This is a genomic window from Plantactinospora sp. B24E8 (assembly GCF_039871735.1).
GTDB lineage: Bacteria > Actinomycetota > Actinomycetes > Mycobacteriales > Micromonosporaceae > Plantactinospora.
The window spans coordinates 1-42,266 of sequence record NZ_JBDPMH010000048.1 but is presented as its reverse complement, the minus strand read 5'-3'; the positions used below and the strand labels follow the sequence as shown (position 1 = coordinate 42,266).

The following is a 42,266-nucleotide window of genomic DNA, read 5'->3' as shown; positions in this document are numbered from 1 at the left end:
ACGCGAAACCGTTCGTCTGGACCGCGACCCCCAGCGAGATCCTGGCCAAGGTCCGCTGGGTCCACACCGAGGTCCGCAAACTCCTCACCAACAACGACAAGTAAACGATCTCAATTACGCGACACTACGTCCTTCGCGGACTCATGCTCTGCGGACTGTGCGGACGCAAGATGCAGAGCCACCAGGCACATGAGGCCGCTTACTATCGGTGCCGGTACCCCAACGAGTACGCCCTCGCCAACCACGTCCAGCACCCCCGCAACGTCTATGTCGCGGAACGAGACATCGTCCCCGCCCTCGACAACTGGCTCCTCAAGGCGTTCGCCCCGCACCGGCTGACCGATACGATCCGCCGGCTCCACGCCGCCCAACCCGAGGCCGGACCCGGCGCCGGCGTCGCGCCGGAGATCGCCGCCGTGAACAAGATCATCGCTGCGTGCGACGCCAAACTCGTCCAGTACCGGGCCATCGCGGACGCCGGAGGCGATCCCGCCACCGTCGCCGCCTGGATGGCCGAGGTCAACGCCCAACGCGCAGCCGCCCTCGCCCGACGCGACAAAGCAGCACGAGAACCGGCTCCCCGTCGCCTCGCCGAGGACGACATCCGACGCCTCGTCGGCAGCTTCGAGGACATCCGCAACACCCTGCGAGACGCCGACAGTAAAGACAAAAGCAATGTCTACCGCGAGCTACGGCTCGCCCTCACCTACGACCCCGGTAAAAACAAAATCAGCGTCGAGGCGAAGCCCGACGCTGATTACTGTGGGGTAACTGTACGTGTCCGAGGGGGGACTTGAACCCCCACGCCCTATACGGGCACTAGCACCTCAAGCTAGCGCGTCTGCCATTCCGCCACCCGGACTTGCTCCGCAACCCTACCTGATCGACCGGTTGATGATCTCACCCGGTCGGCGCCTGCAGGGCCGCACGGGGGACTACTGTACACGGCTCCCTGGGATCGCGCACGGCGGCCACCGCCGGGCGCGTGGCATGCCGTCGGGGCGGCGCGGCAGGCGCCGCCGGACTCACGCGGACGTGGCGACCGGGGCCGTCCGGCGGATACCGACTCCCGGGCGGGAAGCCCGTCGCCGGATGTCCGTCGGACGGGTCGTCGCCGCCGGAGAACCGTGCAGGGGGCGGATGTTAATAGGTGGTTGACTGACCGTTCTGTTATTCCTACGGGCGTGCCGCGACATATCCGTGACCGCCGCTACGGAGGACGGTTCTTCCGGGTCGCCGGCGCGCTCAACGTGCCCCGGTCGCCGCAGGGGCATCCGCTGCTGGTCCAGGCCGGCTCGTCGGAGGACGGCAAGGAACTCGCCGCCCGCTACGCCGAAGCGGTCTTCACCGCCCAGCAGACCCTGGTCGAGGCGCAGGCGTTCTACACCGACCTGAAGGCCCGGACCGCGGCGGTCGGCCGGGACCCGGACGGGATCAAGATCCTGCCCGGGGTCGTGCCGGTGCTCGGCGCGACCGAGGCGCAGGCCCGGGCGCTCGAGGACGAGCTGGAACGGCTGATCAGACCGGAGTACGCCCTCCGTCAGCCACCACCCTCGGCGTGCCGCCGGACGTCCTGCAGCTCGATCGGGAACTGCCGGCGGAGCTGCCCGACGAGGACCAGATCGAGGTGGCGAAGAGCCGGCGCACCCTGATCGTCGACCTGGCCCGCCGGGAGCGGCTGACCGTCCGTCAGCTGATGGGCCGGCTCGGTGGCGGGCGCGGACACCGTACCTTCGCCGGCACCCCGGAACCGGTGGCCGACGCCATCGAGGAGTGGTGGAACCTGGGTGCCGCCGACGGGTTCAACATCATGCCGCCGGTGCTGCCCTCCGGGTTGGTCGCGTTCGTCGACCACGTGGTGCCGATTCTGCAGCCCCGCGGCCTGTTCTGCACCGAATACACCGGTACGACCCTGCGCGACTACTACGGCCTGCCCCGGCCGGCCAACCAGTCCAGGTCCACCGCCGCCGTGCCGGCCGTCCACTAGGGAGACGACATGACCGACCTCCGACCGTTCGGTCGTACCGGGGTCCTGCTCAGTCCGCTGACCCTGGGTGCGATGAACTTCGGCCGGCGGGGCAACCCGGACCACGAGGACTGTCTCCGGATCATCCACCGCGCCCTCGACGAGGGCGTCACCGCGATCGACACCGCCGACGTCTACTCCCAGGGTGAGTCGGAGGAGATCGTCGGCAAGGCCCTCGACGGCGGCCGGCGCGACGAGGTGTTCCTGGCCACCAAGTTCCATGGCCAGATCGGGGACAGCCCGCATCACCGGGGCAACTCGCGCCGCTGGATCGTCCGGGAGGTGGAGCAGAGCCTGCGCCGGCTGCGCACTGACTGGATCGACCTCTACCAGGTGCACCGGCCGGAGCCGGAAACCGACTTCGACGAGACCCTCGGCGCCCTCAGCGACCTGGTGCACCAGGGCAAGATCCGCTATATCGGCACCTCCACCTTCGAGCCGTCGGCGATCGTGGAGGGGCAGTGGATCGCCGAGCGTCGGGGCAGGGAGCGGGTGGTCAGCGAGCAGCCGCCGTACTCGATCCTGGCCCGGGGGATCGAGCGGGAGGTGCTGCCGTGGCCCAGCGTCACGGCCTGGCGGTCATCCCGTGGAGTCCGCTGGCCGGCGGCTGGCTGGCCGGCGGCTACCACCGGGACCTGGCCGGACCGATCTCCCGGCGGGCGGAACGCTTCCCGGCCCGGTTCGACCCCCGGCTGCCGGAGAACCGGCGCAAGCTCGAGGCGGTGCAGGAACTGGCCACGCTCGTCGCCGACGCCGGGCTGTCGCTGATCCACCTGGCCATCGCCTTTGTCCTGGAACATCCGGCGGTCACCTCGGCGATCATCGGTCCCCGCACGGTGGAACAGTTGGAGTCCCAGCTCGGTGCGGTCAAGGTCAGGCTGTCCCGGGACGTGCTGGACCGGATCGACCAGATCGTGCCGCCCGGCACCACCCTCAACCCGGCGGACGCGGGATACCAGCCACCCTCGCTGACTGACCCGGCGCGGCGGCGGAGGACGGCCCGGTGACCACCCGTCGGAGTACCGGCGAGGCGCCCGAGCCGTCGGAGTACCGGCGGCGTGGGAGCCCGGACACCGTCACCCGGGCGGAGGCAACGTGGGCGGAGAAGGCGGGGAGCTGACAATGAGCGGGGTCGTGGTTCTCTCCGGCAACCCGCGGGCCGGGTCGCGGACCCGTACCCTGGCCGTCCGGGTGGGCGCGGACATCGCCCACCGGGACGGCGCCGCGCCGCCGACCGTGGTCGACCTCGCGGAGTACGGGGCGCAACTGCTCGTCCACGACGACGTTCGGGTGGCCGGCGGGTTGGCGACTGTCCGGTCCGCCCGGGTGCTGGTGGTCGGCACGCCGACCTACAAGGGCAGCTACACCGGTCTGTTGAAGGTGTTCGTGGACCGGTTGCCGCACCAGGGTCTCGCCGGGGTGGTCGGCGTCCCGGTCACCGTGGGGGCCACCGCGCAGCAGGCCGCGCAGTCGGAACGGCACCTGCGGGGGCTGCTCGCCGAACTCGGCGCCGAGGTGCGTCCGGGGCTGGCGGTGACCGAGCCGTCGGCCGGTGACCCGGAGGTCTCCGTCGGCTACGTGGCCGCCCTGGCCGGCCGCGTCTGAACGAGGTCCTTCGGGCTGGGGACGGCGCTGGAGCCGCCCCGGCCCGGGGACGTACGCCGCACTGGCCGGCAGCCACACCGAGGTTGCCGACCCCGGGCACCACCGGCGGGATCCCGTTCGAGGTCGATCCCGGTCCGGCACCCACCGGACAGGTCCTCAGTTCGGCGGCATCGCGAGTTCGACGGTGACGACGGCCAGCAGTACGACCACCACCACACCGGTCACCGCCAGCGCCGGCAGCGAGACCAGCGCGGGGCCGGCGGCGACCAGCAGGCCGGCGCCGATCAGTCGCGGCTGGGTGACCCGGGCGAAGGCCCGTCGGCCCAGGATGGCGTGCCCGACCAGGAAGAGCGCCGGTCCGCCGACGATGACCGTGACCCAGGCTGCCGGCGCCGGACGGGTCGGATCTTTGATCATCAGTTCGTTCGCCACGGTGATCATGACGACTCCGGCCACCATCACCAGGTGGGCGAAGCCGGCCGGCCTGGTTTCGCCGGACGGCCGGCCGGAGAAGGGGGGACCGAGGCGTTCCCGGGTGCGGTGGAAGTAGATCCAGTACAGCAGCACGCTCGTCACGAACGCCACCGTGAAGGCGACACCCCGGACCGGACTCAGGTCGCTCTCGTGGAACGTCCGGCCGGTCGCGGCGATCGTCTCACCGAGGGCGATGATGGTGAACTGCCGGTACCGTTCCGCGATGTGCCGGCCGGCCAGGTTCCACTCCACGGACCTGGCGCGACCGAGCCCGGGTACCGGCCAACCGGCGAAGGCGGCGACGTAGTCGACCAGGATCGCCACCCCCCAGAGCACCAGTCGCGCCTCCTCCTCGACCAGCATCCCCGCCAGCCAGAACACCGCCGAGAAGGCGAACCAGAGGAAGCCACGCAGCGGACGACGGCCCAACGGCTGCCTCCGTAGCGCGATGGCGCCGGAACCGCTGCGGAGCAGGTTGATCGCGACGTAGGTGACCGCGAACATGTGCGCCCGGTCCTCGAACGCCTCGGGTATCGCCGTCGACAGCAGCAACGCGGCGAACGTCGAGGCCATGACCAGGAACTGCAGCGGCAGTCGCTGCGAGTCCATGGTGTCGGTGAGCAGGTTGGTGTACGCCCACACCCACCAGACGGCCAGCAGCAGGATCAGCGCCTGGTACGCCCCGAGCCAGGTGAGGTCGTCGGCGAGGCTACGGGCCAGCCGGAAGAAGATGAAGATGTAGACCAGGTCGAAGAAGAGTTCGACGTATGTGGTCCGCCTCAGCCGCTTCGAACCGGCGACCGGGACGTCATCGTCGACCACCATCCGCCCGTCCCGTTCGCCGGCCCACACTCCCCGGCTCAGTCGTACCACCGGGGTGACGGCGGGAGCGGCTGTTTCGACGATCCCGGGACCGGGACCGTCGGCTCAGCGCAGCGATACCACCAGGTGCTGGCCGCGGTGGTCGGAGGCGCCCCGGGTGCTCTCACCGAACCGGTAGGAGTGCACCCGTACCCCGGACGAGACCAGCGCCCAGTCGAGCCGCCACCAGCGCGGCCAGCCCGGCGTGTCGGACCAGGTCGCCGGGGTGAGCGAGCGTGACGCGTAGCCGGCGTCGCGCAGCCCGTCGGGCAGCTTCGCCAGGTCACCCATGGCCGGGCTGGTGTTCAGGTCACCGGCGACCAGCACCGGGTGCGGGTTCGTCGGCACGTCCCGGGCCAGCGCCCGCCACTGCGGCTCCCGTTGGGCGTGCTGCTCCCGGATGACCCGGTAGAACTCCGCACCGAACGGGCTGTGGTCGGGGGAGAGCTGCACCGGCAGGTGCAGGTTGTACGTCGACAGCACCCGACCCGCCCCCACGTCCAGGTCGGTCCGGAGCACCTTGTACCGCCACTGCTCACCCGCCCCGGCCACGACCGGCGGCAGGTCCGACGCCTCCAGCGGCAGCCGGCGCAGTATCGGGAAGCGGGAGAGGGTGACCAGTTCACCGACGACCACGAGGTGGAAGTCGGGAAACTCGGCACGCAACCGGTCCAGGGCGGCCGCGGTCGGTCCCGGCGTCTGGGCGTACCAGTACTCCTGCAGCAGGTAGACGTCCGCGTCCGCGTCGCGCAGCACCCGGTACATCGACTCGGTCTGCCCGCCCTCGTCCCAGTAGCCGGTGTTCCAGGTGAAAACCCGGACCGCGTCCGGCGGCGCCGGACCGTCCCCGCCGGCGAACGCCCGGACGTTGACCCCGGAGCGGTCCGCGCCGAGCAGCAGCGCGGCCACCGCGAGCAGCGCGACCGGCCACCGCGACCGCCGGCAGGGCGCGGCGCCGACCGCCAGCGTCACCGGCACCGCCAGGAAGGCGAGGGGTGGGATCGCGTCGACCGCCAGCCAGAGCCACCACTGCCCGCTGAGCGCCAGGTGCGCGACGGTGAAGCCGAGCCAGAGTGCGGCGGCGCCGACCAGGGCGGTGTAGAGCCACCACCGCCAGCCGCGCCGCCTCGCCCCGCCCCGCCCGCCGGCCCGCCGGGGCCCGCCGTCCGGCCCGCCGGCACCCCGGCGCCAACGCCGCCGTCCGGCTCCGCGCGCCTTGAGGGCCCCGGTGTCCGGGGGTGCCGGGGCGCCGGTGACGGACGGGGGGAAGACGGTCACGCCGTCCCCCGCAGCGGCGGGTGGTCGACCGGGAAGGAGGCGTCGTAGAGCCGGCGGAAGGTGCCCGAGGCGAGCCACTGCAGGGCGCCGGTGGCCACCCCGGCGGTGATCGTCACGTTGACCAGGAAGTGCAGGCCGGCGAAGAAGACCAGGAACGGTACGCCGTGCCGGCGGCGGACGAACGCGTACATGCCGGCGTCACACGCCAGGGAGACGCCGAGCAGGGAGGCCGGCAGCAGCACCCCCCACGGGCCGAGCAGCAGCGGCGCGGCCAGCGCCGGCAGTACCCCGAACGCGGCGAGGCTGCCCCAGGCCCGGGACGCGGTCTCGAAGCCCTGCCCGAACCGGCGGGCTCGGGCGTAGAGCGGGATTCGCAGCCGCCCCCGGTGGAACAGTTTGCGCAGCAGGCCGCGCAGCTCGTGGTCGTGGTCGTGCCGGCCGCGTACCCGGGAGGTGAGCACCAGCCGGTAGCGCCGGGTCAACCGGTAGCCGTAGTCGACCTCCTCGGTGTGCCGCAGCGCCGGGTTGAACGGGCCGACCTCCTCGAAGACGGTCCGCCGGATCAGGCACACGGCGGGGAAGAGGAACGACACGTCGCCCTCCGCGCTGATCGACCAGTAGTGGTACTGCAGGCCACGGTACCGGGCCACCGCCGTGTCGTGCAGCAGCGGCTCGGGGTCCTCGATCCCGCAGACCGCGCCGATGGCCGGGTCGCCGACCAGCAGCTGCACCGCGTTGGCGACCGCGTCGGGGGCGAGCACCAGATCGGAGTCGACGTAGCAGAGCAGCTCCCCGGCGCTGCGCGCGGCACCGATGTTGCGGGCCCGTCCGCAGCCGCCGTTGACACCGGTGCTCACCACCCGTACGCCGAGGGCCTCGGCGACCGCGACCGACCCGTCGGTGCTGCAGTCGTCCACCAGCAGGATCTCGAGGTTCGGGTACGTCTGGTCGAGGATCGAGCGCAGGCACAGGTCCAGCGACTCGGCGTAGTTGTAGTTCGGCACGATCACGGAGACGAGCGGCCGACCGGGGTCCGGGGTCATCGGGTCGCCACCTCGGTCCGGTCGTAGAGGCCACGAAACCGCCGGGAGGTCAGCCAGGCGAACACCCCGCAGAGCGCCGCGACGGCGATCACCAGGTTCAGGAAGAGGTGCATGGCGGCGAAGTAGCCGAGGAAGAACGGCCCCCGTTCCCGGGCCACGAACCGGTACATCGGCAGGTCGCCGAGGAGGAACGCGACCAGGGCGGCGAGCGGCACCAGCAGCAGGGCCGCCCCGAACAGCACCGGCAGGGCCAGGGTCAGGACGGCCAGCAGGGCGGCGACACTGACCCAGGCCCGGGGACCGCTGCGCAGTCCGCCGGGGAACTCCGGCTTGTTGGCGTACATCGGGATGTGCAGCGCGGTCCGGGTGAAGACCTTGCGGACCAGCACGGTGAGCTCGTGGTCGTGGTCGTGCACGCCGCGGACCCGGGGCGAGAGCCAGATCTGGTACCGCTGGGCGAGTCGCAGCCCGTAGTCGGCGTTCTCGGTCTCCCGCAGCTTCGGGTTGAACGGCCCGATCTCGGTGAAGACCCGGGCCGGGACGGCGAGCAGCGCGGTGTAGAGGGTCATGATCCGCCCCTCGTCGGCGATCAGCCAGTACGACTGCTGCAGGCAGCGGTACTCCTCCAGCAGGCTGTCCCGGACCAGTGGCACCGGGTCGTAGTTGCCGCAGACCGCGCCGATCGCCGGGTCGGCGCCGAGCAGTTCGACCGCGTTCGCGACCGCGTCCGGCTTCGCGGCCACGTCCGAGTCGATGAAGAACAGGATCTCGCCGGCGGCGTGCGCCGCGCCGAGGTTGCGGGCCGCCGCCGGTCCGGAGTTGACCGGGGTACGTAGCACCCGCGCGCCGTACGACTCGGCGACCGTGACCGAGTTGTCGGTGCTGCAGTCGTCCACCACCAGCAGTTCCAGGTTCGGGTACGTCTGCCGGCGGATCGACTCCAGGCAGAGGCCGAGGGCCCGGCCGTAGTTGTAGTTCGGCACGATGACCGACACGAGTGGTGAGTTCATCTGTCCATCCAGGTCATCAGGTTCGGATAACGGGCCCCGACCTGGGCCACGGTCAGGGCGGCCCCGCAGAGGACCGCGCTGGTCACGATCATGCGGTCTCGCAGGACGGCCCGGATCGGGTCGCCGCCGGCCCCGCCGACCAGCACGGTCTGCAGGTAGCGGAAGGCGGCGAGCAGCCCGAGCGGGACCACGACCGCGAGTGCGGTCGGCCGGTGTTCCCCGAGCGGGGCGTCGGTGTGCAGGTAGAGCAGGAAACTGATGCTGGCCAGCGCGGCGGTCATGCTGAGCAGGTGGTCGGCCAACTGCACGGTGTACCCGGCCAGCGCGGGCCGGTGCGGGACGCCGGCCAGGGTCAGCTCGTGTCGCCGCTTGCCCAGGATCAGCACCAGGCAGCCGCTGAAGACGGCGGTCAGCAGCAGGCCGGAGGCGGTCGCCCCGGTGGCCGCGTAGCCCTGCAGCACCCGGAGCACAAAACCGGCGGCGATCACACAGATGTCCAGCAGCGGAAGGTGTTTGAGCCACCGGCTGTACGCGACACAGAGTCCGAGGTAGCCGGCGAGTGGCCACCAGTCGAGGTCGGGCGCGGCGAGCAGCACGGTCAGCAGCGCACCGGCCAATCCGGCGGCGAACAGTGCGGCGACCGGGACGCTGATTAGCCCGGCGGCGATCGGGCGACGACGTTTTTCCGGGTGTGCCCGGTCGAGCCGCCGGTCCACGATGTCGTTGAGCACGTAGATCATCGAGGCGCCGAGGGTGAAGGCCAGCACCGCCCAACCGGTCCGCGTCACCGCGGCGGCCGTCCACTGCGGGGTGTCGGCCAGCGCCAGCGGCACCGCCAGCAGGTTCTTGACCGCGTGTCCGGGGCGCGCCAGCGCGGCCAGGTGACGGGCCAGTCGGACCGCGCGTCGGACCGGGCCGGCGCGCCGACGCCCCGGCCCGTCGATCCGGCCGGTCATGGCCGGTACGGTCCGGTCGACCGTGCTCTCCACGGCGGTCACCATCGGCCTCCGCTCAGAAGAAGATTTTGGCGAGCGAGAGCACGCCCTGCCGCCACGGGTCCCGACTGGTCCGCCCGCCGGTGGGCCCGCCGCGGGTGCCGGTGGTCGACGCCGCGGTCCGTTCGGCCCGCCACCATTCGTACGTGCGCAGGATCGCGTCCTGGTTGGAGAACTTCGGGGTGAACCCGAGCCGTTCCCGGGCCTTGTCCACGCTGACGTACGAGTCGTGCCGCAGCTTGTGCAGCAGCCGGCCGTAGACCGGTGAGAGCCGGGCCTTCTCGGCCAGGCTGAGTACCGCCAGTGCCGGGCCGGCGGGCAGCCCGACCACCCGTCTGCCGTGCCCGGCGGCGTCCAGCACCGTCTGGAAGTCCTCGCGCAGCGTGCCGAACCGTTCCGCGCCGAGGTTGTAGGTGTCGAGCGCCACCTCGTCCGGGGCGGCCAGCACGGTCAGCACCGCGTCCACCAGGTCGTCGACGGCGAACATCTGGATCCGGACGTCGCCGGCGCCGAGCACCGGGAAGTGCCGGCCCTCCTCGGCCCACTCGAAGAGCATGGCGAACAGCCCCATCCGACCGGGGCCGAGGAAGGTCTTGGGGCGCAGCACCGCCACCGGCAGTCCGTCGGCCCGGTGCCGTTCGACGAGTTCCTCGGCGGCGGCCTTGGCCGCGCTGTAGGTGTCGACCGGTTCCCGGGGGTGTTCCTCCGGGGTCGGTACCTGCCGGGGCAGCCCGTAGACCGCGGTCGAGGAGATGTGCACCACCCGGCCCACCCGGGCCCGCCGGGCGGCGGCGAGCACGGTGCGGGTGCCGTCCACGATGATCGACCGGATCTCGGCGGCGGGATAGCTGGGCAGCGCCGCCGCGCAGTGCAGCAGCACGTCCGCCCCGTCGGTGGCCCGGGCCATCACCTCCGGGTCGCGGATGTCGCCGACCTCGGTGACTCCCGGCTCGGCCCGCAGGTCGACCCCGCGTACCTCGTGCCCGTCGGCGCGGAGCCGGTCGGCCAGCCGGGAGCCGAGCATGCCGGCGGCGCCGGTCACGGTGATCACCACAGCGAGCCCACCTTCTGCGCGACGAACCGGGTGACCAGCCGGGTGAGGCCGTGGCCGAGCACCTCGCCGAGCGCGTCGGTGGCCCGCTGCACGTCCGCCGGGTCGGTGACCAGGGACGGGCCGATGATCAGCGGGTTGCGGCCGTTGAGGGTGTAGTACGTGTAGATGTCGTGGTCCTGGTAGAGCGCGTTGATCACCGCGCAGGTCACCAGCTTCGCCTTGAACCTCGGGTCCCGGGCCATCCCGGCTGGGGCGAGCCGGGCCACCAGGTCGAGGATCCGGGGCCCGCCGTCGATCTGCACGCCCCAGAGCGCGCCGGCCCCGGCGACCCGGCCCACCGCGTCCGGGAACTCCTTGGCCAGCCGTTCCAGCGCCGGTTGCAGCACCCGTTCCAGTTCCCGGGCCCGGCCCGGGTAGTCGTCCTCCACCACGATGTTGATCGCCTCGAGCGCGGTGACACACTCCTCGCCCATCCCGTAGTACGTGGTGCTGGTGCTCTGCAGCAGCGCGTCGGTCAGGTTGTCGTACGCCTTGCGGAACACCCGTTCCCGGGCGACGAATGCAGAAATCGATGACTTTCCGCCCCCGAAGGACTTGGATGTGGTAAGGACGTCCGGCACCAGGCCCGGATAGCGCATGAAGTAGAACAGGCTGCCGGTCTTACCCCAGCCCGTGTAGATCTCGTCGAAGATGAGCACGATGTCGTGCCGGTCGCACAACTCGCGTACGCCCCGGAGAAAACCTTCGTCGCACCACTGAATGGTGGAGGCGCTGAACGGTTCGACGATGAGCGCGTACACGTCGTCCGGGTGTGCCGCGATCGCCGCCTCGACGGAATCCAGATCGCCGTAGGTGAACGGGACGATGCCGGGAATGGTAGGAAATTCGAACTGGGGTTGTCCGGTCAGGCCACCCGAGCCCAGGAGTTTCCCGTGGAATCCGCGGTCCGCCCGGAGGATGGTCCGCCGGCGTCCACCGTGGTACTTGAAGGCCAGCTTCACCGCCCCCTCGACCGCCTCGGCACCCGAGTTGGGCAGGAAGGACATCGACAGGTCGGCGGGGAGCAGTTGGGCCAGGTTGTGACCGAGCGCCGCCAGATAGGGCGAGAAGTACGTCTTGTGCACCTCCATCCGGCGCTGTCGCGCGAACCGCTCCCGGACGGCGAGGATGCGGGGATGGTTGTGGCCGTGGTTGAGGACGCCGACCCCGCCGGTGAGGTCGAGGATTCGACGGCCGTCGCGCAACACCAGGTAAGCGCCTTCCGCGTGGTCGACCAATTCCCGGCCGAAGCCGAACGAGGTCATGAGGGCGACCTGGCTCGCGTTGACGTAACGGCGATAGAGGTCGTGCACCTCCCGGGCGGTGAGGCGCTCGCAATCCTCCAGACTGACCAGATTGGGCATGCCGTGGACGCTATCGATTGGTACGGGATGTTCTCTGGATCGACGCTGTACGCAACCTTGACTACGTAAGGCAACGCTTGCCAGTGGACAACGGGGTGGATAACTTGGGTCGCATCAGAGCTGGATCTCCATGCGTCAATGCCTGAGTTGGCGCCGAATTTTCTTCTTGGGGTGCTCAACATGTCACCGACGGTGTCGGTCATCATCCCGGTGCACAACGGTGCCAGAACACTGCGGGCCTGCCTGGAGGCCGTCTACGCGCAGCGACACCCGGTCACCGAGGTGATCGTCGTCGACGACGCCAGCACCGACGGGACCCGGGAGATCGCCGCCGAGTTCCCCTGCCGACTGCTGGTCACCGACCACAACACCGGGCCGGCCGCCACCCGCAACCGGGGAATCCGGGCCAGCGGCGGCGACCTGCTGTTCTTCCTCGACTCCGACTGCGCGCCCGAGCCGGACGCGCTCGGCAACGCCGTCGCCGTCCTGCGTCAGCACGCCGACGTCGCCTGCGTGCACGGGATCTACTCGCTGCGGCCGCTCTTCGACGACGGCCCGGTCGAGGCGTACCGGCTGCTGCACGGCCACCACTGGCGGCTGCGTAACGTCGGCCGGGTCCGGACCACCCTCTTCGCGATCTGTCTCATCCGCCGCGAGGTCTTCGACCGGGTCGGTCTCTTCGACGAGAACCTGCGCGCCTCCGAGGACGTCGAGCTCGGCGACCGGATGGGGGACCGGTACGCGACCGTACTGACCGACACGGTGGTCTGCCGGCACGACGACGACGATCGGCTCGGGCCACTGCTGCGCAAACAGTTCAGCCGCTCCCAGTTGCTGATTCCGGTGGCCCTGGCGGAACGCGGCCCGGCCGGGTTGCGGGCCAACAGTCCCCTGGGACTGCTCGCCGCCGCACTGCTGCCGGCGACCCTGCCGCTGGTCCTGCTCACCCCCGGGCTGCTGCTGGTGCCACTCGGCCTGCTCGGGCTCTTCGTGCTCGCCGACCCGGGCCTGCTGCGGTTCGTGGCCCGGCACCGGGGAGCGGGCTTCGTACCCTTCTTCTACGGGTTGCACCTGCTGGTGCAGTGGGCGGTGGTGGCTGGCGCGGTCGTCGGCGGGGTACGCCACCTGACCGACCGGAACTTCGGCCCGACCCGCCCGGTCGACACCCCGGCGAAGTCATGAACGGCGCACCCGACCCGGACCACACCCCCTGGTCGTACCTCTCCGCCCAACTCCTGCACCACCTCCTCTTCGCGGTACGCGGCCAGCAGTTCCTCCGCAGCCAGGCCGGGCTCGGCGGTCGACGGTGGCCGGTCTTCGGCGTACCGGGGCACAGTGTGGCGCTGACCGTGGACGACGGACCGGATCCGCAGTGGACTCCCCGGGTCCTGGACCTGCTCGGCGACCCGGATCACGGCCACCTTCTTTCTGATCGGCGCCCGGGTCCGGGAACATCCCGACCTGGCCCGGCGGATCCGGGCCGAGGGGCACCGGCTGGGCAACCACTCGATGTGGCATCCGCAGCCGTTCGCCGCGCTCTCCCCGGCCCGGGTACGCGCCGAGATCGTCGAGACCCAGCGGACCGTCGAGGAGGTGACCGGGGTGGTACCCCGGCTGTTCCGCGCCCCGGGCGGCAACTGGTCGCCGAAGGTGCTCCGGGCGACCGGCGACCTCGGCCTGCTGCCGGTCGACTGGACGGTCAACCCCAGCGACTGGCGCAGCCCCGGAACCGACCGGATCACCCGACGGCTGTCCCGCAGCCGAGCGGGTCACGTACTGCTCTGCCACGACGGCGGCGGTGACCGCTCGCAGACCGTCGCCGCCCTGGCGACGGTGCTTCCCCGGCTGCTGGACCGGGGCCTGCGGTTCGTCGTCCCCGGCGGCGACGGCGACTGAGCGGATGACGGGGTCAGCTGTGGAAGGTACGCGAAGCCGGGCAACGCCGCCCGAATGTTCTGGGGGGAAGCGCTATGGCGAACGATGACCTGAAGATCCTGCTGCTCGGCCCGATCCGGGCCACCCGTGGTGACACCGCCCTCTATCTGGGCACGCCGCGGCAACGTGAGGTGCTCGCGGTGCTGGCCCTGCGCAGCGGGCTGGTGTTGTCGGTGCCGCAGATCGTGGACGCGATCTGGAGCGGCCGTCGCCCGGACTCGGTGGAGAACATGGTGCACACCTACATCGGCCGACTGCGCCGGGCCCTCGAACGGCCGCCCGCAGCGCCCGCGCACCCACGCCGGTCCCGACCGCCGGCCCTGCCCCGGGTGCTGCGGTCGACCCGCCCCGGCTACACCCTGGACATTCCGGCCGAGGCGGTCGACAGCATGCTGTTCGAGCGGGACGTGCGGGTGGCCCGGGCCGCCCGCGCCCAGGGTGACCTGCCGCGCGCACTGCACTTCTTCCAGCAGGGGCTGGCCCGCTGGTCCGGTCTGGCCCTGCAGGAGGCGGCCGGCCCGCTGGCCGAGGCGGAACGGATCCGTCTGGCCGAGCTGCGGCAGGACGTGGTCGAGGAGACCACCGGGGTACGACTGCTGCTCGGCGACGTGGAGAACCTGGTCGCCGAACTGCGCTGGATGCTCGCCGCCCAGCCGATGCGGGAACGGCTCTGGGAGCTGCTGCTGATCGTCCTCGGCCAGACCTCCCGCCGGGCCGAGGCGCTCACCGCCTTCGAGGACGCTCGGATGACCCTGACCGAGCGGCTCGGGGTCGAGCCGGGGCACCGGTTGCAGGACCTGCACCGCCGGCTGCTGCGCAGCGAACCGGTCACCGTCTGCCCGTGGTGGGAACGTCGGGTTCCGGTCTGACCGCGCTCGGGACCGGCCCGGTCAGGACGAAGAACGCGCCGGCCGGGCCGTCGTCGAGCCGGACCGGCAGCTCCGCGACGAGCGGCAGCCCACAGCCGCGGATGACCTCGACGAAGGCGGCGGCCCGGGCCACGTCGTAGATCTGCACCACGATCCGGCCCCGGTCGGTGAGCATCGTCGGCAGTCGACGCAGCAGCGCCGCCGACTCGGCCGGGGACAGGTAGTAGATGACCTCGCGGAGCAGGATCGCGTCGTACCGCCGCGCGCTCCGGTAGCTGCGGATGTCGGCGACCTCGAACGAGGTGTTCGGCCGGCCGAGGGCCCGGGCGGTCTCGATCGCCCGCTGGCTGAGGTCGACGCCGTGGTAGTGCCGGTAGCGGCCGGCGTCCAGCGGCAGGTTGGCGCTGGTACCGCAGCCCAGGTCGAGGATCGCCGGCTGCCGGGCCCAGGTCTCGATCAGGGACAGCGGCATCGCGCCGTCGGACATCTCGTCCAGGTACCGCCAGAGCCCGAGGGCGTACTGCACGTTCCACAGGGCCGCGTGCAGCCGGCGGTGGGGACGGATCAGCACCCGGACCGGAAAGCTGGTCAGCCGGGCCACCGTACGGAAGAGCGTGTTCGCCATGACGTCACCGACCTCCTCTGGTCGATCGTGGTTTCACCCGGCCGGGGCCGGGTCGGTTCCGGGACGGCGGGACCGGCGCCGGTGCAGGTACTGCGCCACGGCCAGCCCACCCGCACCGACCAGGACCTCACTGAGCGCGCAGACCAGCCGGCTGGCCAGCACCACCGGGGTGGCGACCGAGGCCGGTAGCACGGTGGCCAGCCCGACCAGCAGCACCGCCTCCCGTACCCCGAGGCCGTCCGGGGCGACCACGACCAGCAGCCCGGCGACGGTGGCGGCGGCGAAGCCGGCGACACAGACCAGGTAGGAGCGGGCCGGCGGCGCCCCGGCGGTGACCGCGAGCAGCCACAGGTGGTGCCCGCTGACCAGCCAGGAGAGCGACTGGGTGGTGATCGCCCGGCGGATCCCGACCCGCGACGCGGTGACCGACGGCGGTGACCGCCGCAGCAGCCGGGCAAGTCCGGCGAGCAGCCGGTTGAGCAACTCGGGTCGGGTGAAGAGGACGACCAGCGGCACCACGGCCAGCCCCAGCCAGCCGGTGGCGCCGCCGAGCAGCGCCGGACCGGCCGCCAGCGCGACAGTCATCCCGGTGAGCGCGACGACCGCCCAGCTGAGCAGGAAGACACCGGCCAGCCGGACCGGCCCGACCTCGATCTCCCGACCCATCCGAAGCAGCACCGGCAGGGCGACGAACCGGCCCGGGACGAACTTGGCCAGGAACCCGACGAAGAAGAGCCGGGCGGCGGTCCACCGGCCGACCGGCGCACCGAGATCGACGAACAGGGCGTACCAGGAGACGACGCCGAGCAGCAGCCCGGTCGCGTTGATCAGCAGGGCGCCGACCAGCACCACGGCGACGTGCGGCGGATCCAGCCGGGCGGTCAGGTCGCGGACCGGCGTCCAGTCCTGGCCCCGGACGAACAGCACCAGCCCGACCGCCAACGCGACCACGAAGACGACCGCGATGACCTGGTTGACCAGCCGCCACCAGTCCCGCCGCGCCGGCCCGGCGGCCGGGACAGGTTCGGCCGACGCTGCCGGCCCGGCGGCCGGGACCGGTTCGGCGGCCGCCCGGGTCGGGCCGGTCACCGGTGGTCTCCCGGGGACGCCGGCTGGGCCTCGGCCGACCGGAGCCGGACGGTCGCCGCCCGAGCCACCCCGACCAGCAGCCCGACGAACTCGGTCAGGTGGGTGAGCCAGCGCAGCACCGTCGCGTACAGCAGGAAGAGCGGCCCCCGGCGACGCAGCGCGAACCACAGCAGCGTCCGGTCGGCGACCAGGAAGACGGCGAACAGGCCGAGCGGCACCGACCACAGCCAACGACCCGCCACGACCAGCGGCAGGGCGCCCACCGCCAGCACGCTGCCGGCCATCCCGACCAGGGACTCCACGTCGATCCGGTGCGGCGGGCGTCGCTCCGCCGCCGGCCGCGGGTTGGCCGGCGGCGCCCACCGGGCCAGCACCACCGCGCCGGCGTAGGTCCGGGCCCGCCGGAACAGTTCCGACAGGTACGGCCACAGCCGGTCCACGTCGTCGTGCCGCCCGACCATCTCGGCGCTCGTCCGGATCGTGTACGACGCCGGCAGGCGGGTGCCGAACTCGACGTCCTCGGCGTCCCGCAGGCCCTCGTCGAAACCGCCGACGGTGTCGAAGACGGCCCGGGGGACCGCGGTCAGCGCGAACATCGTCGTCGAGGTCTCCCCGGCGGCGCGCCGCCGCCAGAAGTGCTCGAAGAGCGTCTTGTACGCCTCGACCGGGCCGTCCGGAAACAACGGGTGCAGGTCGTAGATGCCCTGCACCACCCCGCAGTCGGGATGCTCCCGCAACACCCGCAGCGCGTTGGCGAGGGCGTCCGGGGCCAGCGCGATGTCCGAGTCGACGAAGAACAGCACCTCGCCGGTGGCCCGCGCCGCACCGGCGTTGCGGGCCGCGGAGACTCCCCGGTTGGTGTCGAACGGCACCAGGAGGCAGGGAAATCCGGCCACGATCTCCCGGGACCGGTCGGTGCTGGCGTCGTCGACCACGATCACCTCGACCGGCGTCACGGTCTGCGCGTGGACGGCGGCCAGACACGCGGCCAGCGTCTTCTCCTTGTTGTAGTTCGGCACGATCACCGACACGGGTACGACGGGTACCTCCGGAACCGGCGCGGCGGCGGAACGGGAATCGGTTCTCGGTGGCATCGGTGTCTCCCCGACGGGTCGGTTCGGCGGCCCGGGACGGGCCGTCCCGGGTGGCGGCGGTGCGCCGCGCGCCGCTCGTCGGCGCAGCCGCAGCGGAAGGCCGCCGAGCAGGGCCAGGCCAAGCAGGACGTAGAGGTTGGTGTACCCGAGGTCCCAGACCGGACCCGGCGGGTCGTGCCCGACGGCCCAGCCGGTGCTCAGCACCAGACCGGACCAGAGCAGGCCGGCCAGCACGTACCCCCGCCGGTCGCCGGAGCGCCACGCGCCGACGACGACCAGCACCAGCACCGGCACCCACCAGACCCAGTGGTGGTGCCAGGAGACCGGGGAGACCAGCAGGCCGGTCGTCGCGCAGGCCAGGACACCGAGCAGCTCCTCGCCGGCCCGGGCGCACCGGACGGCCACCGCGATACCCGCCACCGCGACCAGCAGGACCGGCAGCCAGCCGTACCACGGGTCGGTGGAGCCGGAGAGCCGGACCAGGGCGCCGGTGAGCGACTGGTTGAGTACCGTCCGGGGATCCTCGGTGACCCGGGAGGCGTCGAGCAGGGTGCCGCCCCAGAACCGTACCGAGTCCGCCGGCCGCCAGAGAAAACCGAGCGCGACGGTGCCGAGGAAGCCGCCCACCGCCGTCCCGGCCATCCGGAGCCGGCCGGTGGCGACCAGGTACACCACGAAGATGAGCGGGGTCAGCTTGATTCCGGCGGCGACCCCGACCGCCAGCCCCGCCGTGCGTCGACGCGGGCCACCGGTCAGGTCGAACAGCACCGCCACCATCAGGAACAGGCCCACCTGCCCGACCTGCAGATGCCCGGCGACCGGGAACGTCGGCAGCGCGGCGATCCCGGCCAGCAGCGTCGGCACGGTACGTCGCCGTGCCGGCACCCCGGCCGCCCGTAGTGTCACCGCGATCGTGGCGAGCAGGGCGAGCACCGAGCCGAGGGTCCACACCGCCACCGCGACCGGCAGGTCGACGTACCGCAGGGGTTGGAACAGCAGTGCGGCGAACGGTGGATAGGTGAACCCGAGCGCGACCCCGTCGACGCCCCGGAAGGTCACGTCGTACAGCCCGCCGTGCCCGGCCGCCGCGGCGGCCGCCCCGGTCCGGTAGACCGCGAGATCACCCCAGAACCGGCCGGTGACCAGGTGTACGACCAGCGCGGCGGCGGCGACCGACAGGGCGAGGGCGAGGACACCGGTACTCCCGGCCAACCGACCGAACCGGGGTGTTGTCGGAACCGTCACCGTAACCGGCGGCGCCATCACCGGCCTCCCTCCCGTCGCCAGGCGGGCAGACCGTAGCAATCGACCTACCGCTATTTTCTGGACGACGGCTGGATCACCCAGCGTCGCCGACCAGCACCCCCCGGACCTGTTCGGCGATCTCCCGTTCCTCGTCGGTCGGCACCACGGAGACCGTGACCGGGGCGTCGGGCGGGGAGATGACCGGCGCGGAGCCGCGGTTGCGTTCCGGGTCGACGGTGATGCCCAACCCGGTCAGCCCGGCCAGCGCGCCGGCCCGGACGTCGGGGGAGTGCTCACCGACCCCGCCGGTGAAGGTGATCGCGTCGAGCCGGCCGAGCACCGCCAGGTAGGCGCCGACGTACTCGGTGATCCGCCGGCAGTAGACGTCGAAGGCGAGGCCCGCCGCCGGGTCGCCGGCCGCACGGCGGCGCAGTACGGCCCGCATGTCGTTGTCGCCGGCCAACCCGCGCAGCCCACTCCGCTGGTTGAGCAGCTCGTCGATCTCGTCCACCGACAGCCCACCGACCCGGTGCAGGTGGAACAGCACCGCCGGGTCCAGGTCGCCGCTGCGGGTCCCCATCACCAGTCCGGCGAGTGGGGAGAGGCCCATCGAGGTTGCCACGCTGCGCCCACCGGAAACGGCGCAGGCGCTCGCCCCGTTTCCCAGGTGCAGGGTGATCAGGTTCAGCCGTTCCGGCGGCCGGTCCAGCAACTCCGCCGTCCGCCGCGAGACGTACGCGTGCGAGGTGCCGTGGAAGCCGTACCGACGGATCCCCAGCCGGGCCGCCAGCTCGGCGTCGAGCGCGTACGCGCGGGCGGCCGGCGGCATCGTGGCGTGGAACGCGGTGTCGAAGACCGCGACCTGCGGCACGTCCGGCAGCAGTTGCCGGGCCACCGCGATCCCGGTCAGGTTGGCGGGATTGTGCAGCGGCGCCAGCGGTACCAGCCGGTGGATGGCGGCGACCACGGTGTCGTCGAGCAGCGTCGGCGCGGTGAACTCGGTGCCGCCGTGCACCACCCGGTGGCCGACCGCGGCCAGCCCGGTCAGGTCGACCCGGCCGAGGACGTGCCGCAGCGCCGCCGCGTGGTCCGGGGCGTCGCCGCCGGGCTCGCCGATCCGTTCCACCAGCCCCTGGTCCAGCGTTTCGGGGGCGTCGCCGACCAGGCGGTACCCGGCGGTTTCGCCGACCCGGGCGAAGAGCCGGTACTTCAGCGACGAGGAACCGCTGTTCAACACGAGAATCCTCACCGGATGACGTCCTCTCCGACGGCCGGCGCCGGCACCCCGCTGGCCTCCGGCAGTACCCCGGCGGGCCCGTCCGGGTCCGGGGCGGCGGCCGCCTGGACCGCGGTGATGGCGATGGTGTTCACGATGTCCTTCACGGTGGCCCCCCGGGACAGGTCGTTGACCGGCCGGCGCAGCCCCTGCATGATCGGGCCGACCGCCACCGCCCCGGCCGACCGCTGCACCGCCTTGTACGTGTTGTTGCCGGTGTTCAGGTCCGGGAAGACCAGCACCGTGGCGTGCCCGGCGACCGGACTGTCCGGCAGTTTGGTGGCCGCGACCGTCGGGTCGACCGCGGCGTCGTACTGGATCGGACCCTCGACCGGCAGCTCTGGCCGGCGGGCCCGGACCAACGCGGTCGCCTCGGCGACCTTGTCCACGTCCGCGCCGGTGCCGGAGGTGCCGGTGGCGTACGACAGCATCGCCACCCGGGGTTCGATGCCGAACCGGGCGGCGGTGTCGGCGCTGGAGAGCGCGATGTCGGCGAGCTGGGCCGCGTCCGGGTCGGGATTGACCGCGCAGTCGCCGTACGCCAGCACCCGGTCGGCGAGCAGCATGAAGAAGACGCTGGACGCCACCGACACCCCGGGCACGGTCTTGATGATCTCGAACGCCGGCCGGATCGTGGCGGCGGTGGTGTGGGTGGAGCCGGAGACCATGCCGTCGGCGAGCCCGGCGTCCACCATCAGGGTCCCGAAGTAGTTCACGTCCCGGACCAGGTCGTACGCCAGCTCCGGGGTCATCCCCCGGTGCCGGCGGAGCTGGGTGTAGCGGGCCGCGAACCCGTCACGCCAGTCGCTGTGCTCCGGATCGACCAGCCGGGCCCGGCCGAGGTCCACCCCCAGCTCGTGGGCCCGGCGGGTGATCTCCGCGGGGTCGCCGAGCAGGGTCAGGTCGGCGACCCCGCGGCGCAGCACGGTCTCCGCCGCCCGCAGGATCCGGCGTTCCGCCCCCTCCGGCAGTACCAGGTGCCGGCGCCGGGTCCGGGCCCGGTCGATCAGGTCGTTCTCGAACATCAGCGGAGTGACCCGGTGCGACCGGGTCACCTCCAGCCGACGGGAGAGTTCGGCGCCGTCGACGTGCGCCTCGAACGCGCCGAGCGCGGCGTCGACCTTGCGTGGGGTGGTGACCGAGAGTCGGCCCTCGATCCGGCCGACCGCGTTGACCGTGTGGTAACTGTCGGTCTTGGTCACCAGCACGGCCAGCCCGGTACCGAGCCGTTCGATGACCCGTACCGCCCGGGGGTCGGGATGCTCGCCGAGGGTGAGGACCAGCCCGGCGACGTTCACCACCCCGGCGGCGTGCGCCGCGCTCGCCGCGACCAGCAGGTCGGCCCGGTCGCCCGGTGTGATCATCAGACAGCCTTCGGTGAGGTGGTCGAGCAGCACCGGCACGTGGGCGGCGCCCACCACCACGTCCAGCACGTCCCGGTCCAGCGCGGCCGGCCCGCCGGAGAGCACCGTCGCGTCCAGTGCGGCGGCCACCTCCGCCACCGTCGGCGCGGAGACCACCGGCACCTCCGGGATCGCGTACGCCGGCACCGGCAGCCCGGTCGGGGCCGGGGTGCCGGCCGGCACCCGGTTCGCGATCACGGTCAGCACCGTGCCGCCCGCCTCCACGACGTCGTGGTACGCGGTCCGGGCGTCGGCGGCGACCACCTCCGGGCTCCGGTCCAGCCCGTCCACCACCGGCACCACCACACTGCCGAACTCGGTGGCGAGCCGGGCGTGGAAGGCGAGCAGCCGGTCCGGCCCGGTCGACGATCCGTCGGCACCGGCGCTGACGTCCCCGCCGACCACCACCACGGCGGCGCACCGGCGTTCCAGTTCGCGGTAGCGGGCGACGATCCGGCCGATCAGCTCCTCCTGTCGTCCCTCGGCGGCCAGCCCGGCCGCCTCGACGCTGGTCACCCCGTACGAGTCGGGATAGCCGGCGGCGACCGGATACCGGGCGGTGAGCAGGGCCAGCACCGGGTCCTCCCGAGCCTCCGGCACGATCGGCCGGAACATCCCGAGCGGGGCGACCCGCCGGGAGAGCAGCTCGGCCAGGCCGAGTGCGACCGTCGCCTTACCGGCGCCGGGTCCAAGTCCGGCGACGTACACGCTGGGAGCCACGGCTCACCTGACCTTTCGGCTGCACCGGCCGCCACCGGCCGGTCCTCCTATTGTCGGCCCATTCGATCTCCGCCCGCCGAGGTGCCGGCAGGGTCGCCCGCCCGGGTCGGACCGTAAGGGAACGGTAAGGCGCGCCGGGCAGGCTGGACCCACGCAGCCAGCGCACTGTCGAAGGGACCTACCGATGACCGACACCAGCATCGACGACTACCTCCGCACCCTCTCGCCGGAGCACCAGGAGATTGTGGCGGTGCTCCGGGATCTGATGGCGGAGTCCGCTCCCGAGGCACGGGAGGTGATCAGCAGTGGCTCGCTCGCCTGGCGGGGAAACCGGATCGTGGCGATCATCAGCCGGAGCAAGACCCACCTCACCTTCGCCTTTTCCCGAGGGGCCGAGTTCATCGACGGACACGGCCTGCTGGAGGGTGTCGGCAAGACCACCCGGCATGTCAAGATCCGGCGGCGGGAGGCGGTGCGGCCGGAGGCGCTGCGCGAGTACGTCGAGCAGGCGCTGACCCTGGACCGTTCCTGAGCACGACACGCCGGGTCGGGTGGCCGACCCGGCGACGAGGACCGAGGCGGAGATGGCATGTCAGGTGAGGCGGAGATGACATACCGGGTGGAACCGGTCGGCCGGGTCGTCGGCGGCCGGGCCGAGCCGTACGAGGACAACTGGCACGACGAGCAGGCGGTGATCCGGATCGCCGACCACCTGCCCGACGACGCCACCCTCGGCCTGACGGACTTCTCCCACCTCGAGGTGGTGTTCCTCTTCGACCGGATCGATCCGGCCCGGGTCAACCCGGCCGCCCGGCACGTCCGGGGCGAATCCCGCTACCCGGTGGTCGGCATCTTCGCCTCCCGGGGCCCGAACCGGCCCAACCGGCTCGGCGTCTCCCGCTGCCGCCTGCTCAGGGTGGACGGCCGGGACCTGCACGTGGCCGACCTCGACGCCCTGGACGGCACCCCGGTGCTGGACATCAAGCCGTACCTGCGGGAGATCGCCCCGCGTGTCCCGGTCGCCCAGCCCGCCTGGGCCGACGAGTTGATGCGGCAGTACTACTGAACGACGGCGGGCGGTCAGGTCGCCACCAGTCCGTGCTCCCGGAACCGGTCCCGGACCCGCTCCACCTGCTCCGGCGTCGGCGGCTCCGTGTCGGCGAGCGGGAACGGGATGCCGAGTTCGCGGTACTTGCCGGCGCCGAGCCGGTGGAACGGCAGCACGTCGACCCGATCCACCGTGGACAGGCCCGCGACGAGGTCGGCCACTCCGGCCACGTTGGCCGGGTCGTCGGTCAGGCCGGGCACGAGGCACGTACCGGATCCACATCCGGGTGCCGCGGGCCGCCAGCCGGCGGGCGAACCGCACCGTCGGCCCCACGTCGCCGGTCCGGGTCACCCGGCGGTACGTCGCCGGATCCCACGACTTGACGTCCAGCAGCACCAGGTCGGTCGCGTCGAGCAGGTCGTCGCCGGTCGTCGAGGCCGGCCTTGATCGCCTTCCGCTCCTCGATCAGCCGGTCCACGCCGTAGAGCGCCACCCGCCGGTAGTCGCCGATGATCCGGCCCCGGCCGTACGCGTCGGGCAGCCCCGTGATCACGTGCGAGCGCCGCGCGGCGAGCACGTCCGTCGGATAGGCGTCGAAGACGGCGGCGTTGTGGGTCTTGCGGTAGCTGGTGAAGATCCGCTGCACCTCGGGGCCCAGCGGATAGCCGTACGCGGCGAGCCCGTTCTCCACCATCCGCAGCCCGCCGGCCGGCATGATCGCCCGGCGCAGCGGCGCGTCGGTCTGCAGGCCCACGATGAGTTCCCGGTCCCGGTCGATCCAGCCCGGGGGGTGTGAGGTGATCGTCGACGGGGTGTGCGGGTCGACGTCGTAGATGCCGAGCCGTCGCTCCTCGACCATCATCTCCCGCAGCCGTTCCCAGATCGCCAGGGTCCGGGGCGTCGGGCCGGTCAGGAAGGCGGCGTCCCCGTGGTACGGCGTGACGTTGTCCCGCACGAACGTCGCCACGTCGATCCTGTTCCGCCAGGCGGTGCCGTGGAACCCACGCCATTCGGGCCGGGTTGTCGTCGTGCCGGTGGTTGGCGCCATGGCTCCTCCTTCGGTCGCGTTTCCAGCCTCCCGCCGGCGGGAGGCTCGGGGCAGGGCCGAAGGACCCGGCCGCGGGTGCCGTTCGGCGAGGCGGTCGCGGCGTCGCCGACGTGGGCGGCCGTCACCGACACCACGGCCGGGCCGCGCCGGGTCGAGCCGGCGAGCCGGCGGGCGACGGTGACGGCGACCGATTCCGGCGCGGGGCCGACGCCCGGATCGCCGCCGACCACCACCAGGTCGGCGAGGGCACCCGCGTGGCACAACGCGGCGACCGGGTCGCCGAGGACGATCTCCCTGGCGACGACGCGTATCCGGACCGGTCCGGCGGTGGCGGCCTCGATCGCGGTGCGCTGCATCCGGTCCAGTCGTTCCCGGGCCCGGGCCAGGTGGCCGGTGGCCCGGTCCCGGTCCCGGTCGGCGTCCGGCCAGGCGGTCACCACCAGCAGCCCGGCGCCGTGCCGGGCCGCGACCCGGGCCGCCCAGGCGAGGGCGGCCCGCGCCGACGCCGAACCGTCCAGTCCGACCGCGATCCGCTGCCGGGCCATCGTTCCTCCACAAGGTCGGGCGGGTACGTCCGGTACGGCGTCGCCGTGCCGGACGTACCCGGTGGTTCAGTGGCGATCCAGCCGGGCCAGTTGGCCGCGGAGCCGGTGGTCCTGCATCAGGTCCACCGCCTCCACCAGCGTCGGCGCCTCGGCCCGGGCGTGTACGTCTGTGCCGTTGACGTCGACGTGCACCCGGGCGCTCGCGGTGTGTGGTGCGCTGCGCGGTGCCGACCGGACCGGGTCAGCCGACCTGCGCCGGATCGGTGTCCGACGGCATCTCCCGGACGACCGCGACGGGGCAGCGGCTGTGGTGCAGCACCTGCTGGCTGACCGAGCCGAGCAGCAGGCCCCGGAAACCGCCACGTCCCCGGGATCCGACGACCACCAGGTCCGCGGCGCGGCTGGCGTTGACCAGGGCCCGGCTCGGCGCGTCGGCGACCACCTCGGCGACCACCTCCACCTGGGGGTACTTCTGTCGCCAGTCGACCAGCAGGTCGTCGAGGGCGGCCCGTTCGGCGGCGGTGATCTCGGCCGGGTTGTAGTTGAACGGGATGTACTGCGGCGGTGGCGGGGTCCAGGCGCGGATCACCCGGAGTCGGACGTCCCGCTCGACGGCCCGGTCGAAGGCGTAGCCGAGAGCCAGCAGCGAACAGGGCGAGCCGTCGATTCCGACCACCACGTCGGTCCGGGGATCCGCCGGATCCGTCATCGCCTCGCGGACCACCACCACCGGGCAGTGGGCGTGCGCCGAGACGGCGACGCTGGTCGAGCCGAGCAGCAGGTCGGTGAAACCGCCGTGGCCACGGTTGCCGAGCACCAGCAGGGCGGCCTGGCGGGAGCGTTCGGTGAGCGCGACGGACGCCGGCCCGTCGAGCAGCACCCCGGTGACGATCATTCCGGGGTGGGCCTCCGCCGCCTCCACCGCCGCGGTCTGGACCAGCACCTCGGCGTCCCGCCGGGCGGTCCGGTCAGGCCAGGTGGCGACCTCGGGGGACACCGCCGCGGCGACCGCGAACCATTCGAAGGCGTACGCCAGCAGCAGCGGACGCCGGGTACGGGCGGCCTCGTCGAGTGCCCAGTCGAGTGCGGTCCGGGCGGACGGCGAGCCGTCGTAGCCGACGACGATCGGTCGGGTGGTCATCAGAGTCTCCTTCGCGCGTCGGGCTTCGGACGCCTCCAGGTAACGTCTGACCCGGCCTGTCCGGACAGGGCCTTCCGGCCCGGAGGCTCGCGCCACAGGTCCTCCGACCCGGGTGCCGACCGGCCCTGCCGCCGGGACCGGCGTCGGCCATACCGTCGGACCAGGGGCGCGACGAGGATCTGCTGCACAAGGTGGAGTTGCTCGGCCAGCCCGGCGAGCAGCACCCGTTCCGGCGACTGGCCCGGCGTACCGGCCGGCGTAAGGGTGCGGCGGGCGCGGCGGCGGAGCTGATGACAGCGCCGGCGGTGGCCACCACCTCGGGCACCACCCTGGCCGCCGCCGCCGAACTGATGGAGCGTGAGCAGGTCAGGCGATTGCCGGTGATCGACGGACTCGGCCGGGTCGTCGGCATCGTGACCCGTGGCGACCTGCTGAAGGTCTTTCTGCGCCCGGACGCCGACATCCGGCACGACGTGGTGCACGGGGTGCTGCGCCGCGTGCTCGCGGTGGAGCCGGCCCAGGTCGGGGTCGAGGTACGCGACGGTGTGGTCACCCTGACCGGCCGGTTGGATCGGCGCAGTTCGGTAGAGATCGCCGGGCGGCTGGCCGCCCGGGTCGGCGGCGTCGTCGAGGTGCACAACGACCTGGGCTACGACTTCGACGACCAGGACCTGCCCGACGCCCGGCCGTGGCCGAGCCAGCCGATCGGCGTGGCCTGAAACGGCGTGTCGGATGCGCGGGGCGCGCCGGCCGCAGGCCCGGGCGGGAGGGCCCCGGCCGGCGCGGCTTCCGGCGGCGACAGCCCGGCCGGCACGTGACCTCCGGTGCCGTTTCACCGTTTGACCCATGACTCCCGCGCACGTCACCCACCGACCGGAGGGCCGATCATGACCAGCACGTCACCCCCCGGCGTTGTCGTCGGGGTCGACGGCTCGGCGGAGAGTCTGCGTGCCCTGGACTGGGCCGCCGAGGAGGCCCGGCTGCGCGGCCGGCCGCTACGGGTCGTGCACGCGTTCATCTGGCCGATGCTGCACGTCCCGTTGGGTCCGGCGCCGATGGCCCCGCCCGACGCCGGCCTGCGTCAGCAGGCCGAGCGGATTCTCGACGGTGCCGCCGACCGGGCCCGTCGGGTCGCGCCCGGCCTGGCGGTCTCCACCGAACTGCCGGAAGGCGCGCCGGCGCCGGCGCTGATCGAGGCGTCTCACGGCGCCGAACTCGTGGTCGTCGGCAGTCGTGGCCTCGGCGGCTTCGCCGGCCTGCTGCTCGGGTCGGTCGGTGTCCAGGTCACCGCCCACGCCGCCGGCCCGGTTGTGGTCGTCCGGGGTGAGGCCCACGAGTCGTCCGCCGCCGTCGTCGTCCCCGGCGAGGTGCTGGTCGGCGTGGACGGCTCCGAGCTGTCGGCGCTCGCGGTCGGGTTCGCCTTCGAGTACGCCCACCGGCACGCGCTCGGAGTCGCGGCGGTGCATGTCGCCCGCCCGGGACGGCCGGGTGGCGGGAACGGCCGGGCCGCGTCCGGCCCGGCCGGCGGCGATCCGGCCGCGTCCGAGGCCCGGCTGTTGACCGACGCGCTCGCCGGATGGAGCGAGAAGTATCCGAACGTGTTGACCCGCAGTGCGACCGTCTCGGGACGGCCGGCCGAGGTACTGGTCCAGCAGGCGGCCGGCGCCGAACTCGTGGTGGTCGGCGCCCGAGGCCGGGGTGGCTTCGCCGGCCTGCTGCTGGGCTCGGTCAGCCAGGCCGTCCTGCAGCACGCGCCGACTCCGGTCGCCGTCGTCCGGGCGTCGTGAGCCCTCGCGCCAGCGGACACACACCCGGCCGAGGTCGGCTACCGTAAATGCGGGCCAGTGCTCTGCCCTTCAGGGCGGGAGTGGAGGCCCGCGCGGGAGGGCCGCCCAAGAGGATGTCAAGGCAGGGGTGGCCAGGCGTTCGCCAGCAGCTGCCGGAAGTGCGCCGGGAACCACTGTCCGGACGGCGGGGCGTTGCCGAGCGCGCCGGTGCGGACGTACGGCGCGGCGGACGGCCGGTACCACGGGTCGCACATCGGCTCGTACGGCCGGTTGGCGCCGAGCACGTCGCTGGCACCGTCGGACTCACCGGGCGGCTTCGCCCAGACGTACGCGTCGATGCCGGCGGCCGGGGCGGCGACCGGGCGGGCCCCGATTCCGGCGCCGGTCTGGTTGCACCAGTTGCCGTCCCAGCCGCGCCGGTCGGTCCGGCTGGTCTCGACGTACTCCTCGACGGTGGTCCGGGGGCCGGGGCCGGTGGGTCGGCCGGCGCCGCCCCAGCCGTTGCGGGAGGTGTCGACCAGGAAGCCGATGCCGTTCGGGAACCCGGCGCCGACCAGGTACGGGCGCAGTTGCTGCGCGTACGGCAGTTCGTCGACGAAGGCCTTGCCGTCGACCCACCGCGTCCCGGTCACCGGTTCCCCGTTGACCACGTCGCCGACCTGGAAGAACGGCTCGGTCAGCGGCGCGTAGCCGGCGGTGTTGACGACGAAGCCGTGCACGTTCGCGAGGGTGCCGCCGCCGGCGCGGGCGGCGGCGGAGTAGAGCGGGGCGATCGGGGCCAGGTCGGCCGGTCGACCGAGCTTCCCGTGCTCCCCGAGGTCGAGGTACGGGTAGACGTTGGCGATCGGGCCGAGCCGGGCCAGGGCGTACCCGATCCCGTTCAGGTAGCTGCCGGCGGCCCGGACTTCGTCGCAACCGGCGGTCGCGGCGGGCCGGGGCGAGGTGTGGGTGATCAGGTTGGGCAGCGAGTTCGGTTCGACGACAACCACGATCCGCAGGCCTGCGTAGGCCGGGTCGGCGAGGATCTCGGCGATCGGGTCGACGAATTCGGTCCGGTACCGGTCGAGTTCGGCCACGGTCAGCTCGCCCTGGCTGACCCGGCGGTCGCAGTCCCGGCCGGGCAGGTTGTAGAGGACGAGTTGGACGAGGTCGGCATCCTGCCCGAGGGCCGCACCGAGGTGGGCCCGTAGTCCCATGGTCGCGCCGGTGCCGTCGATCGCGGTGATCCGGTCCAGCCAGACCGCGGTGGGCTGGTGTGCGACCGCGGCGCCGAGCGGCTCGGTGGCGGCGCGTGCCGACCACTCCGGGTTCACGTACACCCTGGCTCCGAGGTAGGGGTTGTCCAGCCGGACCGACGTCGGGGCGGCGGCCCGGGCGGGCCCGGCGACCGTGGTGGTGACGAGTGCCAGGACCGCCAGGGCGGTCAGCGGGCGGCGCGGCCGGAACCGCCGGAACAGTCGCGGCGGCCGGGGGCGGGGCAGTGGCGGGGCCATCGGGACACCTCCGTGCAGCACATCAACGATTGTCGATGTCCCATGCTACCTTCGCCGCGCCCCCGGACGCCGGCCCGATGTCACTGGTCCCGGCTGTCCTCCCGGTCCCGGCGTACCGTCGCCCGGCGGCCCTTGATGGTGCTCTGCCGCAGCTTCGCGATCACCTCGGCCGCGGCCGCGTTCGGAACCTCGACCAGGGAGAACCGGTCCGCGATCTCGATCGCCCCGATCTCCCGGCCACTGACCTGGGTCTCGCCGGTGATCGCGCCGACCAGGTCCTGCGGTCGGATCCCGGCCCGTCGGCCCACCCCGATGAAGAGACAGGTCATGCCGCCGGGCCGGGGACGGCCGCCACGCCGGTCGTCCCGCCCGCCGTCGCGTCCGCCGTCCCGGCGGCCCCGGCCGTCCCGCTCGACACGGAATCCGACCTGCGGGATGTCCTCCTCGTCGACGCTGCCGCCGGTGGTCTCGTGGGCCAGTTTCACCGCCGCGAGCGCCACCTCCATCACGTCGAACTCGTCGGTGAGGGTCTCCACGATCACCCGGTACGGGTCGAGGTCGTCCTCCAGCAGGCTCTCGTGCAGCGCGGCCCGGGTCATCTCCAGCCGGCGGGTCCGCAGGTCCGCCACGGTCGGGACCTTGTCGATCGAGATGCGTTGCCCGGTGGTCCGCTCGATGGTCTTCAGCATCCGGTGTTCCCGGGGTTCGGCCAGGGTGATCGCCACCCCCTGCCGGCCGGCCCGGCCGACCCGGCCGATTCGGTGCACGTACGACTCCGGTGCCGACGGCACGTCGTAGTTGACCACGTGGGTGAGCTGCTCGATGTCCAGCCCCCGGGCGGCCACGTCGGTCGCCACCAGCAGGTCCGCCGTACCGGCCCGCAGCCGCCCCATCACCCGGTCCCGCTGCTCCTGCGTCATGCCACCGTGCAGCGCCTCGGCCCGGTAGCCGCGACCGTTCATCGTCTCGGTGAGCCGGTCGACCTCCTCCCGGCTGCGACAGAAGACGATCGCCGCGGTCGGTGACTCGACGTCGAGGACCCGGCCGAGTGCGGCCGCCTTGTGGGCGCGGGCGACGACGTACGCGATCTGCCGGACCAGCGGGCCGGCGCCGGACGGGGCCGGCTGCCGGGCGATCTCGATCCGCACCGGCTCGCGCAGGTGCTGTCGGGCCAGCCCGTCGATCCGGCTGGGCATGGTGGCCGAGAAGAGCACCGTCTGCCGCTGCTCCGGTACGTGCTGCAGGATCGCCTCGATGTCCTCGGCGAAGCCCATGTCGAGCATCTCGTCCGCCTCGTCCAGCACCACGGTGGCGAGCCGGCCGAGTCGCAACGTGCCCCGGGCGATGTGGTCCAGCGCCCGGCCCGGGGTCGCCACCACCACGTCGACCCCGCCGTCGAGGACCCGCAGTTGCCGGGCGATCGGCTGCCCACCGTAGATCGGCAGCACCCGGATCCCCAGGTCCCGGCCGTAGCGGTGGATCGCCTCGGAAACCTGTACGGCCAGTTCGCGGGTCGGCACCAGGATCAGCGCCACCGGATCTCCGGAGCGGTCCGCCGGCATCCGCTGCAGTAGCGGCAGCGCGAACGCGGCCGTCTTGCCGGTTCCGGTGGCCGCCTGCCCGAGCAGGTCGCGCCCGGCGAGCAGCGGTGGGATCGCCTCCCGCTGGATCGCCGTCGGCTCCTCGTAGCCCAGCGCGCTCAGCGCCTCCAGCAGTTCGGTCCGCAGGCCGAGGTCGGCGAAGGTGACGGGGCCGTCGTCGGCGTCGTTCGGGCTCGGGTCGACCGGTGGGGCGGCTGGTGCGTTGTCGGAACTCATGCCCTCAAGCTTTTCACCACACCGGACCGGCGCATGCGGCGACCGGCGACCGGAGGCGGATGACCGTTCTGGGGCGGCAGGATGTTGACTTACCACAGAAACGGGCGTAAACAGAAGGCAAGCAAAAACGATCGGGCAGGAGAACGCAGATGTACGCCGAGGAACGTCAGCAGGAGATCCTGCGCCGGGCCCGGGAGGCGGGCCGGGTCGACGTCATGGCGCTGGCCGACAGCCTCCACGTCACCGCGGAGACGATCCGCCGCGACCTGACCGTGCTGGAACGGGCCGGCGTGCTGCGCCGGGTGCACGGCGGCGCGATCCCGGTGGAACGGATCGGGTTCGAGCCGGCGCTCGCCGCCCGGGACGCCGTACTCGTCGACGAGAAGGAACGGATCGCCAAGGCGGCCCTGGCCGAACTGCCGGCGGAGGGAGCGGTCATCCTCGACGCCGGCACCACCACCGCCCGGCTCGCCCAGCTGCTGCCCGCCGACCGGGAACTGACCGTGGTGGTCAACTCCCCGGTCCTCGCCGCCGGGCTGGGGCTCAAGCCCAACCTCACCGTGCTGCTCCTCGGCGGCCGGGTACGCGGCAAGACCCTGGCCACCGTGGACGACTGGGCACTGCGCCCCCTCGCCGGGCTCTACGTCGACGTCGCCTTCATGGGCACCAACGGGTGCTCGATCGAGCGCGGGATGACCACCCCGGACCCGGCCGAGGCGGCGGTCAAACGGGCGATGATCGGGGCGGCCCGCCGGGTGGTGCTGCTCGCCGACCACACGAAGATCGGCAACGACTACCTGGCCCGGTTCGGTTCCCTCGACGACCTCGACCTGCTGATCACCGACAGCGGCCTGGACCAGGAACTCGCCGAGGACGTCGAGGCGACCGGCGTACGGGTGGTCCGCGCATGATCCTCACCGTCACCCTCAACCCCAGCCTCGACCGGGCGATGGAGATCGGGGCGCTGACCCGGGGTGCGGTCATCCGGGCCACCTCCACCCACCTCGACCCGGGCGGCAAGGGCGTCAACGTCTCCCGGGCACTGCTGGCCAACGGCGTACCGTCCCGCGCCGTGCTGCCCGTCGGCGGTGCCGAGGGCGCCCAGCTCGTCCACCTGCTGCGGGCCGAGGACGTTGACCTGATCGGGGTGCCGATCGCCGGTCGTACCCGGTCGAACATCACCCTCGCCGAGCCGGACGGCACGGTGACCAAGGTCAACGAGTCGGGTCCGGTGCTCACCGGGGCCGAGTTCGCCGCGGTCACCAAGGCGGTACTGGCCGTGGCCGACTCGGCCGACTGGGTGGTGGCCTGCGGCAGCGTGCCACCGGGCCTGCCGGTGTCGGCGTTCGGCGCACTCTGCGCCCGCCTCGTCGCCGCCGGGGTACGGCTCGCCGTCGACACCAGCGGGCCGGCCCTGCGGGCCGCCGCCGAGGCGGGCGTGGCACTGGTCAAACCCAACCGGGAGGAACTCGCGGAGGCGGTCGGCACCCCGCTGGACTCGCTCGGCGACGTGGTCGACGCCGCCGCCCGACTGCGGGACTGGGGCGCCGGCGCGGTGCTGGCCAGCCTCGGCGCCGACGGCGCGGTGCTGGTCGACGCCGACGGCGTGGTGGTCGGCGAGTCGCCGGTCGCCCAGCCGAAGAGCACCGTGGGAGCCGGCGACGCCCTGCTGGCCGGCTTCCTGGCCGCCGGCGCCCGGGGAGCTGCCGCCCTCGCCGAGGGTCTCGCCTGGGGCGCGGCGGCGGTCAGCCTCCCCGGCAGTCGGATGCCCGGGCCGGCCGACCTGGACCGAGACACCGTCCGACTGCACCCCCGACCGGACCTGGTCCGACCGCTGCTGCCGCAGGGCTGACCGGCCATGTCCGCCACCGATTCCCGTCCCACTCCCACGTTCGAGAGCGCCGCCGCGACGCACGGACAGACCGACGACCCCCACCGCGTTCGGTAACGCGGGTCATCCCTCGCGAAGGAGTCCCCCCATGGCCGTGTCATACACACCGGAGGTCCAGGGCACCGGCTTCAAGGCCCAGGTCCAGCGGATCGGCGGGCACCTGGCCGGAATGGTCATGCCCAACATCGGCGCGTTCATCGCCTGGGGCCTGATCACCGCGCTGTTCATCCCCACCGGCTGGCTGCCGAACAAGCACCTGGCCGCACTCGTCGACCCGATGATCTTCAGCCTGCTGCCGATCCTGATCGGCTACACCGGCGGCCGGATCGTGCACGGCCAACGCGGCGCCGTCGTCGGCGCGGTGGCCACGGTCGGCATCATCGTCGGCGCCGACATCCCGATGTTCCTCGGCGCCATGGCCATCGGCCCACTGACGGCGTACCTGCTCAAACTCTTCGACAACCTGGTCCAGGACCGGATCCGACCCGGCTTCGAGATGCTTGTCGACAACTTCTCCGCCGGGATCATCGGCGGTGGCATGGCCCTGGTCGGCGTCTGGGTGGTCGGCCCGGTGGTCGGCCGGCTCAGCGACTGGGCGGGCAGCGGGGTGGACTGGCTGATCGGGCACAACCTGCTGCCGGTCGCCTCGGTGCTGGTCGAGCCGGCCAAGGTGCTGTTCCTGAACAACGCGATCAACCACGGCGTCCTGTCGCCGCTGGCGGTCGCCCAGGCGCAGGAGACCGGCCGGTCCGTCCTGTTCATGATCGAGTCGAATCCGGGACCTGGCCTCGGCCTGCTGCTCGCGTTCCTCCTCTTCGGACCACGGTCGCTGCGGCCGAGTGTGCCGGCCGCCGGCGTCATCCACTTCCTCGGCGGCATCCACGAGATCTACTTCCCGTACGTGCTGATGAAGCCGCGGCTGATCCTGGCGATGATCGCCGGCGGCGCCGCGGGCGTCGGCACCTTCATGGTCACCGGGGCCGGACTGGTCGCCACCCCGTCGCCCGGCAGCATCTTCGCCTACGTGGCGGTCACCCCGAGAGGTGGCTGGTTCGGCATGGCGCTCGGGATCCTGATCGCCACCGGGGTGTCGTTCGTGGTCGCCGCCGCGCTGCTCGGCTTCGGCCGGCGCAACGGCGACCGGGCCGAAGCCGTCGTCGCGGCCGGGTCGACGGACAGCCCGGACGGCACGGCCGTTGTCGCCCACGCCCCGTCGGCGGACGGCGTCCCGGCGGCCCCGGCCGCAGCGGAGCCGGACGCGTCAGCCGGTGCCGGACCACGCTCCGGCACGTCGGCCGGGGTCGATCGCTGACCGGCCGACCAGTCCACCCGACCAACCAGAAAGGGACCACCATGGGCAGCATCAACGGTAGGGACATCCACAAGGTCGTGGTCGCCTGCGACGCCGGAATGGGCAGCAGTGTCATGCTCGCCAGCCAACTCCGCCGGCAGCTCAAGAAGTTCTCGGTCACCGTGGAACACACCCCGGTCAACTCCATCCCGGCCGACGCCGACGTAGTGATCACCCACAGCGGACTCGCCGAACGGGCCAGGGCCTCTGCGCCGGACAAGGTCGTCGTACCGTTCCAGGTCTTCCTCGGCGACCCGGCGGTGACCGCGGTGGTCCGGGCGATCGAGAAGGGCGACGAGGTCCGTGGTTGACGCCGACCTGCTCGACCGGCGGGCGATCCGACTGACCGAGACCGCCGCCGACCGGGACACCGCCATCCGACGCTGCGGAGAGGTGCTGGCCGAGACCGGCGCGGTCGACCCGGCGTACGTCGCCGCGATGCTCGCCCGGGAGCGTTCCGTCTCGACGTACGTCGGCGAGGGGGTGGCCATCCCACACGGCACCCTCGCCGGCAAGGAGCTGGTGCACCGGGACGCGCTCGCGGTGCTCCGGTTTCCCGTCCCGGTGGACTGGGGCGGCCAGCCCGTCACCGTCTGCGTGGCGATCGCGGCCCGGGGCGACGGACACGTCGAACTGCTGGCCGCCCTCGCCGAGATCCTGCTCGACCCCGACCGGGCCCGCGCGCTGCGCGAGGCCACCGACCCCGACGAGGTGCTGACGCTGCTCGCGTCGGCGCGGGAGGACAGCACAGCATGAAGGCCGTTCGATTCCACGCCCCCGCCGACGTCCGCATCGAGGACGTCCCGGAGCCGACCCCGGGCCCGGGTGACGTCAAGATCCGGGTACGCAACTGCTCGACCTGCGGCACCGACGTCAAGATCTCCAAGTTCGGGCACCACCACATCCGGCCGCCCCGGGTGATGGGCCACGAGATCGCCGGCGAGGTGGTGCAGACCGGCGCCGAGGTGACCGGCTGGGCACCGGGAGACCGGGTGCAGGTGATCGCCGCGATCCCGTGCGGCACCTGCGCCGAGTGCACGCGTGGCCGGCTGACCGTCTGCCCCAACCAGGAGTCGATGGGTTACCACTACGAGGGCGGGTTCGCGCAGTACCTGGTCGTACCGGCGAAGGTGCTGGCGGTCGACGGACTGAACCGGATCCCGGACGGCGTCGGGTACGCCGAGGCGTCGGTGGCCGAGCCGCTCGCCTGTGTCCTCAACGGGCAGGAACTGGCCCGGGTCGGCACCGGCGACGACGTCGTGGTGGTCGGCTCCGGACCGATCGGCTGCCTGCACGTCCGGCTGGCCCGGGCCCGCGGCGCCGCGCGGGTCTTCCTGGTCGAACTGAACCGGGAACGGCTGGAGATGGCCGCCGCGCTGGTGCACCCGGACGCGGCGATCTGCGCCGCCGAGGTCGACCCGGTCGACGAGATCCTCAAGCTCACCGACGGACGCGGCGCCGACGTGATCATCACGGCGGCGGCCTCGGGAGCGGCCCAGGAGCAGGCCGTGCAGATGGCCGCCCGGCAGGGCCGGATCAGCTTCTTCGGCGGGCTGCCGAAGGACAACCCGGTCGTCTCCGTCGACTCGAACCTGGTGCACTACCGCGAACTGACCATCGTCGGCGCCAACGGCTCCAGCCCCGCGCACAACGCCGAGGCGCTCCGGCTGGTCGCCACCGGCGCGGTGCCGGTCGCCGACCTGATCACCCACCGGCTTCCGCTGGACCAGGCGATCGACGCCTTCGGCGTGGTCGCCCGGGGCGAGGCCATCAAGGTCACCATCGAGCCCTGAAAGGGGGCACCATGGCTACCCGTACGGTCACCATCGGTTCCGCCAGCGGTCTGCACGCCCGGCCGGCGGCGCTGTTCGTCGCGGCCGCCGCCGCGGCCCCGGTCCCGGTGACCATCCGGACCGGCGACAAGCGACCGGTGCCGGCGCACAGCATGCTCTCGGTCCTCTCCCTCGGCGCCCGGCGGGGCACCGAGGTGGTCATCGAGGCCGAGGGCCAGGGCGCCGAGGTCGCCCTGGACACCCTCGCCGACCTGCTGGCCCGAGACCTGGACGCCGAGGAGCCCGCCGATGCCTGACCCGGCCGCGCCGCCCCTGAGCCCGGCCGAGCCGGCCATCGATCCGGCCGCGCCGCCCCTGGCCGAGCCGGCCATCGATCCGACCATCGATCCGGCCATCGGTCCGGCCGGTCCGGTATCCGATCCGGCGGTCCCGGGATCGTTGCGGGGGATCGGGGTCAGTCCGGGGTTGGCCGGCGGCCCGGTGCTCCGGGTCGCCGAGGTGCCGGCGCTGCCCGAACCGACGCCGGTGACCGAGCCGGCCGTCGAGGCCGACCGGGCGGTGGCGGCCCTGGCCGAGGTGGTCGCCGAGCTGACCCGCCGGGCCGACCGGGCCACCGAGCGAACCCTGGTCGACGTGCTCCGGGCCCAGGCCATGATGGCCGACGACCCGGTGCTCCGGGACACCGTCCGGGACCAGGTCGGTGCCGGGCTGGACGCCCCGCACGCCGTCGACGCGGCCTTCGCCGGCCACCGTACGGCGTTCGAGGCGGCCGGCGGCTATCTGGCCGAGCGGGTCGCCGACCTCGACGACCTGCGCAACCGGACGGTCGCGGTCTGCCTCGGCCGACCGATGCCCGGGGTACCGTCCCCCGGACACCGGTACGTACTCACTGCCCGGGACCTGGCTCCGGCCGACACCGTCGACCTCGACCCGGAGCAGGTCGCCGCACTGGTGACCGAGGAGGGCGGGCCGACCAGCCACACCGCGATCCTGGCCCGGGCGCTCGGGCTGCCGGCGGTGGTCGCCTGTCCGGCCGTACGGGAGCTGTCGGAGGGGACGGTCGTGCTGGTCGACGGCGGCACCGGCGTGGTCCGGGTCGGCGTCGACCCGGCGGAGGTGACCGCCGCCGAAACGGCCGACCGGGCGCGTCTCGCCGAGGCGGTCGAGGTCACCGGCCCGGGGCGTACCGCGGACGGGCGTCCGGTCGCCCTGCTCGGCAACATCGGCTCGGCCCGGGACCTGGCCGCCGTCGCCGGGGCGGAGGGGATCGGGCTGTTCCGCACCGAACTGCTCTTCCTCGACCGGAGCCGGGAACCGGGGCTGGCTGAGCAGGCCGAGGCGTACCGGCGGGTCTTCGCCGAGCTGCCCGGGCGGCGGGTGGTGATCCGTACCCTCGACGCGGGCGCGGACAAGCCGCTGTCGTTCCTGAACCAGCCGGACGAGCCCAATCCGGCGCTCGGCGTACGCGGGTTGCGGCTGGCCCGGCAACGGCCCGAACTGCTGCGTACCCAGCTGGCCGCGATCGCCGAGGCGGCGCGGCGGACCGGGGCGGAGGTCTCGGTGATGGCGCCGATGGTCGCCACCCGGGCCGAGGCGGCCGAGTTCGCCGCCGCGGTGTACGCCGCCGGGCTGCCCCGGGCCGGGGTGATGATCGAGGTGCCGGCCGCCGCGCTACGCGCCGGGCAGCTGTTGGAGGAGGTCGACTTCCTCAGCATCGGCACCAACGACCTGAGCCAGTACACCTTCGCGGCGGACCGGCAGAGCGGGGTCCTGGCCGACCTGCTCGATCCGTGGCAGCCGGCGCTGCTCCGGCTGATCGCCGAGGTCGGCGCGGCCGGCCGGGCGGCGGGCAAGCCGGTCGGGGTCTGCGGTGAGGCAGCGGCCGACCCGCTGCTGGCTCCGGTGCTGGTCGGGCTCGGGGTCACCAGCCTGTCGATGTCGGGTCGGGCACTGCCCCGGGTCCGTGCCGCGCTCGCGCAGCGGTCGTACCCGGACTGCGAACGGCTGGCCCGGCTGGCGTTGTACGCCGACGATCCGGTACGGGCCCGCGAGGCGGTCGCCTGAGCTGTCCGGGCGGTCGCCTGCCAGGTTCGGGCGGGTTGTACGCCGGGTCCCGGCGGGTTGTGCACCGGCCGGGCGGATCGCCGGCCAGGTGTGCCGGCGATCCGCCCGGGGTACCGCCGAACCGTGCGACAACGGAGTGACGATGCGGCTGCGGCGGGCTGACCCGGCGGCCCCGGGCCACCGGCGGCGGCGACACGGCCGGGGATTCACCTTCCTGGACCGGCGCGGACGACGGCTCACCGATCCGGCCGAACTGGACCGGCTCCGGGAACTGCCGATTCCCCCGGCCTGGCGGGATGTCTGGATCTGCCCGGACCCGCGCGGCCACATCCAGGCGACCGGGGTCGACGAGGCGGGTCGGCGGCAGTACCTCTACCACCCGGTCTGGCGGGCCCGACGGGACCGGGAGAAGTTCGCCCACGTGCTGGAGGTCGCGACGCACCTCGACGACCTCCGCAAGCACGTGGAGAGCGATCTGCGCGGCCGGGGTCTGACCCGGACCCGGGTGCTGGCCACCATCGTCCAACTGCTGGACCTCGGCATGTTCCGGATCGGCGGCGACCGGTACGCGAGCGGCGAGGCGCCGACGTTCGGGGTGGCCACCCTGCGACCCGAGCATGCCCGTGGTGGCGGCGGCTGTGTCGTGCTGGAGTTCCCGGCGAAGGGCGGTGTCGCCCAGCATCGCCGGATCACCGACCCGGAGGTCTGCCGGGTGCTGCGTGAGCTGCGACGGCGGCACCGGGGACGGGACCGGCTGTTCGCCTACTGGCAGGGCCGCCGGTGGCACGACGTACGGGCCGAGGAGGTGAACGACTACCTGCGGGAGGCGAGCGGCGGTGAGATGACGGCGAAGGACTTCCGTACCTGGCACGCCACCGTGTTGGCCGCGACCCGGCTCGCCGCCGCCGGCCCGGCGTCCTCGGGTACCCGTCGGCGACGGGTGGTGGCGGCGGTGATGCGGGAGGTGGCGGAGCTGCTCGGCAACACGCCGGCGGTGGCCCGGGCCTCGTACGTCGATCCGCGTCTGCTCGACCTCTACCACGACGGGCGGCTGACTCCGCTCGCCGACGTGCCGCCCGGGCCGGCGGCCGAGCGCGCCGTCCGGGACCTGCTGGCCGACTGATCCGCGACCGGGTCGTCCGTGCTCCGCCCAGCCGGCTGACGGTCACCTGTCCTGCTCGCCGGCTTCCGCTCGCCGGCCGCCGGGTGCGTCCGGCCGGCGTTCCCGGGCGTTCCCCGGCCGGCGTTCCCGGGGCCACCGGCGTTCCCGGGCGTTCTTCGGCCGGCGTGCCCGGGGCGTTTGTCCGGGGCAGACCTCGGGTACCGGCGGGAAATGAACTCTTTCGACGATATGCCCCAACCGTCACCTCAGGAACAGCCTTATCCGGGCGAGTCGGACGAGATGGCGCCGAGCCCCCGGGACCGGATGGCCGACTACACCGGCCGGGACCTGCTGCGTGGTCGTCGCGCGCTGGTGACCGGCGGCGACTCCGGGATCGGCCGGGCGGTGGCGGTCGCCTTCGCCAAGGAGGGCGCCGACGTGGCGATCGCCTATCTGACCGAACACGAGGACGCCCGGGAGACCGCGAAGCTGGTGGAGGCGGCCGGTCGTCGCTGCGTACTGCTTCCCGGCGACCTGGCCCGGGCGGAGCACTGCCGGGAGGTCGTCACGCAGACCGTGGCGGAGCTGGGTGGCCTGGACCTGCTGGTGAACAACGTCGCCTACCAGCAGACCGCGGACTCGCTGACCGAGATCTCCGAGGAGCAGTGGCAGCACACCTTCGCGGTGAACATCCACAGCTACTACCGGGTGACCAAGGCCGCCCTCGACCACCTGCCGGAGAACTCGGCGATCATCAACACCGCCTCGATAAACGGGCTCAAGGGCAACGACCACCTGATCGACTACTCGGCGACCAAGGGCGCGATCATCGCGTTCACCTACTCGATGGCACAGTCGCTGATCAAGAAGCGGATCCGGGTGAACTGCGTGGCGCCGGGCCCGGTCTGGACTCCACTGATCCCGGCCACCTTCCCCGCCGACAAGGTGCAGGAGTTCGGCCAGCAGGTGCCGATGGGGCGGGCGGCACAGCCGGACGAGATCGCGCCGTCGTACGTCTTCTTCGCCAGTGACCAGCTCTCGTCGTACTACACCGGCGAGGTGCTGGCGCCGATCGGCGGTCTGACCCTGCCCGGCTGACCCCGAGGGCCCGGCGTTGACATGCAACCAGTTGGCTGCCTATTCTGCCCGACAGGCAGCCAACTGGTTGCATGTTTGCGTCAGGGCGGACCGAGGGGGCACGGGTGCACACCGGGGACGAGGGCATGGACGCGGTCTTCCGGGCCCTCGGCGACGCCACCCGACGGCAACTGCTCGACGACCTCAACGCCCGTAACGGGCAGAGCCTGCGTGAACTCTGCGCCGGCATGGCGTCGACCCGGCAGTCCGTGAGCAAGCACCTGGCCGTGTTGGAGGCGGCGAACCTGATCACCACGCGGTGGCGTGGCCGGGAGAAGTTGCACTACCTCAACGCGGAGCCGATCAACGCCATCGCCGACCGCTGGATCCAGCGGTACGAGCGCGGGCGGGTCACCGCCCTCGCCGACCTCAAACGAGCATTGGAGCAGACGCCCATGGACACCCGCGAATTCGTCCACACCAGCTTCATCCGGACCACCCCGGAACGCCTCTGGCAGGCGTTGACCGATCCCGCGTTCACCACGCGGTACTGGGGGGTGACCTTCGAATCCGACTGGCAGGTCGGTTCACCGGTGGTCTGGGTGCTGCCGAACGGCGCGCGGATCGCCGACCCGGCCCAGGTGGTCCTCGAGTCCGAACCGCACCGGCTGCTCTCCTACACCTGGCACAGCTTCACGCCCGAGTTCGCCGCGGCGTACGAGATGGATCCGGCCGAGGTCGCCAAACTGGCCGAGGAGCCGCGGACCCGGATCCGGTTCGAGATCGAGCCGCGTGGCGAGGTGGTCCGGCTGACCGTCGTACACGAGGGCTTCGCGCCCGACAGCGCGTTGCTCGACAGCGTCGGCGGCGGTTGGTCCGAACTGCTCTCCAGCCTGAAGACGCTGCTCGAGACCGGCGAGCCGCTGCCGGCCGCCGAGCCCGAGCCGCAGCCGGCCGGACAGGGCGGCTGAGACAGCGCAGCGGCGGTGACGCGGAAGCAGGCGCCACCGCCGCTGCGGTCGGCGGGTCAGCGGCGGTCCAGGATCCGCTTGTCCGCGTCGAGGCCACGGTCCAACCTCAGCACGATGAACTCGTTGTTGTCCGCCACGCCCGGCGTACGACCGGCCGAGGATGGGAAGTTGTTGTCGTTGAGCACCGCGATGGTGCGGTCGTCGAGGACGACCACGTCCTCGATGGTCTGGAACGGGAACGTGAACCGCCGCTCGAAGCCGCCGATCCGCTTCGGGTTGCTGATGTCCATCAGGTCGGCCACCAGGGTCTTGTCCAGTTGGCCGTCCCGGTTCCGGTCCCGCCGGTCGGCGAGGTAGATCTTCTTCGTCACCGCCGTGGCGCCCTCGCCGTTGTCCCGCTCGATGACCAGGAAACGGTCCCGGTCGACGGCGATGGCGTCACCGATCGCGTTGCCCGGCGCGTCCAACTGGTACGTCCAGCGCCGACCCGTGTACGCCCCCCTGGTCAGGTCGAACTCGGTGAACCGCAACGCACCGGCCGGGTCACCGGCGACCGTCCCTTCCAGCAGCGGGTAGAGGAAGCGGCCGTCGGGGGACTGCGCCGTGCCCTCGAAGCCCTTGCCGCTGTTCAGGTTGGCAAGTGCTGCTGTCGAGATGGGTGGTCCGCTGACGGCTGAGTTCGAGGCCAGCTACGTCGGGGCTGATGGGCCAGGCTCGCTCTTCCTTGATCAGCTTGACGAGGTGCGACCCTCAGCCACGTTCGAAATGCTGGATCTCGCCTACTTCGTCCTTGTGCATGGAAGAGTGAGCATCGTGACGATGAACGATCCGGCATCTGCGGCGACAGACCCGGGGTACGCCGCCGCGCTGGACACGGCTGAGCGTCTGCTGGGCTTCCGCTTGGAGCGCTTTCTTGGCGCCACCCCTGGTGAGCCAGCTAACGGCGCAGACTTCAAACGGATCGCGACGATGCACGCCTTCGGCGACGTCTGGCCTCGCACCGAGCACCTAGTGTTCTGTCTCGTAAATAGCTAGTCATTGGAGTAGACTCGAGACGTGACACGTGCTGCCGCACCACTGGTGCTCGAACCCGGCCAGCGGGAACTGCTGGAGTCTCTTGCGAAGTCGCGTAC

The 42,266-nt window shown here is 72.6% G+C and carries 41 protein-coding genes, 1 tRNA gene and 3 pseudogenes; 24 read left to right on the top strand and 21 right to left on the bottom strand.

All coding sequences use genetic code 11. The features are described from left to right. The first annotated feature begins 170 nt into the window (after positions 1–170). Positions 171–797, top strand: a complete 627-nt coding sequence (locus ABGB21_RS34850) for a hypothetical protein (RefSeq protein ID WP_347681432.1) — start codon at positions 171–173, stop codon at positions 795–797. Here the strand turns inward: ABGB21_RS34850 and ABGB21_RS34845 are convergent. Further along, a tRNA-Leu gene (locus ABGB21_RS34845) sits at positions 779–862 on the bottom strand. The genes ABGB21_RS34850 and ABGB21_RS34845 overlap by 19 nt on opposite strands. 322 nt (positions 863–1,184) lie before the next feature. Between ABGB21_RS34845 and ABGB21_RS34840 the strand changes: the two genes are divergently transcribed. The 4 genes and pseudogenes from ABGB21_RS34840 (at position 1,185) to ABGB21_RS34825 (ending at position 3,631) form a co-directional block, all read left to right on the top strand. Continuing rightward, positions 1,185–1,652 carry an LLM class flavin-dependent oxidoreductase gene (locus tag ABGB21_RS34840; RefSeq protein ID WP_347681430.1) on the top strand — a complete coding sequence of 156 codons (468 nt, stop codon included), beginning with the start codon at positions 1,185–1,187 and terminating at the stop codon, positions 1,650–1,652. Then, positions 1,628–1,987 (top strand): hypothetical protein, encoded by a 360-nt coding sequence (locus ABGB21_RS34835; RefSeq protein WP_347681428.1) that lies wholly within the window; start codon positions 1,628–1,630, stop codon positions 1,985–1,987. The genes ABGB21_RS34840 and ABGB21_RS34835 overlap by 25 nt, the downstream gene beginning before the upstream one ends. A 9-nt stretch (positions 1,988–1,996) precedes the next feature. Next, a pseudogene (locus ABGB21_RS34830) lies at positions 1,997–3,033 on the top strand (aldo/keto reductase). Between the two features lie 115 nt (positions 3,034–3,148). Next, positions 3,149–3,631 carry an NAD(P)H-dependent oxidoreductase gene (locus ABGB21_RS34825; protein WP_347681426.1) on the top strand — a complete coding sequence of 161 codons (483 nt, stop codon included), beginning with the start codon at positions 3,149–3,151 and terminating at the stop codon, positions 3,629–3,631. Positions 3,632–3,787: 156 nt separating this feature from the next. Here the strand turns inward: ABGB21_RS34825 and ABGB21_RS34820 are convergent, their stop codons facing one another. From ABGB21_RS34820 to ABGB21_RS34790, 7 genes are read right to left on the bottom strand one after another with little or no spacing between them, the layout of a single operon-like run. Beyond that, positions 3,788–4,978 (bottom strand): low temperature requirement protein A, encoded by a 1,191-nt coding sequence (locus tag ABGB21_RS34820; protein ID WP_347681424.1) that lies wholly within the window; start codon positions 4,976–4,978, stop codon positions 3,788–3,790. Between the two features lie 54 nt (positions 4,979–5,032). Continuing rightward, positions 5,033–6,244 carry an endonuclease/exonuclease/phosphatase family protein gene (locus ABGB21_RS34815; protein ID WP_347657950.1) on the bottom strand — a complete coding sequence of 404 codons (1,212 nt, stop codon included), beginning with the start codon at positions 6,242–6,244 and terminating at the stop codon, positions 5,033–5,035. Then, positions 6,241–7,287 carry a glycosyltransferase family A protein gene (locus ABGB21_RS34810; RefSeq protein WP_347681422.1) on the bottom strand — a complete coding sequence of 349 codons (1,047 nt, stop codon included), beginning with the start codon at positions 7,285–7,287 and terminating at the stop codon, positions 6,241–6,243. Before ABGB21_RS34810 ends, ABGB21_RS34815 begins: the two co-directional genes overlap by 4 nt. Beyond that, entirely contained in the window at positions 7,284–8,297 is a 1,014-nt protein-coding gene (locus tag ABGB21_RS34805) for a glycosyltransferase family 2 protein (RefSeq protein WP_347681420.1), read from the bottom strand. Before ABGB21_RS34805 ends, ABGB21_RS34810 begins: the two co-directional genes overlap by 4 nt. After that, complete coding sequence (locus ABGB21_RS34800; RefSeq protein ID WP_347681418.1) at positions 8,294–9,298, bottom strand: UbiA prenyltransferase family protein; 1,005 nt, start codon at positions 9,296–9,298, stop codon at positions 8,294–8,296. Before ABGB21_RS34800 ends, ABGB21_RS34805 begins: the two co-directional genes overlap by 4 nt. Positions 9,299–9,308: 10 nt before the next feature. Further along, positions 9,309–10,346, bottom strand: a complete 1,038-nt coding sequence (locus ABGB21_RS34795; protein WP_347681416.1) for an NAD-dependent epimerase/dehydratase family protein — start codon at positions 10,344–10,346, stop codon at positions 9,309–9,311. Continuing rightward, positions 10,340–11,650 carry an aspartate aminotransferase family protein gene (locus ABGB21_RS34790; protein WP_347657986.1) on the bottom strand — a complete coding sequence of 437 codons (1,311 nt, stop codon included), beginning with the start codon at positions 11,648–11,650 and terminating at the stop codon, positions 10,340–10,342. The genes ABGB21_RS34795 and ABGB21_RS34790 overlap by 7 nt, the downstream gene beginning before the upstream one ends. 279 nt (positions 11,651–11,929) lie before the next feature. Here ABGB21_RS34790 and ABGB21_RS34785 point away from each other — a divergent pair, with 279 nt between their 5' ends. The 3 genes from ABGB21_RS34785 to ABGB21_RS34775 all read left to right on the top strand — a co-directional run bounded on the left by ABGB21_RS34785 (position 11,930) and on the right by ABGB21_RS34775 (position 14,553). After that, positions 11,930–12,931 carry a glycosyltransferase gene (locus tag ABGB21_RS34785; RefSeq protein ID WP_347657955.1) on the top strand — a complete coding sequence of 334 codons (1,002 nt, stop codon included), beginning with the start codon at positions 11,930–11,932 and terminating at the stop codon, positions 12,929–12,931. A gap of 183 nt (positions 12,932–13,114) precedes the next feature. Next, positions 13,115–13,645, top strand: a complete 531-nt coding sequence (locus tag ABGB21_RS34780) for a polysaccharide deacetylase family protein (protein WP_347681436.1) — start codon at positions 13,115–13,117, stop codon at positions 13,643–13,645. Between the two features lie 74 nt (positions 13,646–13,719). Continuing rightward, on the top strand, positions 13,720–14,553 hold the full coding sequence (locus tag ABGB21_RS34775; RefSeq protein ID WP_347657957.1) for an AfsR/SARP family transcriptional regulator: 834 nt from the start codon (positions 13,720–13,722) through the stop codon (positions 14,551–14,553). Here ABGB21_RS34775 and ABGB21_RS34770 read toward each other — a convergent pair. The 5 genes and pseudogenes from ABGB21_RS34770 to pta form a co-directional block, all read right to left on the bottom strand. Further along, on the bottom strand, positions 14,513–15,178 hold the full coding sequence (locus ABGB21_RS34770) for a class I SAM-dependent methyltransferase (protein WP_347681414.1): 666 nt from the start codon (positions 15,176–15,178) through the stop codon (positions 14,513–14,515). The two genes, ABGB21_RS34775 and ABGB21_RS34770, sit on opposite strands and share 41 nt — an antisense overlap. 33 nt (positions 15,179–15,211) lie before the next feature. Further along, a complete protein-coding gene (locus tag ABGB21_RS34765) occupies positions 15,212–16,267 on the bottom strand; it encodes a lysylphosphatidylglycerol synthase domain-containing protein (protein WP_347657959.1) in 1,056 nt (351 codons plus the stop codon). After that, positions 16,264–18,624 (bottom strand): glycosyltransferase 87 family protein, encoded by a 2,361-nt coding sequence (locus tag ABGB21_RS34760; RefSeq protein WP_347657960.1) that lies wholly within the window; start codon positions 18,622–18,624, stop codon positions 16,264–16,266. Before ABGB21_RS34760 ends, ABGB21_RS34765 begins: the two co-directional genes overlap by 4 nt. A gap of 76 nt (positions 18,625–18,700) precedes the next feature. After that, the gene (locus ABGB21_RS34755) at positions 18,701–19,855 is read right to left on the bottom strand and encodes an acetate kinase (protein WP_347681412.1); all 1,155 of its coding nucleotides are present in this window, start codon (positions 19,853–19,855) and stop codon (positions 18,701–18,703) included. 89 nt (positions 19,856–19,944) lie between these two features. Next, positions 19,945–22,005, bottom strand: a pseudogene (gene pta / locus ABGB21_RS34750) (phosphate acetyltransferase); the annotation flags it as partial. Between the two features lie 184 nt (positions 22,006–22,189). Here pta and ABGB21_RS34745 point away from each other — a divergent pair. Beyond that, complete coding sequence (locus tag ABGB21_RS34745; RefSeq protein ID WP_347657962.1) at positions 22,190–22,537, top strand: DUF1801 domain-containing protein; 348 nt, start codon at positions 22,190–22,192, stop codon at positions 22,535–22,537. A gap of 75 nt (positions 22,538–22,612) precedes the next feature. Continuing rightward, complete coding sequence (locus ABGB21_RS34740; protein WP_347681410.1) at positions 22,613–23,071, top strand: SAM-dependent methyltransferase; 459 nt, start codon at positions 22,613–22,615, stop codon at positions 23,069–23,071. Positions 23,072–23,085: 14 nt separating this feature from the next. Here the strand turns inward: ABGB21_RS34740 and ABGB21_RS34735 are convergent, their stop codons facing one another. The 5 genes and pseudogenes from ABGB21_RS34735 to ABGB21_RS34715 form a co-directional block, all read right to left on the bottom strand. Then, the gene (locus ABGB21_RS34735) at positions 23,086–23,313 is read right to left on the bottom strand and encodes a hypothetical protein (protein WP_347657964.1); all 228 of its coding nucleotides are present in this window, start codon (positions 23,311–23,313) and stop codon (positions 23,086–23,088) included. Positions 23,314–23,504: 191 nt separating this feature from the next. Beyond that, a pseudogene (locus ABGB21_RS34730) lies at positions 23,505–24,020 on the bottom strand (pyruvate formate lyase family protein); the annotation flags it as partial. Continuing rightward, on the bottom strand, positions 23,963–24,646 hold the full coding sequence (locus tag ABGB21_RS34725; protein ID WP_347681408.1) for a universal stress protein: 684 nt from the start codon (positions 24,644–24,646) through the stop codon (positions 23,963–23,965). The pseudogene ABGB21_RS34730 and the gene ABGB21_RS34725, both read right to left, overlap by 58 nt. Positions 24,647–24,712: 66 nt before the next feature. Continuing rightward, a complete protein-coding gene (locus ABGB21_RS34720) occupies positions 24,713–24,838 on the bottom strand; it encodes a hypothetical protein (RefSeq protein WP_347681406.1) in 126 nt (41 codons plus the stop codon). Between the two features lie 49 nt (positions 24,839–24,887). Beyond that, a complete protein-coding gene (locus ABGB21_RS34715; RefSeq protein ID WP_347681404.1) occupies positions 24,888–25,787 on the bottom strand; it encodes a universal stress protein in 900 nt (299 codons plus the stop codon). Positions 25,788–25,978: 191 nt separating this feature from the next. Here ABGB21_RS34715 and ABGB21_RS34710 point away from each other — a divergent pair, with 191 nt between their 5' ends. Then, on the top strand, positions 25,979–26,506 hold the full coding sequence (locus ABGB21_RS34710; protein WP_347681402.1) for a CBS domain-containing protein: 528 nt from the start codon (positions 25,979–25,981) through the stop codon (positions 26,504–26,506). 168 nt (positions 26,507–26,674) lie between these two features. Beyond that, entirely contained in the window at positions 26,675–27,574 is a 900-nt protein-coding gene (locus ABGB21_RS34705) for a universal stress protein (protein ID WP_347681400.1), read from the top strand. Positions 27,575–27,690: 116 nt separating this feature from the next. Here ABGB21_RS34705 and ABGB21_RS34700 read toward each other — a convergent pair whose 3' ends face one another. Beyond that, the gene (locus ABGB21_RS34700) at positions 27,691–29,067 is read right to left on the bottom strand and encodes a glycoside hydrolase family 6 protein (protein ID WP_347681398.1); all 1,377 of its coding nucleotides are present in this window, start codon (positions 29,065–29,067) and stop codon (positions 27,691–27,693) included. An 80-nt stretch (positions 29,068–29,147) separates the two neighbouring features. Further along, complete coding sequence (locus ABGB21_RS34695) at positions 29,148–30,884, bottom strand: DEAD/DEAH box helicase (protein WP_347657971.1); 1,737 nt, start codon at positions 30,882–30,884, stop codon at positions 29,148–29,150. Positions 30,885–31,033: 149 nt separating this feature from the next. Between ABGB21_RS34695 and ABGB21_RS34690 the strand changes: the two genes are divergently transcribed. From ABGB21_RS34690 to ABGB21_RS34640, 11 genes are all read left to right on the top strand, one after another. Beyond that, positions 31,034–31,795: a DeoR/GlpR family DNA-binding transcription regulator gene (locus ABGB21_RS34690; protein ID WP_347657972.1), complete on the top strand. Its 762-nt coding sequence runs from the start codon at positions 31,034–31,036 to the stop codon at positions 31,793–31,795. Next, a complete protein-coding gene (gene pfkB / locus ABGB21_RS34685) occupies positions 31,792–32,736 on the top strand; it encodes a 1-phosphofructokinase (RefSeq protein ID WP_347657973.1) in 945 nt (314 codons plus the stop codon). The genes ABGB21_RS34690 and pfkB overlap by 4 nt, the downstream gene beginning before the upstream one ends. A gap of 127 nt (positions 32,737–32,863) precedes the next feature. Beyond that, on the top strand, positions 32,864–34,087 hold the full coding sequence (locus tag ABGB21_RS34680; protein ID WP_347681396.1) for a PTS mannitol transporter subunit IICB: 1,224 nt from the start codon (positions 32,864–32,866) through the stop codon (positions 34,085–34,087). A 41-nt stretch (positions 34,088–34,128) separates the two neighbouring features. Further along, positions 34,129–34,437, top strand: coding sequence for a PTS lactose transporter subunit IIB (locus tag ABGB21_RS34675; protein WP_347657975.1), 309 nt, complete (start codon positions 34,129–34,131; stop codon positions 34,435–34,437). Beyond that, positions 34,430–34,882, top strand: a complete 453-nt coding sequence (locus tag ABGB21_RS34670) for a PTS sugar transporter subunit IIA (protein ID WP_347681394.1) — start codon at positions 34,430–34,432, stop codon at positions 34,880–34,882. The genes ABGB21_RS34675 and ABGB21_RS34670 overlap by 8 nt, the downstream gene beginning before the upstream one ends. After that, entirely contained in the window at positions 34,879–35,919 is a 1,041-nt protein-coding gene (locus ABGB21_RS34665) for a zinc-dependent dehydrogenase (RefSeq protein WP_347657977.1), read from the top strand. Before ABGB21_RS34670 ends, ABGB21_RS34665 begins: the two co-directional genes overlap by 4 nt. A gap of 11 nt (positions 35,920–35,930) precedes the next feature. Then, positions 35,931–36,215 (top strand): HPr family phosphocarrier protein, encoded by a 285-nt coding sequence (locus ABGB21_RS34660; protein ID WP_347657978.1) that lies wholly within the window; start codon positions 35,931–35,933, stop codon positions 36,213–36,215. After that, positions 36,208–37,983: a phosphoenolpyruvate--protein phosphotransferase gene (ptsP, locus tag ABGB21_RS34655; RefSeq protein ID WP_347681392.1), complete on the top strand. Its 1,776-nt coding sequence runs from the start codon at positions 36,208–36,210 to the stop codon at positions 37,981–37,983. Before ABGB21_RS34660 ends, ptsP begins: the two co-directional genes overlap by 8 nt. Positions 37,984–38,125: 142 nt before the next feature. Beyond that, positions 38,126–39,106: a DNA topoisomerase IB gene (locus ABGB21_RS34650; RefSeq protein WP_347681390.1), complete on the top strand. Its 981-nt coding sequence runs from the start codon at positions 38,126–38,128 to the stop codon at positions 39,104–39,106. Positions 39,107–39,316: 210 nt separating this feature from the next. Beyond that, positions 39,317–40,183, top strand: a complete 867-nt coding sequence (locus ABGB21_RS34645; RefSeq protein WP_347681388.1) for an SDR family oxidoreductase — start codon at positions 39,317–39,319, stop codon at positions 40,181–40,183. Between the two features lie 71 nt (positions 40,184–40,254). After that, complete coding sequence (locus ABGB21_RS34640; protein WP_347681386.1) at positions 40,255–41,133, top strand: SRPBCC domain-containing protein; 879 nt, start codon at positions 40,255–40,257, stop codon at positions 41,131–41,133. 56 nt (positions 41,134–41,189) lie between these two features. Here the strand turns inward: ABGB21_RS34640 and ABGB21_RS34635 are convergent, their stop codons facing one another. Beyond that, a complete protein-coding gene (locus ABGB21_RS34635; RefSeq protein WP_347681434.1) occupies positions 41,190–41,765 on the bottom strand; it encodes an esterase-like activity of phytase family protein in 576 nt (191 codons plus the stop codon). Here ABGB21_RS34635 and ABGB21_RS34630 point away from each other — a divergent pair. Continuing rightward, positions 41,737–42,168, top strand: coding sequence for a hypothetical protein (locus ABGB21_RS34630; protein WP_347681385.1), 432 nt, complete (start codon positions 41,737–41,739; stop codon positions 42,166–42,168). The genes ABGB21_RS34635 and ABGB21_RS34630 overlap by 29 nt on opposite strands. Positions 42,169–42,266 lie beyond the last annotated feature (98 nt).

What these genes read in the sequence shown, in the direction of transcription:
- ABGB21_RS34850 (WP_347681432.1), top strand. Translation starts at nt 171, where the DNA reads ATGCAGAGCCACCAGGCACATGAGGCCGCTTACTATCGGTGCCGGTAC.
- ABGB21_RS34825 (WP_347681426.1), top strand. Translation starts at nt 3,149, where the DNA reads ATGAGCGGGGTCGTGGTTCTCTCCGGCAACCCGCGGGCCGGGTCGCGG.
- ABGB21_RS34810 (WP_347681422.1), bottom strand. Translation starts at nt 7,287, where the DNA reads ATGACCCCGGACCCCGGTCGGCCGCTCGTCTCCGTGATCGTGCCGAAC.
- ABGB21_RS34805 (WP_347681420.1), bottom strand. Translation starts at nt 8,297, where the DNA reads ATGAACTCACCACTCGTGTCGGTCATCGTGCCGAACTACAACTACGGC.
- ABGB21_RS34800 (WP_347681418.1), bottom strand. Translation starts at nt 9,298, where the DNA reads ATGGTGACCGCCGTGGAGAGCACGGTCGACCGGACCGTACCGGCCATG.
- ABGB21_RS34790 (WP_347657986.1), bottom strand. Translation starts at nt 11,650, where the DNA reads ATGACCTCGTTCGGCTTCGGCCGGGAATTGGTCGACCACGCGGAAGGC.
- ABGB21_RS34785 (WP_347657955.1), top strand. Translation starts at nt 11,930, where the DNA reads ATGTCACCGACGGTGTCGGTCATCATCCCGGTGCACAACGGTGCCAGA.
- ABGB21_RS34775 (WP_347657957.1), top strand. Translation starts at nt 13,720, where the DNA reads ATGGCGAACGATGACCTGAAGATCCTGCTGCTCGGCCCGATCCGGGCC.
- ABGB21_RS34770 (WP_347681414.1), bottom strand. Translation starts at nt 15,178, where the DNA reads ATGGCGAACACGCTCTTCCGTACGGTGGCCCGGCTGACCAGCTTTCCG.
- ABGB21_RS34760 (WP_347657960.1), bottom strand. Translation starts at nt 18,624, where the DNA reads ATGGCGCCGCCGGTTACGGTGACGGTTCCGACAACACCCCGGTTCGGT.
- ABGB21_RS34745 (WP_347657962.1), top strand. Translation starts at nt 22,190, where the DNA reads ATGACCGACACCAGCATCGACGACTACCTCCGCACCCTCTCGCCGGAG.
- ABGB21_RS34740 (WP_347681410.1), top strand. Translation starts at nt 22,613, where the DNA reads ATGACATACCGGGTGGAACCGGTCGGCCGGGTCGTCGGCGGCCGGGCC.
- ABGB21_RS34725 (WP_347681408.1), bottom strand. Translation starts at nt 24,646, where the DNA reads ATGGCCCGGCAGCGGATCGCGGTCGGACTGGACGGTTCGGCGTCGGCG.
- ABGB21_RS34715 (WP_347681404.1), bottom strand. Translation starts at nt 25,787, where the DNA reads ATGACCACCCGACCGATCGTCGTCGGCTACGACGGCTCGCCGTCCGCC.
- ABGB21_RS34705 (WP_347681400.1), top strand. Translation starts at nt 26,675, where the DNA reads ATGACCAGCACGTCACCCCCCGGCGTTGTCGTCGGGGTCGACGGCTCG.
- ABGB21_RS34700 (WP_347681398.1), bottom strand. Translation starts at nt 29,067, where the DNA reads ATGGCCCCGCCACTGCCCCGCCCCCGGCCGCCGCGACTGTTCCGGCGG.
- ABGB21_RS34695 (WP_347657971.1), bottom strand. Translation starts at nt 30,884, where the DNA reads ATGAGTTCCGACAACGCACCAGCCGCCCCACCGGTCGACCCGAGCCCG.
- ABGB21_RS34690 (WP_347657972.1), top strand. Translation starts at nt 31,034, where the DNA reads ATGTACGCCGAGGAACGTCAGCAGGAGATCCTGCGCCGGGCCCGGGAG.
- pfkB (WP_347657973.1), top strand. Translation starts at nt 31,792, where the DNA reads ATGATCCTCACCGTCACCCTCAACCCCAGCCTCGACCGGGCGATGGAG.
- ABGB21_RS34680 (WP_347681396.1), top strand. Translation starts at nt 32,864, where the DNA reads ATGGCCGTGTCATACACACCGGAGGTCCAGGGCACCGGCTTCAAGGCC.
- ABGB21_RS34675 (WP_347657975.1), top strand. Translation starts at nt 34,129, where the DNA reads ATGGGCAGCATCAACGGTAGGGACATCCACAAGGTCGTGGTCGCCTGC.
- ABGB21_RS34665 (WP_347657977.1), top strand. Translation starts at nt 34,879, where the DNA reads ATGAAGGCCGTTCGATTCCACGCCCCCGCCGACGTCCGCATCGAGGAC.
- ABGB21_RS34660 (WP_347657978.1), top strand. Translation starts at nt 35,931, where the DNA reads ATGGCTACCCGTACGGTCACCATCGGTTCCGCCAGCGGTCTGCACGCC.
- ptsP (WP_347681392.1), top strand. Translation starts at nt 36,208, where the DNA reads ATGCCTGACCCGGCCGCGCCGCCCCTGAGCCCGGCCGAGCCGGCCATC.
- ABGB21_RS34650 (WP_347681390.1), top strand. Translation starts at nt 38,126, where the DNA reads ATGCGGCTGCGGCGGGCTGACCCGGCGGCCCCGGGCCACCGGCGGCGG.
- ABGB21_RS34645 (WP_347681388.1), top strand. Translation starts at nt 39,317, where the DNA reads ATGAACTCTTTCGACGATATGCCCCAACCGTCACCTCAGGAACAGCCT.
- ABGB21_RS34640 (WP_347681386.1), top strand. Translation starts at nt 40,255, where the DNA reads ATGTTTGCGTCAGGGCGGACCGAGGGGGCACGGGTGCACACCGGGGAC.